General features: G+C 61.0%; 50 protein-coding genes and 3 pseudogenes (2 of these 53 cut by a window edge). 24 read left to right on the top strand and 29 right to left on the bottom strand.

Annotated features, from left to right (window positions below; translation table 11 throughout):
- From B0G76_RS05685 to B0G76_RS05675, 3 genes are all read right to left on the bottom strand, one after another.
- A protein-coding gene (locus B0G76_RS05685) for a gluconate:H+ symporter (protein WP_120290774.1) crosses the window boundary here: on the bottom strand, nt 1-1,141 show its 5' portion. 230 nt of this gene lie to the left of the window's left edge; only the first 1,141 of its 1,371 coding nucleotides appear in the window; the start codon lies at nt 1,139-1,141; its stop codon lies off the left edge, out of view.
- Nucleotides 1,142-1,222: 81 nt separating this feature from the next.
- A complete protein-coding gene (locus tag B0G76_RS05680) occupies nt 1,223-2,338 on the bottom strand; it encodes a porin (protein WP_183082195.1) in 1,116 nt (371 codons plus the stop codon).
- Between the two features lie 159 nt (nt 2,339-2,497).
- Nucleotides 2,498-3,700: an aminotransferase class V-fold PLP-dependent enzyme gene (locus B0G76_RS05675; protein WP_120290770.1), complete on the bottom strand. Its 1,203-nt coding sequence runs from the start codon at nt 3,698-3,700 to the stop codon at nt 2,498-2,500.
- A gap of 119 nt (nt 3,701-3,819) precedes the next feature.
- On the opposite strand from B0G76_RS05675, the gene B0G76_RS05670 reads away from it, so the two are divergent.
- The 4 genes from B0G76_RS05670 (at nt 3,820) to B0G76_RS05655 (ending at nt 7,952) form a co-directional block, all read left to right on the top strand.
- Nucleotides 3,820-4,704, top strand: a complete 885-nt coding sequence (locus B0G76_RS05670) for an IclR family transcriptional regulator (RefSeq protein WP_120290768.1) — start codon at nt 3,820-3,822, stop codon at nt 4,702-4,704.
- A 114-nt stretch (nt 4,705-4,818) separates the two neighbouring features.
- Nucleotides 4,819-5,280: a RidA family protein gene (locus B0G76_RS05665; protein WP_120290766.1), complete on the top strand. Its 462-nt coding sequence runs from the start codon at nt 4,819-4,821 to the stop codon at nt 5,278-5,280.
- A 137-nt stretch (nt 5,281-5,417) separates the two neighbouring features.
- Entirely contained in the window at nt 5,418-5,759 is a 342-nt protein-coding gene (locus B0G76_RS05660; protein WP_120290764.1) for a hypothetical protein, read from the top strand.
- Between the two features lie 81 nt (nt 5,760-5,840).
- Entirely contained in the window at nt 5,841-7,952 is a 2,112-nt protein-coding gene (locus B0G76_RS05655) for a phosphocholine-specific phospholipase C (RefSeq protein ID WP_120290762.1), read from the top strand.
- 107 nt (nt 7,953-8,059) lie between these two features.
- Here B0G76_RS05655 and B0G76_RS05650 read toward each other — a convergent pair whose 3' ends face one another.
- From B0G76_RS05650 to B0G76_RS05615, 8 genes and pseudogenes are all read right to left on the bottom strand, one after another.
- The gene (locus B0G76_RS05650) at nt 8,060-9,349 is read right to left on the bottom strand and encodes an MSMEG_0569 family flavin-dependent oxidoreductase (RefSeq protein ID WP_120290760.1); all 1,290 of its coding nucleotides are present in this window, start codon (nt 9,347-9,349) and stop codon (nt 8,060-8,062) included.
- A gap of 27 nt (nt 9,350-9,376) precedes the next feature.
- Nucleotides 9,377-9,661, bottom strand: a complete 285-nt coding sequence (locus tag B0G76_RS05645) for an MSMEG_0570 family nitrogen starvation response protein (RefSeq protein WP_120290758.1) — start codon at nt 9,659-9,661, stop codon at nt 9,377-9,379.
- A 17-nt stretch (nt 9,662-9,678) separates the two neighbouring features.
- On the bottom strand, nt 9,679-10,854 hold the full coding sequence (locus B0G76_RS05640; RefSeq protein ID WP_120290756.1) for an MSMEG_0565 family glycosyltransferase: 1,176 nt from the start codon (nt 10,852-10,854) through the stop codon (nt 9,679-9,681).
- Nucleotides 10,851-11,837, bottom strand: coding sequence for a sll0787 family AIR synthase-like protein (locus B0G76_RS05635; RefSeq protein WP_120290754.1), 987 nt, complete (start codon nt 11,835-11,837; stop codon nt 10,851-10,853). The genes B0G76_RS05640 and B0G76_RS05635 overlap by 4 nt, the downstream gene beginning before the upstream one ends.
- The gene (locus tag B0G76_RS05630; protein WP_120290752.1) at nt 11,834-12,433 is read right to left on the bottom strand and encodes an MSMEG_0567/Sll0786 family nitrogen starvation N-acetyltransferase; all 600 of its coding nucleotides are present in this window, start codon (nt 12,431-12,433) and stop codon (nt 11,834-11,836) included. Before B0G76_RS05630 ends, B0G76_RS05635 begins: the two co-directional genes overlap by 4 nt.
- 2 nt (nt 12,434-12,435) lie before the next feature.
- A complete protein-coding gene (locus B0G76_RS05625; protein WP_120290750.1) occupies nt 12,436-13,506 on the bottom strand; it encodes an MSMEG_0568 family radical SAM protein in 1,071 nt (356 codons plus the stop codon).
- A pseudogene (locus tag B0G76_RS05620) lies at nt 13,499-14,534 on the bottom strand (Nit6803 family nitrilase). Before B0G76_RS05620 ends, B0G76_RS05625 begins: the two are co-directional and overlap by 8 nt.
- A gap of 19 nt (nt 14,535-14,553) precedes the next feature.
- Complete coding sequence (locus B0G76_RS05615) at nt 14,554-15,036, bottom strand: MSMEG_0572/Sll0783 family nitrogen starvation response protein (protein ID WP_120290748.1); 483 nt, start codon at nt 15,034-15,036, stop codon at nt 14,554-14,556.
- A 347-nt stretch (nt 15,037-15,383) separates the two neighbouring features.
- Between B0G76_RS05615 and B0G76_RS05610 the strand changes: the two genes are divergently transcribed.
- From B0G76_RS05610 to B0G76_RS05600, 3 genes and pseudogenes are all read left to right on the top strand, one after another.
- Entirely contained in the window at nt 15,384-16,775 is a 1,392-nt protein-coding gene (locus tag B0G76_RS05610; protein ID WP_120290746.1) for a PLP-dependent aminotransferase family protein, read from the top strand.
- 304 nt (nt 16,776-17,079) lie between these two features.
- Nucleotides 17,080-17,292, top strand: a pseudogene (locus tag B0G76_RS05605) (chemotaxis protein); the annotation flags it as partial.
- 72 nt (nt 17,293-17,364) lie between these two features.
- Nucleotides 17,365-18,945: a methyl-accepting chemotaxis protein gene (locus B0G76_RS05600; RefSeq protein WP_120290744.1), complete on the top strand. Its 1,581-nt coding sequence runs from the start codon at nt 17,365-17,367 to the stop codon at nt 18,943-18,945.
- Between the two features lie 49 nt (nt 18,946-18,994).
- Here the strand turns inward: B0G76_RS05600 and B0G76_RS05595 are convergent, their stop codons facing one another.
- Nucleotides 18,995-19,375 carry a DUF5594 family protein gene (locus tag B0G76_RS05595; RefSeq protein ID WP_120290742.1) on the bottom strand — a complete coding sequence of 127 codons (381 nt, stop codon included), beginning with the start codon at nt 19,373-19,375 and terminating at the stop codon, nt 18,995-18,997.
- Between the two features lie 879 nt (nt 19,376-20,254).
- The gene (locus B0G76_RS05585; protein ID WP_120290738.1) at nt 20,255-21,154 is read right to left on the bottom strand and encodes a LysR family transcriptional regulator; all 900 of its coding nucleotides are present in this window, start codon (nt 21,152-21,154) and stop codon (nt 20,255-20,257) included.
- Between the two features lie 168 nt (nt 21,155-21,322).
- Here B0G76_RS05585 and B0G76_RS05580 point away from each other — a divergent pair, with 168 nt between their 5' ends.
- From B0G76_RS05580 to B0G76_RS05555, 6 genes and pseudogenes are all read left to right on the top strand, one after another.
- The gene (locus B0G76_RS05580; RefSeq protein WP_120290736.1) at nt 21,323-23,443 is read left to right on the top strand and encodes a 3-hydroxyacyl-CoA dehydrogenase NAD-binding domain-containing protein; all 2,121 of its coding nucleotides are present in this window, start codon (nt 21,323-21,325) and stop codon (nt 23,441-23,443) included.
- Between the two features lie 91 nt (nt 23,444-23,534).
- Nucleotides 23,535-24,743 (top strand): acyl-CoA dehydrogenase family protein, encoded by a 1,209-nt coding sequence (locus B0G76_RS05575; protein WP_120290734.1) that lies wholly within the window; start codon nt 23,535-23,537, stop codon nt 24,741-24,743.
- Nucleotides 24,744-24,754: 11 nt separating this feature from the next.
- Nucleotides 24,755-25,885, top strand: a complete 1,131-nt coding sequence (locus B0G76_RS05570) for an acyl-CoA dehydrogenase family protein (RefSeq protein ID WP_120290732.1) — start codon at nt 24,755-24,757, stop codon at nt 25,883-25,885.
- 187 nt (nt 25,886-26,072) lie between these two features.
- Entirely contained in the window at nt 26,073-26,276 is a 204-nt protein-coding gene (locus B0G76_RS05565) for a DUF2970 domain-containing protein (protein WP_120296226.1), read from the top strand.
- 15 nt (nt 26,277-26,291) lie between these two features.
- Nucleotides 26,292-27,954: pseudogene (locus B0G76_RS44510) on the top strand (nitrite/sulfite reductase).
- Nucleotides 27,941-28,492 (top strand): DUF934 domain-containing protein, encoded by a 552-nt coding sequence (locus B0G76_RS05555; RefSeq protein ID WP_259460512.1) that lies wholly within the window; start codon nt 27,941-27,943, stop codon nt 28,490-28,492. Before B0G76_RS44510 ends, B0G76_RS05555 begins: the two are co-directional and overlap by 14 nt.
- 79 nt (nt 28,493-28,571) lie before the next feature.
- Here the strand turns inward: B0G76_RS05555 and B0G76_RS05550 are convergent, their stop codons facing one another.
- Complete coding sequence (locus tag B0G76_RS05550) at nt 28,572-29,999, bottom strand: PLP-dependent aminotransferase family protein (RefSeq protein WP_120290730.1); 1,428 nt, start codon at nt 29,997-29,999, stop codon at nt 28,572-28,574.
- A 1,063-nt stretch (nt 30,000-31,062) separates the two neighbouring features.
- On the opposite strand from B0G76_RS05550, the gene B0G76_RS05540 reads away from it, so the two are divergent.
- Together B0G76_RS05540 and B0G76_RS05535 are read left to right on the top strand one after the other, a co-directional pair.
- Nucleotides 31,063-31,269 (top strand): type II toxin-antitoxin system VapB family antitoxin, encoded by a 207-nt coding sequence (locus B0G76_RS05540; protein WP_120290728.1) that lies wholly within the window; start codon nt 31,063-31,065, stop codon nt 31,267-31,269.
- The gene (locus B0G76_RS05535; RefSeq protein WP_120290726.1) at nt 31,266-31,646 is read left to right on the top strand and encodes a type II toxin-antitoxin system VapC family toxin; all 381 of its coding nucleotides are present in this window, start codon (nt 31,266-31,268) and stop codon (nt 31,644-31,646) included. Before B0G76_RS05540 ends, B0G76_RS05535 begins: the two co-directional genes overlap by 4 nt.
- Nucleotides 31,647-31,995: 349 nt before the next feature.
- On the opposite strand, the gene B0G76_RS05530 is transcribed toward B0G76_RS05535, so the two are convergent.
- Nucleotides 31,996-32,286 (bottom strand): hypothetical protein, encoded by a 291-nt coding sequence (locus B0G76_RS05530; protein ID WP_120290724.1) that lies wholly within the window; start codon nt 32,284-32,286, stop codon nt 31,996-31,998.
- Nucleotides 32,283-32,765 carry a DUF2778 domain-containing protein gene (locus B0G76_RS05525; protein WP_120290722.1) on the bottom strand — a complete coding sequence of 161 codons (483 nt, stop codon included), beginning with the start codon at nt 32,763-32,765 and terminating at the stop codon, nt 32,283-32,285. The genes B0G76_RS05530 and B0G76_RS05525 overlap by 4 nt, the downstream gene beginning before the upstream one ends.
- 1,029 nt (nt 32,766-33,794) lie before the next feature.
- Between B0G76_RS05525 and B0G76_RS05520 the strand changes: the two genes are divergently transcribed.
- The 3 genes from B0G76_RS05520 (at nt 33,795) to phbB (ending at nt 35,714) form a co-directional block, all read left to right on the top strand.
- Nucleotides 33,795-33,992, top strand: a complete 198-nt coding sequence (locus B0G76_RS05520; protein WP_090812124.1) for a hypothetical protein — start codon at nt 33,795-33,797, stop codon at nt 33,990-33,992.
- Between the two features lie 257 nt (nt 33,993-34,249).
- Nucleotides 34,250-34,816 carry a TIGR01841 family phasin gene (gene phaP, locus B0G76_RS05515; protein ID WP_120296224.1) on the top strand — a complete coding sequence of 189 codons (567 nt, stop codon included), beginning with the start codon at nt 34,250-34,252 and terminating at the stop codon, nt 34,814-34,816.
- Nucleotides 34,817-34,970: 154 nt separating this feature from the next.
- Nucleotides 34,971-35,714 (top strand): acetoacetyl-CoA reductase, encoded by a 744-nt coding sequence (gene phbB, locus B0G76_RS05510; protein ID WP_120290720.1) that lies wholly within the window; start codon nt 34,971-34,973, stop codon nt 35,712-35,714.
- Nucleotides 35,715-35,918: 204 nt separating this feature from the next.
- Here the strand turns inward: phbB and B0G76_RS42760 are convergent, their stop codons facing one another.
- Nucleotides 35,919-36,113, bottom strand: coding sequence for a hypothetical protein (locus B0G76_RS42760; protein ID WP_183081997.1), 195 nt, complete (start codon nt 36,111-36,113; stop codon nt 35,919-35,921).
- 276 nt (nt 36,114-36,389) lie between these two features.
- Between B0G76_RS42760 and B0G76_RS42755 the strand changes: the two genes are divergently transcribed.
- Entirely contained in the window at nt 36,390-36,677 is a 288-nt protein-coding gene (locus B0G76_RS42755; protein ID WP_183081996.1) for a hypothetical protein, read from the top strand.
- Nucleotides 36,678-37,022: 345 nt separating this feature from the next.
- Here B0G76_RS42755 and B0G76_RS05495 read toward each other — a convergent pair whose 3' ends face one another.
- Nucleotides 37,023-37,274, bottom strand: coding sequence for a hypothetical protein (locus B0G76_RS05495; RefSeq protein ID WP_120290714.1), 252 nt, complete (start codon nt 37,272-37,274; stop codon nt 37,023-37,025).
- A gap of 45 nt (nt 37,275-37,319) precedes the next feature.
- Here B0G76_RS05495 and B0G76_RS05490 point away from each other — a divergent pair, with 45 nt between their 5' ends.
- The 4 genes from B0G76_RS05490 (at nt 37,320) to B0G76_RS42750 (ending at nt 40,896) form a co-directional block, all read left to right on the top strand.
- Entirely contained in the window at nt 37,320-38,195 is an 876-nt protein-coding gene (locus B0G76_RS05490) for an alpha/beta fold hydrolase (RefSeq protein ID WP_120290712.1), read from the top strand.
- 356 nt (nt 38,196-38,551) lie between these two features.
- Nucleotides 38,552-38,899 (top strand): hypothetical protein, encoded by a 348-nt coding sequence (locus B0G76_RS05485; protein WP_120290710.1) that lies wholly within the window; start codon nt 38,552-38,554, stop codon nt 38,897-38,899.
- A 508-nt stretch (nt 38,900-39,407) separates the two neighbouring features.
- Nucleotides 39,408-40,415, top strand: a complete 1,008-nt coding sequence (locus tag B0G76_RS05480; protein WP_120290708.1) for a GTP-binding protein — start codon at nt 39,408-39,410, stop codon at nt 40,413-40,415.
- Between the two features lie 328 nt (nt 40,416-40,743).
- On the top strand, nt 40,744-40,896 hold the full coding sequence (locus B0G76_RS42750) for a hypothetical protein (RefSeq protein WP_183081995.1): 153 nt from the start codon (nt 40,744-40,746) through the stop codon (nt 40,894-40,896).
- Between the two features lie 231 nt (nt 40,897-41,127).
- Here the strand turns inward: B0G76_RS42750 and B0G76_RS05475 are convergent, their stop codons facing one another.
- The 3 genes from B0G76_RS05475 to B0G76_RS05465 form a co-directional block, all read right to left on the bottom strand.
- A complete protein-coding gene (locus tag B0G76_RS05475; RefSeq protein ID WP_120290706.1) occupies nt 41,128-42,036 on the bottom strand; it encodes a helix-turn-helix domain-containing protein in 909 nt (302 codons plus the stop codon).
- A gap of 595 nt (nt 42,037-42,631) precedes the next feature.
- Nucleotides 42,632-43,822, bottom strand: a complete 1,191-nt coding sequence (locus tag B0G76_RS05470) for a CdaR family transcriptional regulator (protein WP_259460511.1) — start codon at nt 43,820-43,822, stop codon at nt 42,632-42,634.
- A gap of 474 nt (nt 43,823-44,296) precedes the next feature.
- Nucleotides 44,297-45,571, bottom strand: coding sequence for a CdaR family transcriptional regulator (locus B0G76_RS05465; RefSeq protein ID WP_120290702.1), 1,275 nt, complete (start codon nt 45,569-45,571; stop codon nt 44,297-44,299).
- Between the two features lie 458 nt (nt 45,572-46,029).
- Between B0G76_RS05465 and B0G76_RS05460 the strand changes: the two genes are divergently transcribed.
- Nucleotides 46,030-47,382, top strand: a complete 1,353-nt coding sequence (locus B0G76_RS05460) for a TAXI family TRAP transporter solute-binding subunit (RefSeq protein ID WP_120290700.1) — start codon at nt 46,030-46,032, stop codon at nt 47,380-47,382.
- Nucleotides 47,383-47,468: 86 nt separating this feature from the next.
- Here the strand turns inward: B0G76_RS05460 and B0G76_RS05455 are convergent, their stop codons facing one another.
- The 8 genes from B0G76_RS05455 to B0G76_RS05420 all read right to left on the bottom strand — a co-directional run.
- Nucleotides 47,469-49,025 (bottom strand): phospholipase D family protein, encoded by a 1,557-nt coding sequence (locus B0G76_RS05455; RefSeq protein WP_120290698.1) that lies wholly within the window; start codon nt 49,023-49,025, stop codon nt 47,469-47,471.
- A gap of 102 nt (nt 49,026-49,127) precedes the next feature.
- Nucleotides 49,128-50,618: an MdtP family multidrug efflux transporter outer membrane subunit gene (locus B0G76_RS05450; RefSeq protein WP_120296223.1), complete on the bottom strand. Its 1,491-nt coding sequence runs from the start codon at nt 50,616-50,618 to the stop codon at nt 49,128-49,130.
- 8 nt (nt 50,619-50,626) lie between these two features.
- A complete protein-coding gene (locus tag B0G76_RS05445) occupies nt 50,627-52,747 on the bottom strand; it encodes an FUSC family protein (protein ID WP_120290696.1) in 2,121 nt (706 codons plus the stop codon).
- Nucleotides 52,748-52,756: 9 nt separating this feature from the next.
- The gene (gene mdtN, locus B0G76_RS05440; protein WP_120296222.1) at nt 52,757-53,815 is read right to left on the bottom strand and encodes a multidrug transporter subunit MdtN; all 1,059 of its coding nucleotides are present in this window, start codon (nt 53,813-53,815) and stop codon (nt 52,757-52,759) included.
- 19 nt (nt 53,816-53,834) lie between these two features.
- A complete protein-coding gene (locus tag B0G76_RS05435) occupies nt 53,835-54,092 on the bottom strand; it encodes a YtcA family lipoprotein (protein ID WP_120296221.1) in 258 nt (85 codons plus the stop codon).
- A 229-nt stretch (nt 54,093-54,321) separates the two neighbouring features.
- On the bottom strand, nt 54,322-55,776 hold the full coding sequence (locus B0G76_RS05430; protein ID WP_120296220.1) for a DUF2252 domain-containing protein: 1,455 nt from the start codon (nt 55,774-55,776) through the stop codon (nt 54,322-54,324).
- A 56-nt stretch (nt 55,777-55,832) separates the two neighbouring features.
- Nucleotides 55,833-57,566 carry a SulP family inorganic anion transporter gene (locus B0G76_RS05425; protein WP_120290694.1) on the bottom strand — a complete coding sequence of 578 codons (1,734 nt, stop codon included), beginning with the start codon at nt 57,564-57,566 and terminating at the stop codon, nt 55,833-55,835.
- A protein-coding gene (locus B0G76_RS05420) for an NAD(P)-binding protein (RefSeq protein WP_183081994.1) crosses the window boundary here: on the bottom strand, nt 57,563-57,671 show its 3' end. 692 nt of this gene lie beyond the right edge of the window; 109 of the gene's 801 nt are visible here — the last part of the coding sequence; the start codon falls outside the window, past its right edge; its stop codon occupies nt 57,563-57,565. Before B0G76_RS05420 ends, B0G76_RS05425 begins: the two co-directional genes overlap by 4 nt.

Here is a 57,671-nt window from a genome sequence, read left to right as displayed (position 1 = left end):
TCGGCGCAATGATGCCGGCCGCCGTCGCCATCGCTACCGTTGCCGAACCGGTCGCCACGCGAATCAACGCCGCCACCAGCCACGCGAGAATCAGCAGAGGCACGTGCGCGCCCGTCGCGACATCCACGATCGCCTTCGACGCACCGCTATCGATCAGAATGCGCCCGAAGCCCGCGCCCGCTCCCACCACCAGCGTGATACTCGCCGTCGGTGCAAGACACTCGTTGGTGAACTTGAGGATCTGCTCGCGGTTAAAGCCGCGCGATTTGCCGAACGTGTAGAAGCTCAACAGCACGGCCAGCAACAACGCCATGTCCGGGTGCCCGATCAGACGCAGTGCATTGTTCAGCGACGATTTGGCCGGCACGATCGCATCGGCCCAACTGCCGACCAGCATCAACAGTACCGGCAACAGCACCGTCAGCAACGTGATCCCGAAGCCCGGCAGTTCCTTGTGCGCACGCTGTGCGTCCTGTTCGATGAACTGCTGCGCCATCGGATTGACGCCGTCGAGCACGACAAAGCGAGCGATCAGCTTTGAGAACAACGGACCGGCAACGGCCGCCGTCGGAATACCCACGATCAGCGCGTAGAAAATCGTGTGGCCGATATCCGCGTTGTATGCAGTGACCGCGAGCAACGCCGCCGGGTGCGGCGGAATCAGACCGTGCACGACGGACAAACCCGCCACCATCGGAATGCCGACACGAATCATCGACGTTCCGGTCCGCTGGGCGACGTTGAAGGCGATTGGAATCAGCAGCACGAAACCGACTTCAAAAAACACTGGCAAGCCGACGAGAAACGCAATGCACATCATCGCCCAATGCACGTTCTTCGGCCCGAACAGGCTGATCAACGTACGCGCGATACGTTCGGCGCCGCCCGACTCGGCCATCATCTTGCCGAGCATCGTACCGAGCCCCACCACGATGGCAATGTGGCCAAGCGTGCCGCCCACGCCGGTTTCGAACGACTTGAGAATCGACGTCGCCGGCATGCCGACGGCCAGCGCCAATGCCACCGACACCATCATCAATGTGATAAACGGATTCGTCTTGAAGCGCGCAATCAGCACGACCAGCGCGATGATGGCGATCAATGCATAAACGAGTAACAGACTTCCTTGAACGGTCGCCATAGGTGCTCCTGAAGAGAAAGATCCGCGCCGCAGTTTTTCGTTAGGCGAAATGTTGTATGAGCGGCGGCGCGGGCGGCGTACTTAGAACTTGTGGCGGATACCGGCAACGGTCACGAACTGGCCGTTGTTGCTCGACGGATTCGAAATCCCCTCGACCCATGCGTGCGAACCGGATGCATGTTGATAGATGCCGTTCAGGTAGAGGTCGGTTGTCTTCGACAGGAAGTACTCGCCGCCCAGGCTCAATTGGTTGTAATGCGCATTGGTGGCCGTGGTGCCGCTGGCGTTCTGCGTCGTGTAGATGTAGCCGAGCGCAAGCAGCGTGGCCGGCGTGAGCTGATACTTCACGCTCGCTTCATAGTTCGCAAAGTGCAGGCTGCCGCCGCTGAGCAACTGGAATTGCGAGTTCGTGTACAGCAGCAGGAGGGTTGCCGGGCCGAACACGTACGAACCGCCCGCGCCCCACACCTGGTTGCGCTTCACGCCGCTGATAATCGATGAACTGGTGCTGTAGTAGTTGTCCGACGGCGCGGCGCCCGTGGTGTTGGTCGCCGGCTGATTGACCAGCGAGTAGGCCGCGTCCAGGTGCAGCGGGCCGTTCACGTAATCGGCGCCGACGCTCCACGCGCGGTTGTTGGCAAAATCGCCCGCGGTGTTCGAGAATGCGTACATCGCGTTCGCGGTAAACCCTGCATACGTCGGTGTGGTGTATTTGACGGCGTTATCGGTGCGGTACGTGTTGTTGATATCGTCGTTGTCGTAAATCGCGTTGCCGTACTGGCTCATGGCACCAATGCCATTGATCTGCATGTTCGACAGATAGTCCTGCACGCTGTTGTACTGACGGCCGAGGGTGATCGTGCCCGCCTTGTTGTTGGAGAGCGCAACCCAGGCGCTGCGGCCGAACATGCGGCCGCCCTGGCCGGCTGCGCCACTTTCCAGGCTGAAGCCGTTCTCGAGCTTGAACATGACCTTGTTGCCGCCGCCCAGATCTTCGGTGCCGAGCAGGCCCCAGCGCGAACCCTGCACATTGCCCTGCGTCGCCTGATACGCCTTCTCACCCTTCTGGTTATTGGTGAAGGTAAAACCGGCATCTACAATGCCGTATAGCGTCACACTGCTTTGCGCGTGGGCGGCCTGCGCGGCGAGTCCGGCGGCAGCGAATGCGATGGCCGTACGAAGAATCTGCTTGTGCATCATGGTTTCCTCAAGTGGAGAGAGACAAACGCCGGTTACACGGTGATGTTCCGGCGATATAAGTAGTGCTAAACAGGCAAGTCAAAGTGGCACCGGAATGGAGTCCGGTGCTACGGTCAAACAACGGTTATCGATGAATCGATATGAAGCGGGCGAAAATCAGTCAGGCCAGTTCCGGCGCGCAGCAATGCGGCGCGCGTCACGCCGGTAGAACGGTGTGACGACGGGTTCGGGCGACTGCTGCGCGCGCTCGAGTTCGGCAGTGAGCCGTGCCAGTACAATCTCTTCTTCGCCCGGATGCAGATTGCAGGGATCGAGGAAAAAGAAATGCAGTTCCGCCTCATGATCGCGCACGATCACGGGCGCCTCGCCTTCGGGCGGTCGCGCTAGCGCGTCGGCGAGATCCCACGCCGTGATGCGAGCCTGCCTGGGATCGATATGCAGTTTCAGACGGTCAAGCGGATTGCCAGTCGGGTCGGCGTCGATCTCCGCCCAGACGCCCTCGCAACGATTCAGAGTTTCGCGCCAAAGCGTGAGGTAGCTGCGTTCGCGGGCGCGAACCGCGACATGGTCGCGTTGCTGCCATTGTTCGAGCGCGGCGATCGCGCCCATCACGCCTTCCTTGCCGACTTTCATGCCGCGCCCGATGCCGCTATTCTGGAAATACGCGGCACGTACCAGCGCTTTCTTACCCGCGACAATGCCGGCAGTCAGCCCACCGAGAAATTTGTGCGCCGAGTAGAGCGCTATATCGGCGCCCGCTTCGATATAGCGTTTGAGGTCATATTCGGATGCCGCGTCGACAATCACGGGCACGCCTTTCGCGTGCGCAAGCGCAATGAATTCTTCGAGCGGGATCATGCCGAACTGCACCGTATGATGCGAAACCACATAAAGCGCGGCAGCGGTGCGTTCTGTGATGGCGGTATTCAGCTGGTAGCCATGCGCTTCAGTCGCCGCGCCCACCGGCACAACACGCGCGCCGGACAGACGGATCGCCTGGTCCACCGGTGCGCCATAATTGACGAGGTGACCGGTTTGAATCACGACTTCGTGGCGCTCTATGGTGGAGGTGTCGGGCAGCCGTTCGATCAGGCCGAGGTCGTCGCCCGTCATGGCGGCGGCGATGGTCAGCGTGATCGCGGCCGAGCACGACGCGGTGATATACCCGGCTTCGCTGCCGCACGCGTTTGCAATCGCCGCCGAGGCACGGCGTTGCAAATCGTCGATCTCGACGAATTGCGGCAGCACTTGCGCCACCGCGTCGATCACCGGCGCGCTAACGATGGACGCGCCGAGGCCCGTCATCGTGCCCGTTGCGTTGATGACAGGGCGTAAGCCAAAGCGAGAGCGAATGTCCATGAAGCGCCTCCAACCCGGTATTTCTTAATTATGGAATATATGTTGTAATTACGGATCAGTCTAGCATACAATCACCCAGCGTCAACTGGACAAAAAACATCTCGCGTCAGAGGAGTACGATGGCTCGCACGTCCCGACCTTCCGCGTCCGAAGCGTCTGCAACAGCACCCGCCGCAACACCCGCCGGCGCCGAAATCGAGGCTGGAAGCCCGGAGGAAAGCGCCACGCCGCGCACGCGCACCAGCGCGCTCGATCGCGCCGTGCAGATTCTCGATGCGCTTCAGCAAGCGAATCGCCCCGCCACAGCGTATGAAGTCGCGCGCATGGTCGGCGCGCCGCTCTCCACCGTCTATTCGATCATCAACGATCTGGTCGAGAAGAACCTGCTGGCACGGCGCGTCGACGGCACGATCTGGCTCGGCTCGCGTCTGTATGGTTACGGCTTGACGTATGCGAGCTCGCTCGACTACCTCGCGGTCGCTCATGAGGAAATGCAGCGGCTCTCGGCGGAAGTCGAAGAGACCGTGCAGGTCTGCGGACTCGAAGACGGCATGATGGTCGTGCAGCAAATGGCTGAAGGCCCCGGCCATTTCCGTGTGACGTCGCGAGTAGGCAGCCGTGTGCCGCTCAACTGGACCGCGTCCGGCCGTTTGCTTGTCGGACACTTGCCCGATGCCGAACGGGTCGCGTTCTTCGCGCAGCACGCGCAAAGCTCGCCGACCGGTCGCGCGGAAACCCGCCCGCAAGTCCTCGCCCAAATCGCCCGCGAAGCGTTGGAAGCGCGGCTATCGATTCAGATCGGTGAATCGGATGCGTCCGTGGCGTGTCTCGCGGCGCCCGTGCTCGACAACACCGGCGCGTGCGTCTTCACGATTTCGATCGTAATGCCCGAGGCGAAGGCCGTGCTCGGCACCGAGCGTTTCGCGCAAGCCGTGCAGACGGTGGCCGCCCGCATCGAAGCGCGTCTCGGCTGGCGGCGTCGCGAACAGGAGCCGGCGGCGTAAGGCTGTTTTAAGCCCCAATGCCCCAAGCTCAACGTCCGAAGCACGAAGCCTGAAGTCCTACCCCGGCGCGCAACGCTAACTCTATATAGAACGCTCACCATCACTTCCCCATCGATGAACTGCTACGACCGGCTGCACTCGCGCGGCCTCAAGCTCCCGCAAGTGCCGACGCCGATCGGCAATTTCATGCACTGCACGCGCGAGGGGAATCTGCTGTTTCTGTCCGGCCAGGGTCCGCTCGACGAAACCGGTTCGCTGATGACCGGCAAGGTCGGCGCTACCGTCAGTGCGGACGAAGCGTACCGGCACGCACAAATGGTCGGACTGAATCTGCTAGCCGTGCTGCATAACGAGCTGGGCGATCTGCGGCGCGTGAAGCGCGTGGTCAAGCTGCTGGGCATGGTCAACGCGGCGCCTGATTTCACCGACCATCCGCGCGTAATCAACGGCTGCTCGGATCTTTTCGTCGATGTATTCGGCGATGCCGGTCGCCATTCGCGCTCGGCGGTCGGCGTGGGCTCCCTGCCGGGCAATATCACGGTCGAGATCGAGGCGATCGTCGCAATTCAGGATTGACGGCCGCTCAATTCTCAACAAATACCCAAATTTCCACATCTTCACAAAAGTTACACAGGTCAGCGACTATTCTTGCGCATCGCTGACCTGGGCACGCGGATGCCCTGGCGCATCTTCCCCGTGCCGGAGACATTGCCATGTCTGTTGTGTCGAAGCCGTCCATTGCCTTCTGTCGCAAACGTTTGGCGGGCGCACTGACCGCCGTGTCTCTCTGCATGCTGCTCGGCGCTTGCGGCAACGACGACCGAGCACCGGACACGAGCACCACGAGTTCTATCGACGGCGCCGGCGATAACGGCGGCGCTTCACCGGTCCTGTCAGCGAATCCGTGGTCCGCCTCACCTGCCGCATCTGCTGCATCTGCCTTACCCGCACTCTCGATTCAAACCCCAGCACTGCCCGCATCAAGCGCCGACGCGGCATTGTCCGCCGCCGCGTCGACGCCGCTCGCCACACCTGTCATTCATACCGTTGACTAAGTTTCGCGCCCCATGCGACGCGCGGCTCACGCTCGCGCGCCGCATGGTTCGTTCATCTTATGAAGATCGAAAGCCAATACCATGACTTCAAAAAATCGCCGTGATTTTCTGCGCTCCGCCGCTCACGCAGCCGGTTCCGCCACCGCATTGAGCATGCTGCCGCTGGGCATTCGCAACGCGCTCGCGATTCCCGCCAACAACAAGACCGGCACGATCCGCGACGTCGAGCATATCGTCGTGCTGATGCAGGAAAACCGCTCGTTCGACCACTACTTCGGCACGCTCAAGGGCGTACGCGGTTTCGGCGACACGCGCGCGATCAACCTGCCCAACGGCAAGCCGGTGTGGTACCAGCCGCTCGTCGCGGATGTCGGCTATGTGTTGCCGTTCCGCCCCACCGCGCCGAACCTCGGCCTGCAATTCCTGCAAGACCTCGCGCACGACTGGACCAGCACGCACGCAGCATGGAACGGCGGCCGCTACGATCAATGGGTGCCCGCCAAGGGCACCACGACGATGGCCTACCTCACGCGCGAAGACATTCCGTTCCACTATCAACTGGCCGACGCCTTCACGATCTGCGACGCGTATCACTGCTCGCTGATGGGCCCGACCGACCCGAACCGCTACTACATGTGGAGCGGCTGGGTCGGCAACGACGGCAACGGCGGCGGCCCGGTGATCGACAACTCGGAGCTCGGCTACGGCTGGTCCACCTATCCGGAAGTGCTGCAGAACGCAGGCATCACCTGGAAGATCTATCAGGACATGGGCACGGGCCTCAACGCAAGCGGCTCGTGGGGCTGGACGCAGAATCCGTACATCGGCAACTACGGCGACAACTCGCTGCTCTACTTCAACCAGTACCGCAACGCGCAACCGGGCAATCCGCTGTACGACAACGCCCGCACCGGCACGAACGCGGCCAATGGCGACGGCTACTTCGACATCCTCAAGCGCGACGTGCAAAACAACGCCCTGCCGCAAGTCTCGTGGATCGTCGCGCCGGAAGCGTATTCCGAGCACCCGAACTGGCCGTCCAACTACGGTGCGTGGTACATCGATCAGGTCTTGCAGATTCTCACCTCGAATCCCGAGGTGTGGAGCAAGACCGTACTGCTGATCAACTACGACGAGAACGACGGCTTCTTCGATCACATGGCGCCCCCGTTCGCCCCCGCCTCGAGCGCGAATGGCTTGTCGACCGTCGACACCAGCAATGAAAACTATCCTGGCAATGGCAACACGCCGGCGGGTCCGTATGGACTCGGGCCGCGCGTGCCGATGCTGGTGGTGTCGCCGTGGTCGAAAGGCGGCTACGTGTGCTCGGAACTGTTCGACCATACGTCGGTGATCCGCTTTATCGAAAAGCGCTTCGGCCAGCAGCACAATCTCGGCGAATCGAACATTACGCCGTGGCGCCGTGCGGTGTGCGGCGATCTGATGTCGGCGTTCAACTTCAACACGCCGAACGATGCGTTCCCGTCGCTGCCGAGCACGAGCGGTTATGTGCCGCCCGATCAAAACCGTCATCCTGACTATGTCCCACTGCCGCCGCTCCTGCAAGCCGTACCGAAGCAGGAGCCCGGCGTGCGCCCGGCTCGCGCGCTGCCGTATGAGCTGTTCGTACGCGTGCATGGCGAAGGTTCGGCTAACAAGCTGACGATGCGCTTCGTCAATTCGGGCAAAACAGGCGCTGTGTTTCTCGTCTATGCAGCGAATGGTCTCGCTGCACCGCTGACCTATACCGTCGAAGCCGGCAAGCGGCTGCAGGACCAGTTGCCGCTGAATATCGACGGTACGTACGATTACACGGTCTACGGTCCGAACGGTTTTCTGCGCCGCTTCGTGGGCAGGCCGGTGGCGAGAAGCTGGTGGCACGGCGCCGAGATCGCGCGGCCGGAAGTCGCCGAAGGCTACGACGTCGCGAACGGCAATCTGCAATTGCGGCTGGAAAATGTGGGCAACGCCCATTGCCAGTTCACCATCGTCAATGCGTATGACGCGAGCAACGTAGTCAAGCATTCGGTGCGCGGCGGCGATACCGAACAGTTGTACCTCGATCTGCGCAACGCCTACGGCTGGTACGACCTGGCGATTACCGTCGACACAGATCCGTCGTTCGCGCGACGCTTTGCAGGACACGTGGAAACCGGCAAGAGCAGCATGAGCGATCCGGCACTGGGGAGCTAAGGTTCAATTCGGTTTCGATTCGGTCCGTACGAAATGAGGCGGCCGCTGCAATAAAAGGCAGCGGCCGTTTTTTCATGCATTCGCATCGCAGCGCATAAGCCGTAGTCTCAAGCCGCCACAGCCGCCCTGACCGACTCACGCTCTCGCGTTTTCTCTCGAATCGCCTGTACGACGAACTCCGCATCGCGCGCGACGCCCGAGAAGCGCCCTGATCCCCACGTATGCAGCCACGGCAGGCCGACGAAATACAGACCGTCGATCGGTGTAATGCCGCGGGTATGCGCCGGATAACCGCGACCGTTGAAGACCGGCGCGTCGAGCCAGCTAAAGTCCGGCGTAAACCCGATACACCAGATAATTGCCGAAATGCCGCTCTTGTGGAGATTGAGCGTCGTACGTTCTTCGGCCGGCCGCCAGACGGGTTCGTAGACCTCACCCGCCGGCGCATCGATGCCATGCTTTTCAATGAAACCGTCGATGCTCGCGTTGATCCGGTTATACGTATCGTCCGCGGCGTCGAGATTAGCGGCGAGTGTCGGCGCGAAATGGAATTGCCCGTCGCGTAGACCGTCGAGCCGGCCGTACAGGTCCATGCCTTCGGCGGCGAACTTGCGCAGGTCGATGTCGCGGCCGCCGTCGCGGCCGGTCACGTAGTGATTGGTGTTGTCGCGCACACCTTCGCGCAACGGATGCTTTTCGACCGGCATGTCGTAGTACTGCATGTCGGCGAGCCAATCGACCACGTCGCGCCCCCGATGGAAACGCGCGCAGCGCGGCGCCTCACCGACTGCGAGCACCACCTTGCGCCCGGCCAGATGCAAGTCCTCCGCGATCTGCGCGCCGGATTGCCCCGTGCCGACCACCATGACCGCGCCTTCGGGCAAGGCGTGGGGATTCCGGTACGCCGACGATTGCAACTGCACGATGCTTGCTGGCAAGCGCTCGGCGAGACGCGGCACGATCGGCGTGTGATAGCCACCCGAGGCGACCACGACCTGATCCGCGGTGAATTCGCCTTGCGTGGTCGCGATCGTATAGACGCCATCGTCGCGCTGCTTCACGCATTTGACTTCCGCGTGTTCGATCACCGGTGCTTCGACGTGCGCGATGAAGCCGTCGAGATAGTCGATGATTTCGTGCTTCTTCATGAACCCGTGCGGATCGTCGCCCAGGTAGGGGTAACCGGGCAACGCACACTGCCAGTTCGGCGTCACGAGACAGAACGCGTCCCAGCGTTGCTGGCGCCACGTATGCGTCACCGTGTTCTTTTCCACAACCAGATGGTCGATGCCGGCCTGCTTGAGGTAATAGCTGACCGACAGGCCCGCCTGCCCACCGCCGATGACGAGCACGCTGTAATGCCCATCGGCGCGCCCATGATGGATTGAATTCGACATGATGCGTCCTCTGCAAAAAATAAGCGCCTAGCTGAATTCGATAACCTTGACGGTTGCCTCGGGCCGATCGCGAAAACGCTCGGCTTCGCGTTCGATCTGCGCGAGCTGGTCCATCGCCGCCGAGCAGGCAAAGCCGTACTTCTCGCGCACGCGCTCCGAAGCGATACCTAACGCCTGTCGCGAACGTTCGACGAAATCGTCCAGCGCATAAGCGTCGCCAGGCGTGAAGAAATCGGCGATGACGAGCGACGGCGAATAACAGTTCGCTTCATCGCCATCGGGCCACTGAATCCGAAAATGCATAACAGGCATGGCAAATCCTCAATCGATCAATGAATAGCTAACGCGCGCGTTGCAAGCAATTGGCGGTACACATCGACGTGACGCCGTGCGCTTGCCGCCCAGCTAAAGCGTGCGAGTAACGCAGGCACTGCCCCGTCGAAATCAATACGGCTACCGTTGCCGCTGAGAGCGTGTAGCAAGGCCGTCGCTATCGACCCGACATCGGCCGGATTTGCCCAGTAACAGGTGGTGTCGTCGAGGTATCCGGTGAACGGTGCGATTGCCGAGACAACCACCCGCGTGCCGCTGGCAAGCGCCTCCAGCACCACCAGGCCGAAGCCCTCCCGCAACGACACCATCGACAACACGTCCGCGCTGCGAAAGAGCGCGGGCATTGCAGCGTCTTCGAGCGGCCCGGTCACGACCACGCTTTCGTCCGGACCAATCGACAACCCCAACTCCGCCGCTCGCTTAAGCATGCCGCGCGCGTAGGCGTCGTGGTCGAGCAGGCTGGCACCGCCGGCAATCACAAGTTGCGCGCCCGGCAACGTGCGCAGCACCAACGCGAACGCTTCTAGCAGGGCGAGTGTGTTCTTGCGCGCTTCGATACCGCCCACTGAAAGTACGAGCGGGCCACCAGCAATGCCCAAGCGCAGTCTGATATGCGCGTCGTGTGCATCCTCATCAGGCGTAAAGCGCGCGATGTCGACGCCGTTCGGCACGGTCACCGCGGCAATGCCGAAAGTCGAATGCATCTCGCGTGTCCACGTATCGCTCACGCACAGCACTTGCTCCGCATCCTCGTACGCCCGCCGCTGCCATGCGGCGAGACGTGGATCGTCGAAATGATCAAGGTGATGAACGGTACGCATGAAACCGCGAATGAGCCCTTGCGCTCTCAGCTCGGCGAGTGCGTTGCCGCTGATACTGTCCTGCGCGTGCAGCACATCGAACGACCACGCGTCGTGTTCCATCAACGTCTGCCTGAATGCGTCAATCCTCGCCTCCACCATCGCTACCGTGCCGGACTGGGACAGCGTGATTGGCGCATAGACCACGCGGCACGACGGCAGGCGAAACAACGTGTCACCCGGCACGGCCGGCGCAAAGACAGTCACGTCATGACCGAGCGCAGTCAACGCGGTCGCCAGTTCAAGCGTGTGCACTACGCCGCCACGCGGATTGACCGAATGCGTCAGTAACGCGATGCGCAGCGCGTTCATTGGGGACCGTCCTTCGCGACCATGAACGGCTCCCGGTTGAAATCCCACAACACAGCGACCTCATCGTGTTGACGCAAAACCACCTCGCACGTCGCGTCGACCGAACCGATCACGGCGCAAGCGAGCGAACGCGAATCGAACTGCGCCTGGACGGCGTCCACCTTCTCTTCCCTCACTGATAACAGATAGCCGAAGCTCGGAAATGCGGTGACCCAACGCGACAAGGGAACGTCTGCAGGCTTCGGGATGCATTCGAGATCAATCCGTGCGCCCACCCGCGAGCACTCGAGCAACATCAACGCCGTGCCGAGTGTGCCGGCCATGCTGATGTCCTTCGCCGCGTCACATAGGCCACTTTCCGCTAGCCGCGCAAGCAGTTCGAGATCCGCTCTCAAACGTTCATGCGGCGCCCCCACCGACGCGTTCCAGAATGGATAGGGTTCCTCGAAGTGGCCGCGCAAATCGACGGCCATCATCAAGCAGTCACCGGGCTTCGCATTGAAACTCGACAGCAGCGCTTTCGCGCGTCCCACAATCGACACCGCAAGTTGCGCCGTATCGCTGCGCGTATTGGTATGACCGCCGACTATTGGCACACCGTAAGCGACGGAGGCCGCCGCCATGCCGGCAAGCACGTCGTCGGCCGCATCGATGCCTCGACTCCATAGCGCATCGACCACCGCCAGCGGCCGCCCGCCCATCGCGTAGATATCGCTGATGTTGACCATTACGCTGCTGTAGCCGGCGAACCACGGCATTGCGCTCACGAAATCACTGACGATGCCCTCGATGGCGAACAGCAGGTAAGCATCGCCATCGGCGATGGCCGCGCAGTCGTCACCCAGTGCGACGGCCTGCGCGAGACCCTGCGTGCCGCCAGGCAGATGGCGTGCGAGTGAGCCGACCACATCGACGATATCCGTCTTGTGCCGAAACCCGCGACTCTCGCGCAGGCCGGCGACGAGATCGGCCACGCTCCTCATGCCGCGCTCCGTGCGGAAGCCGCACTGTGCGCTTGCGTATGAGTCACGAAGCCGCTATACGGCGTCACACACGGGGGGTACCAGTCCAGTTGCGCCTGCATCAGATGATGCGGCCGGCCCAACAAGGTTTCCTCTGCAAGCACGTCCCAATGCATCGCGCAAAAGAGCGGCACATTCTGGCTTTGCACATGGGCGAGAAAGGTCTCGCAGCCGAGCGCATGGGCACTGCTCACGGCGAGACGAATCAGCGTCGCACCGATTTTTCCGTGACGGCGAAACGCGGCGTGCACGGCCAGGCGCGAACCGAACCACACGCTGCCCTTGTCGCGATGAATCCGCACCGTGCCGACCACCTGCTCCGGCATGCCGGCAACACAACTCACCGCCACCAGTTGCTGTGCGTGCAGGTCGGTATCGTCCCGATCGTCGCTGACAATAATGCCCTGCTCGATGCAGAACACCGCGCGTCGCAGCTTGTACGCTTCGTCGGCTTCCCAATCCAGCGTCGTCCACTTGATGCGGAATTCGCTCGGCACATAGGGCGCGAAAACCGATTCGCCGTCAAGCGCCTCGCCTGCAATCGCTTCACCGAACATGATCACTCCTCGTACGACGACAACGACGAACACGCGCCGCATTTGCCGCAACCGGCCTTGATATCGCTCGATCGCATGGCCGCGGTGTTGAGCATGCTGCCAAGCGGTTGCAGAACCGACTTCATAAACTCGGGCGTGGGTGCGGGATGATCTTCGAGCGGTGTGCCGCTAATCGGTACGAACGGCACAACGAACGGATAGACACCGAGTTCGATCAACTCGCGCGACATGGCCAGAATCGCCTCCGCGCTATCGCCAAGACCGGCAAGGATGTACGTGCTGACCTGGCCGCGTCCGAACACGGCCACCGCGGCCTTGAACGCTTCCATGTAGCGCGCCAGCGGCACGCTCGCTTTTCCCGGCATGATGCGTTCGCGCAATGCGGGCGTCACCACTTCGAGATGCATGCCGAGCGTATCGATGCCACTCGCTTTCATGCGCGCGAACCAGCGATCGTCGTCGGGTGGCTCGCATTGCGCCTGGATCGGCAGATCGACCGCCGCTTTGATCGCGAACGCGCTTTCGCACAGGATCTGCGCGCCGCGATCGGACGTGGGCGGCGTGCCGGTGGTCAGCACCATATGCTTGACGCCGTCGAGCAATACGGCTGCGCGTGCCACTTCGGCCAATTGCTCCGGCGTCTTGCGTGCAATCGTGCGACCTGCCGCGAGCGATTGCCCAATCGCGCAGAACTTGCAACTCTTGCGGCGGCTCTCATAGCGGATGCAGGTTTGCAGCACCGTCGTGGCCAGCACGTCCGCACTATGCAGCGCGGCAATGTGCGAGTAAGGCACGCCGTCGAGCGTCTGCATGCCGTAAAAGCGTGGCGCTTTGGGAAAGCTGATATTGGCAATCGGAATCGTGCCGCGCAGCAAGGCGCTCGAGCCATTTACGTCCGGCGTCTCTGCGACGAACGGCGAGCGCCAGGCGGTGCTCGTATGCACCGGCACCATGATCGTCACGCCGTTCACCGTCACCGCTTTGTGGTCCGAGGGTCCCGCGCCGCCACGCCGGCTCGCGGCGCCCGCATCCGGCGACACGAGCCGCAAACCGGCCGACTGCAATTCAGTCATCAATTGCCGGCTCGCTGCCGACAGTGTCTCGCTGGAGTTCATCGCGCCATCCCTCGTTTGAATTAAAGCCGGTGTTCGAAACACTGGACCAGACCGGCATCGGCGCGACGGTTTCCGCCGGCCGCCGGTTTGATCGCAAGACTCAGCAATTCCGGCCGCGCGTAGTGGCCGACTGAATCCATCATGCGTTTGCGCTTGGTGATCAAGGCCATGTCGAGATCGGCAATCACCATGCCTTCGCCCTCGCGTAGCGGCTGTGCCAGATGCTGTCCTTCCGGCGACACGATCGCGGTGTTGCAGCCGCCGCGCAACGCCTTCTGCAAATTCGTATCGGGTGTGACCGATGCAATCTGCGCTTCAGTCAGCCAGCCGGTTGCATTAACCACGAAGCAGCCCGACTCCAATGCGTGATGCCGGATCGTCACCTCGATCTGGTCGGCGAAGATCGGGCCCACCAGCGAGCCGGGAAACTGGCTGCAATGAATCTCTTCGTGCTGCGTCATCAAGGCATAGCGCGCGAGCGGGTTGTAATGCTCCCAGCAGGCGAGCGCGCCGACGCGCGCCACCGCCGTTTGCGCGACTTTCAAGCCGGCCGCGTCGCCCTGCCCCCAGATCATCCGTTCATGAAACGTCGGCGTGATCTTGCGGCGCTTGAGCACCAGTTGGCCGTCCACGTCGAAGATCAACTGCGTGTTGTAGAGGCTGCCGTGATCGCGCTCATTGACGCCGAGCACCACCACCATCCGATGCAAACGCGCCCGCTCGGCCATCGCCTGCGTCACCGGGCCCGGTACGATCACGGCTTCCTCGTAAAGCTTCATGTGATCGGCGCCGGACGCAACTGGCGGACGCACGAAAGAAAAGTACGGGTAGTACGGCACGAAGGTCTCAGGGAACACGATCAGTTGCACGCCTTCGTGCGCCGCCTGCTCGATGGCCTCGCATACCTTCCCGAGGGTGCCGCCGCTGCGTTCGAAGTCCGGTGCAATCTGGACCGCGGCGGCACGCACGATGCGTTTGTCGGACATAGTGGTCACCCGCCTCTCGTCAAACCGTCCACGTGTGGATGATCAGTGCGTTGTCCTTGCGATGAAGCAGCTGAATATCCAGCACGTCGAGCGGACTGATCGGGCGGATGCCTTCGATCAGCGAAGCCTCGCCGTGCCCATACAAAGCTTGCAGCGCGAAGCGGCAGGCGTACACCTTGCCGCCCTCTTCCATGAACTTCATCAGTTGCTTGTTGAAGTTCAGGTGGCCAGGGAATGCTTCGTCGCCAAGCGTTGGAAAGCCGCGTTGCAGACCGAGCGTGACACCCGGCCCGTAAAGCAGCACCGACGTCTCGAAGCCCTTGCGTTGCAAACGCGTGGCCTGCAACAGATTGACGAAGCCGATCGACCCCTCGAACGCGACCGTATGGAACGTGACGAGTGCCTTCTCGCCAGTTTCGGCCTTCACATCTTCGAAGACTTTCTCTTCGTAGTCGACAAGGTAATCGCCTTTCTGATGCAGCGGTTTGTTGACGGCTGGCATGACACTCTCCGATCAGGTTTGCTAAGTAAAAGATGGCGCGTTCAATCCGTGCGCGCTTCTCTTAATGCAACGGCCGTGCCATTGATCGGTCACGCAAATGCGATCAATCAGCAATCAATTCCGCCTCGATTCGACATGCGACGCGAAAAATTTTTTGGCGCGAAGGTTGCATATAGCCGGGGCGTCGCGGGTAATCGCCCTGAACCCCGCGATATCGCACCAGCCGAGTGCGATTTTCCCGCTGAGACGAGTCGGCGTGGTGCACTCATTCACCACAGACGATCAATCCGATCATTGATCGCATCCGAATGCGATCAATGATCATCCCCCCCAGCCGAAGGCTACAAATGAGCAGCCCGACACATCACTGGATCAAACGCCTCGCCGACACCCGCAAGCCGGCCTACCTCGCGATTCCCGATCTGATCGAAGAAGATCTCGCCACCGGCCGCCTGCGTCCACGCGACCGCTTGCCGGGGCTGCGCGATCTGGCCGAGGAACTCGCGCTGAACTACACGACGGTGGCGCGCGCGTATGCGGAAGCGCGCAAGCGCGGCCTGCTCGATTCGCGCGCGGGCAGCGGCACCTTCGTGCGTGGCCGGACCGCTACCTTGCCGCTCGCCGGCGGCAGCAGCATCGAGATGTCGATGAATACCCCACCCGAGCCGCCCGATTACGCAGCCCGTTTGCGCGATTCGGCAGCGCGCCTGATGAGCGGCAGCGATCCCTACCAGTTGCTGCGTTATCAGGACTTCGGCGGCTCGGCCGCCGACAAGGACGCGGGCGCTGCATGGCTGAAGCGTCGCGTGCCGCATTGCGACGCGCAGAACGTGCTGGTGTGCCCCGGCATTCATAGCGCGCTGGTGGCGCTCGTCTCGCAGTTGGCGCGGCCCGGCGGCACGATCTGTCTCGACACACTTGCTTACCCGGGCATCAAGGCCATTGCCGCGCAGCTTGGCGTGCGTCTGCAAGCCCTGCCGCGCGACGCCGAAGGTCCGCTCGCCCACGCCTTCGAAGCACTCTGCAAGACCGACAAGCCGAGCGCGTTCTATTGCAATCCGACGCTGCAGAACCCGAGCACGCTTACGCTCATGCACAAACGGCGCGAGGCGCTCGCCGACGTCGCGTTGCGCTACAGCGTCCCGATCATCGAAGACGATGCGTATGCGATGCTGCCGCAGAGTGCGCCCGATGCGCTCGCGAGCTTCGCCCCCGAACTGACCTACTACGTGACGGGTTTATCGAAGAGTCTCGGCGCCGGTTTGCGCGTCGCGCATCTGCACGCGCCAACTGCGAGGCAGACGCAGCGCCTCGCCGGCGCGTTGCGTGCGACAACCGTGATGGCGAGTCCGTTCACGGTCACGCTCGCGACGCAGTGGATCGTAGACGGCACCGCGCTCGATATGCTCAACGCGATCCGCAATGAATCACGCGCACGTCAGGCGATCGCATCGCGCATGCTTGAAGCGTGGCCTTACGAAGCCCATCCGGACGGCTTTCATTTGTGGTTGACGGTACCGGCCGACAGCGGCTGGAGTGCTTCCGAACTCGCGTTGCAACTGCGCAATCAGGGCATTGCCGCCGTTGCGGGGGCGGCCTTTTCCACCGACGGCAATCCCCCGAACGCAATGCGTGTGTGTCTCGGTGGCTCAAAAACGCGCGACGAATGCCAAGAGGCACTGCGCATTGTGGGCGAGACACTCGACCATCCGCATCATCTGCATTCTCCAGTGATGTGAAACCGTCTGCCCGCATCGACACATAGCCTCGCATAGCGTCATACCCGCCGCTATTGTCATACGAATACAGCGCCCTGCAATTCACTGCCGGGGCGTTGTTTCGGCATCCATTGAAAACCCCGCTGCGCTCGAAAAAACGTGTAGCATCGCGGCGCGCCGCCACAAGCGGCGTTGCCGGCCGTGGTCAGAAACTGAAAGCATTACCCGCTCAAGTCCCCACTGCCTACGCCGTATACCGCGTATGAGGCTCCCGCCTCACCGACTACGGCTTACTGCTTACTGCTTACTCCGAAAGACTCCCGACATGTTCTCCTCCATTCGCGCGCGCATCGTCGCCCTGTGCGTCGCCATCGTTGTGGTTGCGCTCGCTGCTAACGCGGCTCTCAACTATGTCGTCGCCAACTCGTATAACGCCGATGCCATCGAAAGCAGTCTGAACGCGGTCGAAAGCGGTCATGCGGACGGCATCGCCGCGAATAGGCAGATGATCAACCCGCTGCAGGACGCTGCGCTGCAAGGCCAGGCCGTGAGTCTTGCCAGTGCCGTCACGCAATTCAAGCTGGACTAAGGCGCACCAAAGGAAATCGCAGTGACGTTCTATAGAAATCTGAAGATCGCCGTTAAGTTGGCGCTGCTCGGCGCGGTGCTGCTCGCCGCCACGACGGTGGTGGGTCTGGAAGGCTGGCACGCCTTGTCGAATACGCATGCATTGCAAATCCAGTCCGCGCAAACGCTTGGCGAGTATGCGCAAGCCGCCGACACCGCACGCGTCGCCCAGGTCGAATTCAAGAAGCAGGTGCAGGAATGGAAAGACCTGCTGCTACGCGGCGCGGATCCGGCTGCGTTCGCCAAGTACCGTGACGCATTCAGCAAGGAAAGCGGCACGACGCACGCCGCGTTGCTGCGATTGAAAGATCAACTGAGCGCATTGGGTGCCAACGTCGACGGCGTCGATAAGGCGCTCGCCACGCACGCCTCGCTGCAGGACAGCTACCTCGACGCGCTCAAACGCTATGACGCGACCGATCCGAATACGGCGCACGTGGTGGACGGTCTGGTCAAAGGCATCGACCGCGCGCCGACCGCCGCGATCGACGACATCGTCGCCTCGGTGATGCGGCAGGCGCAAGACTCGAACGCGCGCACGGCCGAGGCCGCGGAACACGCGTACACGCTTGCCAGCGTGCTGCTTCTGTCAGTCGTGATCGGCTCGCTCGGCGTGGGCACGTTCGCGATCTGGTTCCTGAGCCGCAGCATTACCTTGCCGGTCAAGCAGGCGGTGGGTGTCGCGCAAGCGGTTGCGGCAGGCGATCTGCGCGCCGACGTCGCCGTGGCGAGCCGCGACGAAACCGGCCAGTTGCTGGTCGCGCTCAATGAAATGAATCAGCGCTTGAGGCATATCGTCAGCGAGATTCGCGAAGGCGCGCACACCATCTCTTCAGCGACGCAGGAGATCGCGGCGGGCAACCTCGATCTGTCGGCACGCACCGAACAACAGGCTGCGTCGCTCGAAGAAACCGCCGCGTCGATGCAGCATTTCACCGACTCGGTTCAGCGCAACGCCAGCAACGCACGCGAGGCCACCACGCTCGCGCAAACCGCCGCGCAAGCGGCGCGCGATGGCGGCGTCGTGATGACCGATGCGGTACGCACGATGGGTCAGATCGACGCGGCGTCCAAGCGCATTGTCGACATCATCGCGGTGGTTGAAGCGATCGCCGCGCAAACCAATATTCTGGCGCTCAACGCCGCCGTTGAAGCGGCGCGCGCCGGCACGCAAGGGCGCGGTTTCGCGGTGGTCGCGAGTGAAGTGCGCAGTCTCGCCCAACGTTCCGCCGATGCCGCGCGTGAGATCAAGGCGCTGATTCGCGAGTCGGTTGCCACGATCGACGCCGGCACGCAGTTGATCAATCACGCCAGCAATACGATGGACGGTGTGGTGCAAAGCGCAGGCAGCGTGACGCGCATCGTCGAGGCGATTGCGACGGCCAGCGTCGATCAGGCTGCGGGTATTGCTGAAGTCAACGATGCGGTTACGCAGATGGATCAGGTGACGCAGAGTAATGCGGCTTTGGTCGAGCAGGCTGCCGCCGCGGCTGATGCGGTGCAGAGCAAGGCATCGGGGTTGGTGCAGAGTGTGAGCTTTTTTCGGATCGGTGTGGCGGGGTGATTGTTTGCCAGATCGGCGTTGTTTTTTCGACGCCGGCTGGGTTCGTCGCTCAGGATTCGAAATCGAGTCCGCCGATTAGGGCCGTCGGTTCGCCTTGTGTATGCGATACGAAATCCAGCTCGCGCACGTGGCGCCAGGCTTCGAGCTTGCGTGGCAGTGCGGCGAGATAGCCGGCGAAGCGTGTCGGCCCTTCTGCTCCCATTAGACGCTCGATTTCGTCGCTGTCCCAGGTTAGGAATAGATTTAATGGGTGTGGGTAGTGGCCCAGGCCCTCGATCGGTGATGCGTGGATTCGCACGCGGGTGGGGTGGCCTTGGCCGCCATAGGGCAGTACTTCCGTGTGGATCGTTGTGGCGAAACAGGCTGCAATTGCCTCGGCTATGCGGGGCGCGAAGTGTTCGTCGAAACGGGTGGCATTCTCGGGGCGCATCTATGTCTCCGACGGTGTTTCTTGCTGATGTGTGAGGGATCGTAGCATGCGGTTTTGGTTTGGGGTTTTGTTGGCCTTTCCTTGAATTGTTAGTGGTCTGTTAGCGTTGCCCCTGTGCGGGGCGGCACCTACTTTTCTTTGCCTGCCGCAAAGAAAAGTAGGCAAAAGAACGCGGCTCACACCGCTAATTTTTAAGCGGGTCCCTCGCACAGTTGCGGTAGTGGTGCATTTGGAATCTGTGTTCTCGCACACTCAACGTGAGTGACAAAGGGCTCATTCGCTCCCACTCCGCACTCCGTGCGTCGCGGATGGGTTTGCCACGGAAATCAAGGGGTGTACTCACCGCGCGCGTTTGTTTCGTTGGGCGCGATTTGCGCGCCAGCGAATTACGACACTGACCAGTGCGGCGAGGCCCGCAGTGGCCGCGTAGCCCGCAACGCGGATGGCGTCCTCGCCCGGAAGGCGCGAGACCAATACCGTGGTGATTGCGATTGCAAGCAGAGCGAAAAATGCGATTGTCCATTTCATCTGCGTCTCCCCTGAAATGTGTTGTGCCGCGAAGCGTACGGCTATCTCGCCGTTGGCTCTTTCAAAAATGGAGTGGGTAGGAATTTGCACACTTTTTAAGCACTTCGAGGTGCGTGGGCGACAATGCCCCACCCCTAACCCCGCCCCAAGGCGGGGAAGTCCTCGCCGCCGGACGGGCTCGGGGGCAGGCGCAGCAAGACTTCGCCAGCCCCAAGCCCTCTAGCTTGTTTGGGAAAGCGAGCGCGTCAATGGTTCGCTTCGCCGGACGTCCCGTCCGCCATTGACCCACTCATTTTCCCGTCCGACAACCCGCGTTACCCACTCGAAATTCGAAAGAGGCTCGCCGTTTTGTTAGCCTCTTTCACTTCCGCGCGCCCGGTCCAGAATGAATTCGATAAAACTCGCCGCCGCGCGCGTGTGATGACGATTCGGCATATAGAGCATGTACATATTCGTACCGAAAATGCTGAGACGCCATTCATCGAGCGCCGTCACCACGTCCCCACGTCGCAGGTCGTCCTGCATCACATAATCCGGCACCAGGCCGACACCCAGGCCGGCCAGCACCGCCTGGCGCAGAAACAGAAAGTTCTCCGAAATAATCGTCGGCTCCAGCAGCACTTCGTGGCGTTCGTCGCGCAAATACGCCGCCACGCGCAACTGCCTGCCGGCCACCGCCGACGTAATCAACGGCGCCGTGCGCAGATCGTCGAGCCGCACCGGCATGCCGTGGCTTTCGGCAAATTCCGGTGAAGCACAGGCAACGTATCGCACCGGCCCCATGTCGCGTGCAACGAGATTCTGCGGCGGTTCGGACATCACCCGAACCGCGATGTCGACCTCGTCACGCATCAGGTCCTCAACGCGATTCTCGAACATCACGTCCAGCACAATCCCCGGATAAAGACGCTTGAACGCAATCAGCCAATCCGACATCACTAATTGCCCGTAGCCGCTCGGCACACTCAGTCTCACCCGCCCCTGCAAGCTCTGCCCAAGCGTGGCAACCGACTCGCGCGCGGCCAGCAGCGCGTTCTGGATGGTGCGGCCATGCTCGTATAACTGCAGACCGATTTCAGTCGGCTCGACCCGGCGCGTAGTGCGCCTCACCAGCTGCAAGCCAATGGAGCGCTCCAGTTGGTTCAGGTGGTAACTCACGTTCGCACGGCTCATTTTCAGCCGGCGCGCAGCCTCGCTCAGGTTGCCCGCATCGAGGATATCAACCAGCAAAGTCAGTGAATTGACGTCCATGAGAGGGTCTTTGTCAAAATAATTTTGACAGTCTGTCAACGGTCTATGTAATTGTCAATAATCCTTGACCAACCCACAATCTAAACATTCGCCAGACCCGGTATGCCCCGATTTGGCCCCAACGTGGCCCATTGCGGCCTGGAAACAAAACAGTCAGGAGACGACACGATGACCCTCACCCCTTCCGCCGACGTTGTCACACGTGAATTGCGCGGCAAAGTCCTGCTGGTCACGATCGACCACGCGCCGGTCAACGCGTTGTCCGCCGACGTGCGGCGCGGCCTGCTCGCCGCCATCGAAGCCGCGGATGCCGACAAAGCCGTCGAGGCGGTGCTGATCGTCGGCGCCGGGCGCAATTTCATCGCGGGCGCGGACATTCGCGAGTTCGGCAAACCGCCGGTGCCGCCCTCGCTGCCGGACGTGTGCAACCGCATCGAAGCATGCGCGAAGCCGGTGGTGGCCGCGATTCACGGCGCCGCGCTCGGCGGCGGCCTGGAAGTGGCGCTCGCCGCGCACTACCGGCTCGCCGTGGATGGCGCGAAGCTCGGTTTGCCCGAAGTGCAACTCGGCCTGCTGCCGGGTGCTGGAGGCACGCAGCGCACGCCGCGCCTGATCGGCGCGCAGGCAGCCCTCGACCTGATTCTGAGCGGCCGCCACGCCGGCGCGAAAGAGGCCCTCGCGCTCGGCCTCGTCGACCGGCTCGGCAGCAGCGACGACATCCTCGCCGAAGGACTCGCCTATGTGCACGAATTGCTGGCCGCTCACGCTCCGGTGCGGCGCACGCGCGATGCCGCCGCATTGAGCGACTGCGCCGCGGGCCTCGCCGCCGTCGCCACTGCGCGCACGGAAACGGCGAAGAAATCGCGCGGTCTGTTCTCCCCGCTCAAAATCGTCGATGCCGTGGAAGCCGCCGTCGAACAACCCTTCGAAGACGGCCTGCGGCTCGAACGCAAACTGTTCCTGGAATGCATCGACAGCCCGCAGCGCGCCGGGTTGATTCATGCGTTCTTTGCCGAACGCGAAGTCCTCAAGGCACCGGAAACACGCGATGCAAAACCACGCGCGTTGAACAAAGTCGGCGTGGTGGGCGGCGGCACAATGGGCGCGGGTATCGCCGTCGCGGTGCTCGACGCAGGCTTGCCGGTGACGATGATCGAACGCGACGACGCGTCGCTCGCGCGCGGCCGCACCCACATCGAAAAGGTCTACGACGGCCTGATCGCCAAAGGCCGCATGAGCGCGGAGAAGAAAGCCGATGTAATGACGCGCTGGCAAGGCAGCACCTCGTACGACGCACTCGCCGACGCCGATCTGGTGATCGAAGCCGTATTCGAAGACCTGTCGGTGAAAAAAACCGTGTTCGCCGAACTCGATCGTGTCTGCAAAGCCGGCGCGGTGCTCGCCACCAACACCTCGTATCTCGACATCGACGCGATCGCGGCCAGCATTTCGCGCCCCGCGGATGTAATCGGCCTGCACTTCTTCTCCCCCGCCAACATCATGAAGTTGCTGGAAGTGGTCGTGCCGAAGCAGGTCAGCGCGGACGTGGTCGCCACCGCGTTCGAGCTCGCGAAGAAGCTGCGCAAGACGCCGGTGCGTGCCGGCGTGTGCGACGGTTTCATCGGCAATCGCGTGCTGGCGGTGTATCGCAGCGCAGCGGACGCGATGATGGAAGACGGGGCCTCGCCCTATCAGATCGATGCGGCCGTGCGTGCGTTCGGCTTCCCCATGGGTCCGTTCCAGGTGGTCGATCTGGCGGGCGGCGACATTGGCTGGGCCTCACGCAAGCGGCGCGCCGCCACACGTAATCCGCAAGCACGCTACGTGCAGATCGCCGACCGCATTTGCGAACGCGGCTGGTTCGGCCAGAAGACCGGCCGCGGTTTTTATCTGTACCCCGAAGGATCGCGCACCGGGACGCCGGACCCCGATGTCGAGGCCATTATCGAAGCCGAACGCGGACGCGCCGGTGTTAAGCCACGCTCGTTCACCGACGAAGAAATCATCCGCCGCTACATGGCCGCGATGATCAACGAAGGCGCTAACGTCGTGCACGAAGGCATCGCGCTGCGGCCGCTCGATGTCGACGTGACCTTCCTCTATGGCTACGGCTTTCCGCGTTATCGCGGCGGTCCGATGAAATATGCCGATACGGTGGGCCTCGCCACGATTCTGGCGGACATCCGCGAGTTCGCCAAAGAAGACCCGCTGTTCTGGCAAGCGTCGCCGTTGCTGGTCGAACTGGTCGAACGCGGCACCGATTTCGCGAGCCTCAACCAGCCGGCTTGAAACGGCTCGTTGTTTTGGAGCATGCTCGACCGGTGGCGACTTGATCGCCCCCGGCACGCAGGACCATTGAATACCGAGGAAAGAACCCGCCATGGATCTGAACTTCACCCCCGAAGAAGAGGCTTTTCGCACCGACGTGCAGCGCTTTTTGCGTGACAAGCTCCCGCAGCGTCTCGCCGGCAAAGTACACGGCGGCCGCCGCCTCACGCGCGACGACATGGCCGAGTGGCACGCGATTCTCAACGCGCAAGGCTGGCTCGCCAATCATTGGCCGAAGGAATACGGCGGCCCGGGCTGGAACGCGGTGCAGAAATTTATCTTCGAGAATGAATGCGCCTTGGCGGGGGCACCGCGTGTCGTGCCGTTCGGCGTCAACATGCTCGGCCCGGTGTTGATCAAATACGGCAGCGAAGCGCAAAAACACCACTGGTTGCCACGTATTCTCGATGGCTCTGACTGGTGGTGCCAAGGTTACTCGGAACCAGGCGCGGGCTCTGACCTCGCGTCGGTCAAGACCACCGCGGTACGCGGCAGCGACGCACAAGGCGAACACTACATCGTCAATGGTCAGAAGACCTGGACCACGTTTGGCCACTACGCAAACATGATCTTCTGCCTCGTGCGCACCGCCACCGACGTGCGCAAGCAGGAAGGCATCAGCTTCCTGCTGATCGACATGAACACGCCAGGCGTCGAAATGCGCCCGATCATCACGCTCGATGGCGAGCACGAAGTCAACGAAGTGTTCTTCACCGATGTGCGCGTACCCGCCGAGAACATCGTGGGCGAAGAGAACAAGGGTTGGACCTACGCCAAGTACCTGCTCACGTACGAGCGCACCAATATCGCGGGCGTCGGCTTCTCGGTGGCCGCATTCAACCGGCTGCGCAAGATCGCCGCGAAACAGCAGCGCAACGGCAGGCCGCTGGCGGACGATCCGTCGTTCGCGGCACGCATGGCGCGCGTCGAGATCGATCTGGAGAACATGAAGACCACCAACCTGCGCGTGATCGCGGCGGTGGCCGGCGGCGGCGTCCCCGGTGCAGAGAGTTCGATGCTGAAGATTCGCGGCACGGAGATCCGCCAGGAAATCTCCTCGCTTACACGTCGCGCGATGGGACCGTACGCGCAGCCGTTCTTCGAGGAAGCCTTGTACGACGGTTTCGAAGGCACACCAGTCGGCCCCGACGAAGCCGCAAGCGCTGCCTCGCTTTACTTCAACAACCGCAAGCTGTCGATCTTCGGCGGCTCCAACGAAATCCAGAAGAACATCATTTCCAAAATGATCTTGGGACTGTAAGGGGCAACGCCATGAATTTCCAGCACACTGAAGACCGCCGCATGCTGGCGGATACGCTCAATCGTTTTGTCGCCGAGCAATATGGATTCGACACGCGCGACCGGATTGCGCGCTCGCGCGAAGGCTTCAGCGCTGATCTGTGGAACCGCTTCGCGGAACTCGGTATTATCGGCGCGTTGTTCGATGAAGCGAATGGAGGCTTTGGCGGCGACGGTTTCGATATCGCCGTCGTGTTCGAGAGCCTGGGTCGCGGCCTCGTGGTCGAGCCGTTTCTCGATACGCTAATCGTCGGCCAGGCGCTCACGCGTGGCGGCAATGAAACGCAAAAAGCGGCGCTTGGCGATTTGATGGACGGCTCCCGGATCGTTGCGCTCGCGCATGGTGAGCCGGACGGCCACTACGAACACTCACGCGTGATCACACGTGCAGAACGCACCGGCAACGCGTGGACGCTGAATGGCGCGAAAGCAGTCGTTCAGCAAGGCGAAAACGCGTCCCTCTTTCTCGTCTCCGCGCGCACGGACGGCGCCGACGACGCCGAAGCGGGCATCACGCTCTTTCTCGTCCCTCGCGACGCCGCGGGTGTCAGCGTGCGCGGCTATCCCAAGATCGACGGCGGCCGCGCGGCCGAGGTCACGTTCGACAACGTCACCCTCGCCGATGACGCCTTGCTCGGCACGGCCGGCGAAGGTTTTGCGACGCTCGAATACGCGATCAGTTGCGGTGTGCTTGCCTTGTGCTCCGAAGCGGTCGGTGCGATGGATGTCGCGAAGGACCACACGCTTGAATACCTGCGCACGCGCAAGCAGTTTGGTGTGCCGATTGGCAGCTTCCAGGCGTTGCAGCACCGGATGGCGGATCTGCTGCTCGAGATCGAGCAGGCGCGATCGGCGGTGATCAATGCCGCTGCGGCGCTTGGGGCGGAACGCACCGTCCGGGAACGGGCGGTGTCGGCGGCTAAATACAGTATCGGCAGGATTGGGGGACGGGTCGCAGAGGAATGCATCCAACTGCATGGCGGTATCGGCATGACGTGGGAGTTGCCGCTGGCTCACTACGCGAAGCGCCTTGTCGTGATCGATCATCAGTTGGGCGATGAGGATCATCATCTCGAACGGTATATCGCGCTCGGCAGAGATTGAGACCTGGTTGATATTTCCGGCCATGACGCTGGGCCGACCCACCCCAAAGCGCAACACAAGCTACGAGGACGCCAACCTGCGGCAGATTGTCACCCATTGCTTACCCAGTAATGCCCGAATCTGCTGCTGTTTTTGATTCCCGAACGGCTCCATGATCAACGCAACCCAGATCAACCGGAGCCGAACCATGGAATTCCTTCGCCTCACCCGCATCGTTCTTTCGAGCTTCTTCGGTGTGCGCAAGCGCGCATCGCATGAAGCCGACTTTGCCAATATCAACATTGTCCTGCTGCCGTTCGTGGCCGTATTCCTGGCGGCCTGCATTGGCGCGATCATCTTCGGCGTGGTGCACCTCGTCGCGCATTCGACCAGCACGATGCAGGGCCTCTGAACGCGGGAGCGCCCTATGTACGAATACGACAGCATTGATCGGACGCTCGTTCTTGAGCGGGTCGAGCAGTTCCGCGATCAGGTGGCGCGCCGGATGTCCGGGGAGCTGAGCGAGGAAGAATTCTTGCCACTGCGTCTGCAGAATGGCCTCTACATGCAGAAGCACGCGTACATGCTGCGCGTCGCCATTCCCTATGGCACGCTGCCGGCCAATCAGCTCCGCAAGCTCGCCCATATCGCACGCACGTATGACAGGGGGTACGGCCACTTCACGACCCGGCAGAACATCCAGTTCAACTGGATCAAGCTCGAGGAGACGCCGACGATCCTCGAAGAGCTGGCGACCGTTGACATGCATGCGATCCAGACGTCCGGCAATTGCGTGCGCAACATTACCACCGAGCAGTTCGCCGGTGTCGCGGCCGACGAGATTCTCGACCCCCGGCCGCTCGCCGAAATCCTGCGACAGTGGTCAACGCTGAATCCCGAATTCGGCTACCTGCCGCGCAAGTTCAAGATCGCGATTTCGTCATCCGCGAAGGACCGGGCCGCCGTGCGCATGCACGATATCGGCATCTACGTATACCGTGACGCCGACGGTCAATTGATGCTGCGCGTTTTCGCGGGCGGTGGACTCGGGCGCACGCCAATTCTCAATTCGATGCTGCGCGAAGACCTGCCGTGGCAGCACATGCTTACCTACGTCGAGTCGGTCCTGCGCGTGTACAACCGCTACGGCCGGCCGCAACAACAAGTACAAGGCCCGCATCAAGATTCTCGTACGCGAGCTCGGTATTGAACGCTTCGCAAGCGAGGTCGACGAAGAATGGGCGCATGTCAAGGACGGCCCCGCCACACTGACGGTCGCGGAATACGAGCGCGTCACCACCCATTTCCGCGCGCCGGCATACGATCCGGCCGCAGGAGGAGCCGCCCCGCTCTTCGACCATCTGCTGTCCACCGAGCCCGATTTTGCACGATGGACACGCCGCAACGTTCAGCCACACAAGGTCCCCGGCTATGCGTCCGTTGTCATCTCAACAAAGCCGGGACTTGCCATGCCGCCAGGTGACGTCACGGCTGACCAGATGGACGTTATCGCGAACTGCTCGGAATGGTTCGGCCGCGAGGAGATCCGCGTCGCGCATGAACAGAACCTCATCCTGCCTGATGTCGAAATGTCGGACCTGTACCCGCTATGGCTCGCGCTCGATACGGTCGGGCTTGCAACACTGAACATCGGCCTGATCACCGATATCGTTTCGTGTCCCGGCGGCGACTACTGCCCGCTCGCGAATGCGAAGTCCATACCGATTGCGCAGGCGATCCGGCAGCGTTTTGACGACTTCGATTTCGTCCATGACCTCGGCAAGATCTCGCTGAATATTTCAGGCTGTCTTAACGCCTGCGGTCACCACCACATGGGCAACATCGGCGTCCTCGGCGTCGACAAGCAGGGCGAGGAATGGTATCAGGTGACGCTCGGCGGGGCACAGGGCAAGGATGCCGCAATCGGCACCGTGATCGGCCCGCCCTTCAAAGCCGAGCAGATGCCAGACGTCGTGGAGCGCATCGTCGACGTCTTCCAGCGCGCGCGCCACGCCGACGAATCGTTCAGCGAAGTCATCGCGCGCCTCGACATCACACCGTTCAAGGAGCGCGTTTGTGCAGACCACTGAGGTTACCGAACTCACGCGTCCGCGCGTCATTCAGCTGTCCGAGAAAACGCCAGTCGTCGTCGACGATCTGTGGACCATTGTGCGAGACGAGGCCGACGCACGGCAACGCATCCAGACGCGCGGCGAGGCATTGAAGCACGTGGTGCTGCCGGTGAATGTCTACCTGGAAGCCCAGCGGTTCGACGCCAGCACGCTCGCCGCGACCGGCGCATGGATTCCGCCGCAAGCCGACTTCGAACTGTGGGCGCCCAGCCTGCAGGGTGCCCACATGATTGCGGTCGACTTCCCTTCGTTCCGGGACGGTCGCGGTTTCAGTATTGCCGTGATGCTCCGGACGCGCTATGGCTACCGCGGCGAACTCCGCGCGATCGGCGACGTGTTGCGCGACCAGCTTGAATACATGCGGCGCTGCGGATTCAATTCGTTTGCGGTGCGTCCAGACAAGAGCATCACGGATGCCCTTAAAGGCTTCAGCGAGATCACCGTGCGCTACCAGGGCGACGCCAACGATCCAACGCCGCTGTTCCGGCGCCGATAACCGGACCGGTTGGCCTCGAGCGCGTCAGCCGTCTGCCAGCGTCGTTTTTACGGTTGGCGACAGGTCGTCGGCTGGAGGATCAGATGCCGCCGCGCACGGCCGGGTCGTCGAGAATCTCGCCGAGAGCACGTATGGCTTTATCAATCTGGACACTCCATGGATGCCCAAAGTTGATCCGGACGCAATTCTGGAACGCGTGCGTGGCGGAGAAGATCGGGCCGGGCGCGATGCTGATGCCGTGACTGATCGCGAGCCGGTGAAGGGCCATCGCGTCGACGGCATCAGGCAATTGCAGCCAGAGAAAGTACCCACCGGCTGGCGTCACCCAACGGACCTCACGCGGCAGGTGACGTCTGAGCGCCGCTTCCATGGATGCCAGTTGGGTCTGCATCGCCGCCCGCAGTTTGCGCAAGTGGCGATCATAGCCGCCGTGCTCGAGATAGTCCGCGATACCTGCCTGCGCGGGACTGCTGGCCGACAGTGTGGTCATCAGCTTGAGCCGCTGCACGCGATCAGCGTACCGGCCAGCCGTCGCCCAGCCGATGCGGTACCCTGGCGCCAGCGTCTTCGAAAACGAACTGCAGTGCATAACCAGGCCTTTCCTGTCGAATGCCTTCGCTGGCAGGGGCCGGTCACGGCTGAAGTGCAGCTCCTGATAGACGTCGTCCTCGATCAGCGGCACATCGCGTTCAGCGAGCATGTCGACGAGCGCCTTCTTTTTCTCGTTGGAAAGCAATACGCCGGTCGGATTCTGGAAGTTCGTCATGAACCAGCAGGCGCGGATCGGATGCTTGTCGAACGCTGCGGCCAGCGCGTCGAGGTCGAGGCCTGTGACCGGGTGAACCGGAATCTCGACCGCCCGCAGATCAAGTCGCTCGATTGCCTGCAGAGCCGCGTAGAACCCCGGAGATTCGACAGCCACAACATCGCCCGGCCGGGTGACCGCTGTCAGGCACAGATTGAGCGCTTCGAGCGCGCCATTGGTGACGATGACCTCGTCGGCCGACACCGACATCCCGGTAGCAACGTACCGCATGCCGATCTGGCGGCGCAGCTGATCGTTGCCGGGCGGAAGATCCTCGACCGTGCTCCATGGGCTGAGCGCGCGCGTACCTTGGGTCAGCGACTTGAACAGACGCGCCGATGGGAACAGTAAAGGCGAAGGGAAGGCAGAACCGAGTGGCACGATTCCCGGGTGCTTGGCTGCGTCGAGCACCGAGAACACCAGGTCGCTAATATCGACGCGTGTCAATTCGGCGGGCGCCGATGCGCTCTGCAAAGCGCCCGGTTTGACCGATGCGCCCGGTGTGACGAAGTAGCCCGAACGCTCCTCGGCGCGGACAAGCCCCCATTCCTCGAGCAAGTAGTAAGCGCGAAAAACGGTCGACTGGCTAACACCCCATTGCGCGATAATCTGGCGCAGCGATGGCAGTCGCGAGCCGATGGGAATCTGGCCGGACCGTATGCCATCGGCCAGCAAGTTAGCGAGAGCCTCGTAGCGTTTCATGGTGGGTTTCTTGGATGTTTATCCCATGTTAGATCGCCGTCGCCGGCCGCCATGCGATGTACAGTCGCACACTGCGCGCCCGGCGAACCTGTTTGCAGGCTGTCCGTGGCAGTGCAAATCGGCGTGGTCGGTTTTGGCTCGAAACACGCGATGTCCGAGCGCAGTGTAAGCGAGAATGAGCCGAACGATGATGACCACGCCTGCCAGCGTGAATGCCTGACTGTAATGGGGAGCTGCAGCCTGCCAGATAGTCGCGCCCGGCGGTTGTCTCGACCCCGAACAGCCTGTCGTACGCTGGGAGCGAATGCCCGTTAAAAAGCCACCGGCCGGACACTTGCGGACGACGGTCACTTATCGCCGCGTCGACAGGCTTTGCGAACATTTGCGCTTGCGCGGAGTTGATTGACTACACCAATCAGCTGACCATTAGCCGTTTGGGAATTCCTGAGCAATCAAATTCGCACGCAAAGTCGCGAACTGATTCGTCATATCACTAAGCAGGTAGAGATCTCGACGACGGTTCGTGGGCTGCGAAGCCTGAGAATCGTAGTCGACGGGCAGCGTGATCTCCCGCGCGGCGTACGCGGACATGCCAAGTGACCTGGAGGTCTGTATAGCGCTCTTGGCCTGATCCCGATGGGTGTCGCGTTACGGCTCGTCCATGCATACATCGATACCGCGGGCCGCTAACGCGTACTCGGTCGTACTTCGCACGTTGACCGGATCAAGTTGTGTTTCTCTTTATAGACCAGCTCCGCCCAATGGACGTGTGGGTTGGGCATGGCAAGGGGGCGCCCAGGCAGCAGGCCGTGGGAACGCGTGATCCGATAAACACGCTTTGCATTAACGCTTAAACAGGCGAAACTGATTGCCGACTTGCCTACGTATGGCCACCGGCATGTCAGGGCGCGGCTGCGGCGAAGCCGAGACGCGCAGGATCAGCCTCGCGAGGCGAGCAACGCTTGCGCCCCGCCCGCAACCGGCCAACTCGCAGGAAGTCGGATATTGCCCCGGCTGATGCTATAATTGATGCCCATATGCATCAACCGAGGAGCAGACTGTCATGCGGACCACCGTTACGATCGACGACACACTCTATCAGGAGGCGCTGGATCTCGCCGACCCTGGCACGGACAAGACTGACCTGTTCCGGACCGCGATGCAGACGTTCGTCCGCGTCCAGGCAGCCAAGCGCCTCGCCGCGCTCGGCGGTACCGTCCCCGAAATGGCAGATGTCCCACGGCGTCGACCCGAGGCCGACGGACAGTGAACGTACTGATCGATACCTCGGTGTGGATCGACCATTTCCGCCGACGCAACGAGTCCCTGGTTCATCTGATCACCACCGATCAGGCGCTTACCCATCCGCTCGTGCTCGTTGAACTCGCGTGTGGAACCCCGCCAGCGCCACGGGCACGCTCCCTCCACGATATCGGCCTGCTGCGGCACGCACAGCAGGCGACATGGAGCGAGGTCATGCAGTTCATCGAAACCGAGCAGCTATATGGCCAGGGTTGTGGCGGCGTCGACCTGACGCTGCTGGCCTCGACCTTGATGACCCCTGGCGCCCAGATCTGGACGATGGACAACCGGCTCGCCACGCTCGCGCGACGGCTCGGCGTTGGCTACCCGCGCGACGCGCATTGAATACCCCTCGATCATCGGGATTGGTCAGGATGAAGGTCGCGGCGAGCGCCGGCAGACGGCGCTTTTTGAATACGGCACGTCGAATGCGGCACGTCTGTTGACCAGAAAGCGGGCCGCCCCGTATCGCACCACGATGCTCAGGGTTGGGCGAAAGGATTTGTCATACGGTGTGCACAATTTCAAGAGACGCGAGGCCGGAATCCGGGTCAAGGGCAGGCGCAGCGAAGCCTTGACGCGCTCCGCTTGCGGAAAATGGACAAGGGTTGCGGGCGATGCTTCATCGCCCGCAACCTTGGAAATCCGCTTTTTGCCCCGTGCGCGTCAACCTGCTGACGCAGCGAAATACGTGTCAGGACCTCCTGCGACGCCGCACAAGGCAGCGACGAAAGGCTAAGTTAATTCCCGCCAGGACGAGGCCAACAAGCGCCGAGCATGCGACGAATAACATGATGGCCGCAATTGTCTCTATGTCGTCCGTGTTGTCGAACTGGACGCTGCCTGTGATCCTGATGCCCGCCCTGATCGCGGAGTCGAGCCATTGCGGCATCTCATAGGGAAGCGTGGCAACGAATTGCGCGAGCCACCAGCCGCCCACGATCGCAACGGCGATATTCGCCAAAACAAAGACCGCCCTCTTCATTTCACATCCACGGTGCCGTACGCCTTGGACCCGCTGCCCGGCACAGGCGTGTCAGGTCCTCGCGAGCGCAAGTAAGTCGCCAAGCTCTCGAACTGCTGGGGGTTGACGACTGTGATGCAGCCTTCGCTCAAATGCAGCGGCCCCATTGGATGAAGCCGAAACGACCCGCGCTTGACGCCGTTGACGACCGTTGTGTCGCCCGTCTTCGGGTTCCAAAGCGTGAACCATTTGCGGCGGTCAGTCGCCCCAACCCCATGCGCGTCCCAGAAATCGTGGAGCGCGCCGAGGCGGCCACCCGATTGCCGGTCGATGATGTAATAGTTTCCGGGCGGAATCGGGCCGATGTCTTCTTTATCGGCGGCGACGGGATTGTCTCGGCCGCTCTTTTGTCCAGAAAACGCAGTCATCAAGCCGACGCCAGGACAAGAGAGAACCGACGTTTGCTGGCGGTTAAGAGCGAACGTACATCTAATTGGCATAATTTCCTTGTCTTCCGAAGAACCAATAGCTGTTTCGCGAGGAACAAAGGCGGAATATTAGCACCGGTTAATCGACGACAAAACCGCCCGCCAACGGGTTGCCGACGTCACCAAACGATTTTCCAGAAGAAAATACCGAATAACCGAAAAATCCCAAAAGAGCTAATCAATGGGGTTCCATTTGTCGTTCGATCGAAACGGAAAGAATACTCAATATGCATATTGACGCTTCCGATTCCCAGTCTCTATTTTTCCGAGCGATTGTGATTTCAGCCGCTTAAAGAAGGAAACTTTCGCCGCTTCGGCTTGTTGTCAGGCACTAAAACTTTTTGGGTATCCGTATTTGCTGGTTGATGCCGCCGTTCTTGGTTGCATTGCACCAATTGGGCGCTGTAGCTTTGCGTCCTCCGGCGGACGCATTTCGACCCACAAGCGCCATTAAGCTTGAGCCAATGGATGGCGGCTTTCGGCACAACATGGGACGCTGGCAGTCGACGCCGGGTTTGTCGATCGAGCCTATCCGCGCATGCCTCCGGTCTCAATCACGACGTTAGCCTGGATGCTCCAGACAGGCGACTGGTGACGCCTGAGGCGCTGCAGCAACTGCCCCACGAAATGCGGAAGCGCCTCGACACGGACGTACGTTATGCGGGAAACACGTTGCACTTCAGATTCGGGGCACCTACTATTGTCAGGCAAGCTGAGTTGTCGTTTACCCTCTTGAACGACCTCACGACAAGCCGTCGAACCATACGTCTGAAAATCTTCAAACGCCTTTACCGGCGGGGGCGCACGCCCACACACGTGCAGGTGGCGGCCCACAGTCCGAATGCAATTGTAAGAAAAATGTTAAATCCCACATATTGATCGTGTCGATGGGGACACAGTAAGATGATCTCCCGGGCGCGGTCGGCATCCGGTTAGCGTGAATCATGCGTGAAAGTCGCATTTCGCGAGACACGATTCTAGTCGTCGCGCGAGAACGGTTGAGCTTTCCGGCAAATTGACACCTATCAACAGGAGACAAAGATGCTGAGCCCCCATGAGTTCGCAACCCTGATGCTGATCAAGGACGCGCCCGATCAACTCGGGCTGGATCGTGCGGAGCTGGATATTTTGCTCGAACACCAACTCGTCGCACTGGAAACACTTCCATCCGGCCAGCAACGCCCCCAGATAACCAGCGACGGCGTTTCCATACTCAAAGCTGTCACGCGGTTCGGCTAATGACTTTCGTTAGCGGATCATTGTCCGCCCTATAAAATCCAGCGCCCAACTCCACGGGGCAAGCAATGCAGTTCCTTATCATCGGAATAAGCGGGTCCTCAATAGTTCGATAAGTACTACTATTAAATGTCCTGGCGCGTGCAATGCGCAGTCCGCGTTGCGCTCGTGTTTTCCGCCAGTCCGTCCACATGACCGCCGCGCACCTCATTGCTATCCGATTGATCGGAAAGGTGCCAGGTCGCCTCAGGAGTTTCGCGATGAACCTATCGACCCCGGAGCAGATTGCAGCATCCCAGAAGGCCAACCTTGATACCGCTTACGGGCTCGCCACCAAGGTAGTCGAGGGGATTGAAAAGCTGGCCGAACTGAATCTGAAAACGATCCAGTCGACGCTGGCCGAAACCCAGCAGAACGCGCTGAAAGCGTTCTCCGTCAAGGATCCGCAGGAGTGGCTCGCGCTGCAAGCCGCTCTCGTTGCGCCGACGGCGGAAAAAATGCAGTCATACAGCCGTCAGCTGTTCGAGATCATGTCAGCCACCCAGGGCAAATTCGCGCAGGTCGCGCAGACGCAATACGAAGCGTACAACCGCCGGGTGCAAACGCTCGTCGAGGAAGTTGCCAGGAGCGCACCGGCGGGTTCCGAAGCCGCCATCGCCGGATGGAAGTCGGCGATGGGCGCCACCCATGCGCTGGTCGAATCCCTGCAGAAAACCAGTCAGCAGGCGGTGCAGGTCGCCGAAAGCAGCTTTGACGCCGTCGCGACCGCTGCGTCAAAGACTGCCCAGCGCACTGCCGAGCAAGCGTCGGCGGGCACCAGGCGATAGTGCCCGAAGCGGGCCCGGCGCCCGCGTCAGTCAGTCCAATCAGTTGCGTCATACAAAGGAATCCTGTTGATGTTGACGCATCTGGACGGCCATCAGGCGAGCATCGCCGTTCCGCGTGAGCGAGGATCGCCTCCTTTTACTGGAGACAGGTGAGATGACGAAACAGGTTGCCTTGGTCACAGGCGGAATGGGCGGACTCGGTGAAGCGATCAGCATCAGACTGCACGACGCCGGCTATGCAGTCCTGGTCACCTGCTCGCCGCAGAATACCGGTGCGGACAGCTGGCTGGCCCGCATGGAAGCCGACGGGCGGCAGTTCCGCGCGTATGCCGTCGATGTCGCCGACTACGATTCGTGTCAGCTATGCGCCGAGCGGATCAAGGCGGAAGTCGGCCCAGTCGACATCCTGATCAATAACGCCGGCATCACACGGGATGCGGGCTTCAGGAAACTCGACAAAGTCAATTGGGATGCGGTGATCCGCACCAATCTCGACTCGGTGTTCAACATGACGAAGCCGTGGTGCGACAGCATGGTTGAACGGGGCTGGGGTCGCATCATCAACGTGTCGTCGATCATTGGCAGCAAGGGCGGTTTCGGTCAGACGAACTATGCGGCCGCCAAAGCGGGCATGCACGGCTTCACGAAGTCACTGGCGCTCGAAGTGGCGAAGAAAGGCGTCACGGTCAACACGATCTCGCCCGGCTATATCGCCACGAAGATGGTCACAGCAGTGCCACAGGACATTCTGGACAGCAGGATCATTCCGCAGATTCCGGTCGGCCGCCTCGGGCAGCCGGACGAAGTGGCCGCGCTGGTTCTGTACCTGTGCTCCCGTGAGGCGGCTTTCGTGACCGGCGCCAACATCGCGATCAATGGCGGCCAGCACCTGCAGTGAAACAACCAGGCTTGCAGCCGGGCGGCGGAGGTGAGCTGGCATGCAGCCGGTTCACTGCACAACAGGGATGGCGATGGAAGCCTGCGGCCCGGATGGACGGGCTCCGGTGGATCGCCTGGGTCGGTAACGGCAACCGCGCAGGAGAGCCAAATGAGCGACTCGTGGGTAGGCATTGTGATGGGTTCGATTGTGCTGATGATCGCATCAGTGCTCGTGGCCGGCCACTATCGGCGCGAGCACCGTCGACGACAGCTCCTCCGGAACCTGGACCACCACGACTGGTCCCACTGGACCCGGACCCGACATTGACAATGTGGCGGGCGATGAAGCGAGAAGATGAGCCTTCTGGGCGAGGTAGCTATGTCTCGGCACGACCATGCGCAGCAGGAATTGGATCATATCGAGGCCGTGATTTCCCAGTTGGAACACCTAGGTGTCAGCCACCGGACAGAACATTCAAGTGCCGTGATGCACGTGGAATATTGGCGAACGCGCATTCGCACGGTACTGGCGCTTCCTGATGTGCCTCGTCGCGTTGTGGAACAGGGTTCGGCACTACTGGCAAGACTGGATCGGCTTCACCCTGCGCCGCGTGATACCACCATGCATGACCGAAAGTAGGCGGTACCCCAACCCACCGCCGACGTTGCCTTCGTCCAACGTTCAATCATCGCGATGAAGTACGTTTCACGGGGCAAGCGTGTCGTCTACGACCCGCTGTCCGGCGCTGAACCCTGCCATGAGCGCCTCGGCTTCCGTCGCGAAGTGCCGATGATTGGCTGCTATCAGGCGTATTGGCGCAACCGTCGGTCGAGTAGCGCCAATCATTTTGATCTGCACGACGGTGATAAAACCACGCGGTGGCAGCAATGTAACGTTGCCAGACGCTTCCCACACTGGTTCAAGCTCCACCGCGATCTCGAAGCCCCTGTACGTATAGATTCTTTTCATCTGTCTATTTGAATTGCGACCCCGCTGTCTCGCACTCTACGAGATCAATTCTTCGACGTGGGTCCCTTCTCCCGTTCCGTAACGGAGGGTTCGCGGAAAGTGTTGAGCAATTTTTTCAGGGGCCGCCATATTGACCTTTCTTTCAAAGTCGGGGCTGGTGGGCCGCACGGATGACAATATGCCCTCAATACCGCTACGGCAAATGATCGGCGTCACTGGCGAGCGTTGTCGAGGCATCGCCGCGTCGAAGGGCCGCTCGCCCCTCATGGGTTGACGTTCACGAACAGATCGTGACGGGCCGTTCCTGGCCGATCAGAGCCCCACGACCGACAGCGGCATTATCTCGGGGCGACCATCTCACGCAACAGGCATAGAACGACCCACTTCCGCCTCTCCGGTAGGTTTCGCGAACGACGGCTCTCGGACCGCTATGAGACGATGGCCGATGTCGTTTTGAACTACCAGCCGTTGGTGGGTCGAATGAAGATGCGCCACCATCGCACACATGACGGCCCGATCAAAAGAGAAGGCGTATTCGTTAGCAAGCACGTCAATCAGCACGGAAACCGCGCCCGCATATGGCCGGATACCGGCCTCTAAACTGGTCATCAATATCTACCGCGTGATTCGTAAGAAGGTCAAATTGGAAAGGCAATGACGAAGACGATACGCTGCCAGTGGGACAGTGGAGAGATCGCGCTGGACGTGGATGAGGCCGGCAGCGGCGCTTCGGTCGTCCTCCTGCCGGCCCTGAGTACGATTTCCACTCGCGCGGAGATGCGCCCGCTGCTCGACTTGCTCGCGCCTCAGTTTCACGTGACGACGGTTGACTGGCCGGGGTTTGGCGATCAGGCGCGGCCAAAGGAAGAATGCTCGCCGGAGCTTCTCTCGGCGTTTCTTAACCGGTTTCTGAGCGACATCGTGGCACCACCGCACGCCGTTGTGGCGGCCGGACATGCAGCCACCTATGCGCTTTACCAGGCCGTCTTGCGGCCAGGTACGGTTGATCGCCTGGTCCTCGTCGCACCGACTTGGCGCGGCCCGTTGCCGACGATGATGGGTGGTCCGCGAGCCTGGTTCTCCCGTGTGCGCTCTGCCATTGATCTCCCCCTCGCTGGCCCGCTTCTCTACCGGCTCAACGTCAGCCGCCATGTCATCACCATGATGGCGAGAGAACACGTTTACAGCGATCCTGACTGGCTTGACGGCGATCGTCTCGCGGCCAAACTCGCCGTCACCCGTGCACCCGGAGCCCGGCACAGTTCGGTACGCTTTGTGACCGGTGCGCTAGACCGGGTCGCCAACCGTGCGGCGTTCCTTGATCTTGCGCGCCGAGCCAACATTCCGATCCTCGTGATCTACGGCGATCAGACGCCGCCTAAATCACGTGCCGAAATGGAGGCGTTAGGACAATTGCCAAATGTTCAGGTTGAATGGGTCATGAAGGGCAAGCTCGCGATTCACGAAGAGTTTCCAGAAATCGTCTCCATTGCCATCAGGCGGTTTTTGACGAAGGAATCGCCGCTCTAGACGATCAACGACAGACGGGCATAGCCAGACGCTCTGGAATGCTTCCCCTATCAACTGTCTGACCGTGCATCAACTATTCGCGCGTGTGGTCGGGCGGTGCGTGAAATCCATTTGCTCAACGCTCTCTTCGATCGCATATGCGGTAACCCGTCAGTTCGCTCCTGGGCATCGACAGTTACTTGAAAGCCGCCACCAATTCGCTTCCATCGATCGGTGGATTGAGAGATCATGGAGCGAGTCCGTGTGAACAGGTTCGATGCTGTGCTGAAGCTGCTAGACAGCGTGTTTAGCCAGGCGGAAGAGCCGAGCCCGCGCCCGGAAAAGAAGGCCCCCCATCCACCGCGAGGAGAGTCACCATGAGCACCTGTCACGAACCACACCATGCGCATCACGACCATCAGCATAGTCCGGATTGCGGCCACACAGCGATCAGGCATAACGATCACGTCGACTATCTGCATGACGGTCATCTGCATCACCCGCACGGCGATCATGTAGACGAGCATAGGCTCGAAGTGAGCGCGAACAATCCCGATCAATGTACGCCGGGCTGCGGCGGCCACGCGCCGGGCCACGTCCATGGCCCCGGGTGCGGCCACGAACCTGTGCCACATGGGGACCACGTTGACTATCTCGTCGACGGGCACCTGCATCATCCGCACGGAGATCATTGCGACGATCACGGCCCGGTCGAACTCGCCTGAGCGAGCGATGAAAGGCGATTGATGCCTTTGAAAGCGGACTGATCTCAGTCGAACGGAGTCTGCCTGGCGGATTGCTGCTCACCACGGCGGGATACGCGTCGTCCCTGCACCGAAGCACGTCGCCGTTCAGGCACAGACGCAGGCTTCACCTTTGGTCACAGGAATCCGTGTTCCATTTGCCGCGGAGCTACGATTGCCGGTGGCTGTTTATTACCACGCGATGACTTGCGTGTCGCCGGCGATTTTCATGCGCGACGCAGACAGGCGACGCGCATCTACCTCACCCTGTGAATTTGGACGCGTGGATATTCCCGGGTGGCACACGCCGGGGAAACGGGTTACAAAGACGTTCTTTCAAACATATGTGCAATGTTATAACATTGCACATATGTTTGAATGCCGTCGGCGGGTTCGTTGGCATGCCGGGGCACGTCGCACTGGCCCAAGTTGTCCCGCCCGTTGCCCGACTCGATTTGCAGCACCAACAGTCAAAGAGGCTTGATCTGCGATGACCGCCACAAACTCCACCCATCTGATTCCTACGACGATCCTGACGGGCTTCCTGGGCAGTGGCAAGACCACCCTGCTCAACCGCATCCTGTCCGAATATCATGGCGGCCGCGTCGCCGTGATTGAAAATGAATTCGGGGAGACCGGTATCGATAATGAACTGCTCGTCCAGGACGGCGACGAGCAGATCGTCGAAATGAACAACGGCTGTATCTGCTGCACGGTGCGGGGGGATCTGGTGCGCATCCTGTCGACACTCGCCGAGAGGCGCGCGAAAGGGGAGTTGAACTTCGAACGTGTGATTATCGAGACGACCGGCCTGGCTGACCCTGCGCCGGTTGCGCAGACGTTCTTCGTCGACGACACGGTGCAGGCTTCATACGTGCTCGATGCAATCGTTACGGTGGTTGACGCGAAGCATGCCGAGGCGCAATTGAGCGAGCATCATGAAGCGCAGGAGCAGGTCGGATTCGCGGACCGCATCCTGATGTCGAAGGTTGATCTCGTATCGCGAGAAGAGGCCAGTCAGCTCGCTGCGCGACTGCGGCAAATGAACCCGCGGGCACCGATCAGGCCGGTACATTTCGGTGAGACCGACCTCAGGGAACTGCTGGATATTCGAAGTTTCGACCTCAACGCAATCATCGACATTGAACCGGACTTCCTCGCGGACCTGGCACACGAACACGATGACGACGTTACGTCGTTTGTCTACTGCACCAAGGTTCCGCTCGATCGGGACAAGGTCGAGGAGTTCTTTAGCGAAATGGTCGCCACTTACGGCCCGGCCATGCTGCGCTACAAGGGGGTGCTTGATATCCATGGCGTTGACCGTCGCACCGTCTTCCAGGGCGTGCATATGATCTTCGGTGCGAACATCGACAAGCCGTGGGGTGGGGTTGACGAGCGTGAAACGAAGATCGTCTTCATCGGCAAGCAGTTGCCAGCCGATCTTTTCAGGTCGGGGCTCGACAATTGCATGATTCGCGAAGACCTGCGGCAGTGATCTGCGCGGTCATCTCCTGATCGACGCCGCCGTCTAGTGTCGGTTTCTCACCGCCGTTCACAAGTGGGGAGCAGAATACGTCGTGTCGACGGACCACACCTGGCTGGGGTGCAGTCAGCGCATAAGTCGCCGATACTCAAGACGGGTTAAAGCGGGGATCGTCCGCCTGTGTGAACCTCGACGATATTTGTGAACTGCCGTTTGCGACTCGGGCATAGCCGCCGAACGCCTGATTCAAGATCACCTGGAGAGTGTTTCAGAAAGAATTTTCTGAGCGCTGAAGCGTTCGCCAGCAGATCAGCCGTCATGCAAGATTGAGGAGCCCGTCATGGATGTCGGCACGACGGTCAAATTACGTGCGACGACGGCGGAATCCATGCAGCCATGCATTGGTGTGCCCGAGCAGCAGTTGAACAGCATCGCAGCGAGCGGCATTACTGCGTCGTCGAACACTTCGATGCCGCCAAGGGGACACGCTTGACACGTCAATCAGAAAATCGCCACCGAACGGGTGTCGTTAGCGAAGAATGGCTGATAACGGATCGATAGCAACGGTCGGCCAGCGGGGATAAACGTTGCTTTTCGCCTGAAGGTACAAGGTCATAGCAGCAAGTACGCTCGACGTGCCGTTGTCCGGTACGAAGACAGAAATCCAGTCTGCAAAGGCCTTCGCGCAAATGGGTCGAATTTCATTCGGATCGACACGCGAAGCCTACGCTTCGCCCCGCAGTTGTGATGGTAGCTGCCTGTAGTGCCGGTAAAACACACGTGAAAAATGCGACGCGTCGGCGAAACCTGCTCGCCGACCGATTTCCGCGATCGTGATTCGACGGAACAGCGGTGACTTGAGCATCCGCATGGCAATGGCGGCTCGCGACGCCATCAAAAGCCCACCGTACTTTTCGTTGGAGGCTGTCAGCGCACGGTGGAGAGTCCTCACCGAGATATTCAATGCTTTTGCGACATCTAGCGCAGTCAGGCCGGGTTCGCAGCAGCGCTCTGCGATGCAGTCTCTGATCTGGGCACGTAAGTCGTGCTCCGGTCTTGTCACCGGCCTCGGGGTTCCCTCGCTCGCCACGAGCGCCAGCAAGGCGCCAAACTGATCGGCGAGGACGGACACCGGGACTGGCGAATCGGCAATCAATTGGGGTGACAGTTGTGCCACAAACGCGATAAGTGGCCGTCCCCAGCCAGAAGTCCCGGAGATCCGTCGGCCGATCAGTCGCCCCGACGACGGCACCCAACGTTCAAGCAATTGGGGCGAAAGGATTACGTGGACGACCTCATAACGACTGGCCAACTCAAGCGTGTAGTTAAGTCGCGAATCGACGATTAGTGCTTCACCAGGCCGTAGCTCGATCTGTTCGCGGCGGCTCGTGTCCCAGCGCGAACAAAGATTAATCATCAGATGTAGTGTGTGTTCGCCACTGCGATCGTCAGCACGTGGAGCCCGGCTCGCGATGTGAGGCGTGCCGCTCTGCCAGATAATAGTCAAGGGGCCGGCTTGGGCGAGTTCCATATTCGATTCGAACTCGCCCGGGCGTCGGCCCGAGAGCAGCAGAAGCGTGATTGCGCCTGGATTCCAAATCACTGTGCTCGGGAAGCGGCCTTTTATTTCCATTCAATCCAGTGATGGCTATACCAAGAGCAAGCCGTTTTTGCGCGCATCGCCAAGCCATATTGACCCGTGATGCGAGGTTGCGCGTCCAACTCAATTCACATACGGCTACGTATAGTGCGCCGTGCTACTGCAGCATGACGAGGAATGCAGAATCGCAATGCGTATCGGCAGACATCTCAATACAACAGGACACATCGCCTATGTCTTTGCGGAGCAACGGTGCTGCATTCAAGTATTAGAGCCTTCAAATGCAGTGACTTATTCTTCTATCGGCACTTTAGCAGCGCGCTTGTCCAATGTATTTGTGTAAGTCACCAAAACGTTTTGTGGGTTTACACAACGGGCGCTTTCGATTCGATGCGCAATGATCGAGGTCGAAAGCAGACGACAGGTCGTCAATGTCCCAGTCACGATAATTCGAGGCACCTATCGGCGGACTCGCTGGCAACGGTGTCGGAAAGCTGCGCGACATCGAGCAGCGCGGCCACGCGCGGCATCCCGTCCTTCGCCGTCTTGGCGAGCGGTCAAGGATGTCATCACCAACAAGCGCGGCAGCAATAACGGTGGCCAGGTCCGTAAGGCTGCGGCTAGCGTTTCATTTCATCACTCGGCGCAGCTTGAGAGCGATATCGAGCCTCGCAATCCAGCTGACGTCGTCGAGGCTTGCACCGAGCAGCGCTTCAATGCGTTCGAGTCTGTAGTTCAGTGTGTTTGGATGAATACCAAGTGCGGCCGCTGATTGTCCGCGTCGCTGGCCTTGCTCGAAGTAGGTTTGCAGCGTCGCCACGAGCTCAGGCTCGTTGGATAGCTGTTCGAGCAGAGAAACAAGGTAGCGCAACGCATTTGAGGCATGACGCGCGCTTTCTTCGAGGACGATACTCGAGTACATCGCGACCTGCCGCTGGCTGCGGTGTTTCGGCGAAAAGTCCAGTGCTCTGACCGCTTCATCGACTGAGGTTGCCCAGCCCGACGCGCCTTCGTTCATCAGGCCGACGCCAATGGCACGAAGCTCCGGTATCGCGCTCACCAGGGCGTTGGCCCGCTCAGTCATCTGGCGATCGGTACGATTGATCGAGTCACCCCGCGTGCAGGGAGCCCACAGAACCATCCGTCCATGATGCCAGGCGCGCACCAGGTCGTCCGGCACAGCGCAGAGATGGCGGGCTGACGCAAGTGTAATACGGTCGAGTTCCCGTTCCCGATCAAACAGCGAACTCGTCGGCAGATCGACGTCGACCGCAAGCGCTACGCGTGGCGCTGTGGAATCGAGACCCAGCGCTTCCGCTGTTTCTCGAAACCCCTTGTGATCCTCGGGTGAATGGAAGACGATGCTGTAAAGCTGATGACGCAGCGCCTCCCTCCAGCGCGCTTGCCGGTACTGCTCCTCGAGGTAATTTTGCGCGATATTCTCCGCCATGACGTCGAAGTAGTCGAAGAGGTACGGCAAAATGCTGACCAGCAATTCGTTGACGAGGGGTCCGTCGTTCTCGCCAAGCTCGATGTACATGCGCCAGATCGCACGCGACCCAAGGCGAAAGGCCCGTAGCACCGACTGCAGCGGTACGCGTTGGTGAAAGCGGCGGCGGCCGAATTCCTGAAAGCGCTCCATGTCCTCCGACGATGGCGGCTCGCCGGTCAGGAGCGACTGAAACCACAATCCGGTCGTTAAATCGATCGACGCTTCAATATCCTGTCTGACTGATGGCGTCAGGGTCTTGTAGCCCTCCACGTTCGTCAGCATCTCATAGGTCCGTTCGGTCACGGCCGACGGGTTCGCGACGAGCACCGCCGTTCGTTCGCGCAAGCGCTCACTGATCCTCGGAATGCTGACTGTCATGGATGGATCCGTCCCTGGATATGGGTTTGCGGGGCATTCGTCAGTGATACCCGTTGGCGACGAGACTACACGACAGTCGCGCTGCGCGCAGCCACTTCCGCTTCTACGGGGGACAAGAACGGGCGGATGCATCGTGCCTGCGCGTTGCTCTGGGCATCTTGAGCGAATGCCTTGCGTAGGTCGACATTAACTCCGATTTCAACCCGCAATCCGCCAGGGAGAGTGCGACCGGCCTGCTCCTGAAATGCCGCACTCGCGGCGGACTGGTTCCTTCATCTGCCGCAGGGTCGTAATATGCGAGAACCTTCTTCCCGTAGTCTCGCCCCGCTCGTCATGAACTGGCGAAGACTACGCGGCGGCTGTCCTGTTGACGCTATCAACCTGGTCCCGATCTTCTGTCGGCGTTTCCCCACGCCCTGTCCGTCACTGCAATCTGGGCTGGGCGTTGGCAGGTTCAACACTACACTCAGCCATCAGGGAACCGCGCAACTTGAGCGCGATATCCAGCTTCGAAATCCAGTCCACGTCATCGAGACTTGCACCCAGCATCGATTCAATCCGTTCGATCCGGTAGTTCAACGTGTTGGGATGAATGCCAAGGATCAGCGCCGATTGCCGCCGACGCTGATTTTGCTCAAGATAGATTTCCCGCGTCGTTACGAGCTCGGGCTCATTGGATAACTGCAGGAGGAGGGAGCGCAGGTAGCGCGATGCGGCGTCGGTCTGACAGGCGCTTTCAGCCATTACGATCGACGAGTACAGTGAAACCCTGCTCCCGTCTTTGCCTTTCGGCGTGAAATCGATGGCTTTCAGCGCTTCTGCGGCGGAAGCAGCCCAACCGGCTGCGCCGTCGTTCATCAAGCCCACGCCGATCCTCCGTACATTCGGCAACGCGAGCGCAAGACTGGCGGAACGGTCAGCCACTATCCGGTCACTGTGATTGATGGAATCAGCCCGCACGCACGGCAACCAGATGATAAGACGATCCCGATGCCAGACATAAACCAGATCGTTCCGCGCGACTTTCAGATGACGGGACGCGGCCAGTGTAATACGGCCGAATTCGTCGTCCCTTGCGGATGACGCGATACCCGTTGTGTCGACATCGAGAGCCAACGCGATGCGCGGCGCGGCGGGATCAAGTCCGAGCGCTCCGGCGGCCTTGCCAAATGATTTCGCGTCATGCGGTGAACAGAAAAGGATGTTGCAGAGCAAATGACGAAGCGAGTCACGCCATCGGGTCTGCCGATGTTGTTCCTCACGATATGCTTGCGTAATGCTTCGCGCCATGATGTCGAAGTACTCGAACAGACAGGGTGACACGTTGAACAGAAGCTCCTCGACGAGACTGCTGTCAGGCTCTCCAAGTTCGATATAAGCGCGCCACAGTTCGCGGGAACTCAGGCGAAGCGTGCGCAACACGAGTTCGAGCGGAATGAACTGGTGAACGCTTCTATGAACCAGTTGTTGACAGCCGGTCAGGTCTGAGGTCGTGGGAAACTCACCGAAAAGAAGCGACTTGAACCACAGGTTTACTGAAAACGTAATCGATTCGGCAATGTCAAGCCTGAGCACCGGAGAAAGCGACTGGTATCCATCGGGGCCCGTCACCGCCGCATAAACACGGTCAATCAGGTGAGACGGATTTTGCGCCAAGGCCGTTGTCTTTTCGCGCAAGTGACTGCTGAGTGTTGGCATTTTTATCAAAACAACCCACCTTGATCGTCGGATCTGGTTAGCGATCCGGTTCGCTAGGGACGGCCAAGCCTCCTCTTCCGGCGGCGTTGAGAACAACCGATCTCAGTCTGCTTGAAAATCCATGATGGCTGGACTCCGATGACATCTAGCGCGTAATCGCATGCCTCGTTGTTGCGGTTGCGCCGCGCCCGCCATCGCTTGTTCAAACTCAGGTCAATCGGCTTGCGGTGTAATTTAAGACTCTTAGGGTCTGTGCCTGCCATCACCGTCGCTATCTGGGTACCCACACTGTAACAGCGCAACCCTCTTTAGATATTTGTAGAAACCGCCCAGACTTCTTGTGAATTTCTACAAGGCGCCGCCGTCTTCGGTGAGTTCCGTAGGCGCGTATTCACACATTTACTATCGCAACGACAACAGATTTAATACGGTCTACGACATCCAGATGGATGTCTCTCATGATGCGGCATCGCTTTCAGAGTATGCATTTACGGCGCGACCATCCTGCTGGGGTACAGAGCGACCTGACGTGGACGTTTGCGCCGGTCGCGGTCCTCGTCGTGCTTGTGGTGGTGCTCGTCGTATGGCTGGCGAATCCGGCTCCGCCGAAGACCATCACGATAAGCGCCGGCCCGCCCAATAGTTCGTTCCTGCTGACGGCCGGCGAGTACCGGAAGATCCTTGCTCGCAGCGGCATCACGCTCAAGGTGCTGGAGTCCGATGGTTCATTGCAGAATCTGCGGCGGCTGCTGGATCCCAACGAGCATGTCGATCTTGCGTTAGTGCAAGGCGGGGTTTCGCAAGGATTGCCGACGTCGTCGCTGATGTCGCTAGGCAGTGTTTTCTATGTGCCGATCGTCGTGTTCTACCGCGGCACGGGCGTCACCAGATTGTCTCAGCTTGCGGGAAGACGAATCGCAATCGGCCGCGAAGGCAGCGGCACGCGCGTGCTGTCACTGACGTTACTGGAAGCCAACGGCATCGCACCCGGCGGCGACACCACACTGGTGCCGACCGAAGGCGTGCAGGCCGCGAAGCAGCTAGTCGCGGGTGATGTCGACGCCGTATTCCTGAGCGGCGATTCGACCACCCGTGCGGTGATGCTCCGGCTGCTCAGGGTGCCCGGCATCTCGTTGTTGGACTTCAAGGAAGCAAGCGCCTATACGCGTCTGTTCCCCTACCTTGACGAAATCGATCTTCCGCCCGGCGTGCTCGATCTTGCCCGAACGATTCCGCCGGAGACCATCCACCTGATCAGCCCGACCGTCGAACTGGTCGCCCGCTCGAATCTTCACCCGGCGCTGTCGGATCTCCTCATCGAGGCTGCGCAGGAGGTCCACGGCTTGCCGGGGCTCCTGCAGCGAGCCGGACAGTTTCCCAGTCCGGTCGCCCGTGACTACCGGATCAGCGCGGACGCCACGCGCTATTACAAATCCGGAAAGAGCTTCCTTTACCGCACCCTACCGTTCTGGCTCGCCAGTGTGGTCGACCGCACGCTATTCTTGTTGGTGCCCGTTGCCGTATTGCTGTTGCCCGCGTTGCGGCTGGTGCCGGCGCTTTACCAGTGGCGTGTGAGATCGCGCATTTACCGCCACTACGGCTCATTGATCGCGATAGAACGGCGGGCGTTGAATCACTCGACAGCGGAGGAACGCAAGGCGTTCATGGCGGAACTGGACCATATCGAAGAATCCCTCAACAGGCAGCGCACGCCGCTAGCCTATGCGGATGCCTTTTACGTGCTGCGCGAGCATGTCGGATTCGTGCGTGGCCGGCTGAGCGAAGCCGTGCGGCGGGAAAGCGGCCAGTAGCAAGCCCGTCGGTTATCGGGACCCATTCGTTAACTGCGCTCTGCACAGCCGACACTCACCCGGCAACCAACGGGACTGCGTTGTCCTCACAGCTCCGACTCAATTGGCAGAAGGCTCAGGAACCAGATATCGATGCGCCGCAGGACAGACACGCCAGGCTCCTTGTCAAGTTCTGTCACCGTTCCATCCGCACCGGTATCGATCCATACGATCCGCGTGTTGCCGCTTGCATCAGTGCGTTGTTCCACTCGCCAGGCAATCCGGTCCAGTTTCGGCTCGACGTCGTCGATCACCTGCCTGGCAGCTGCCTCACTTTCGCAAAGAACACCAATTTCCGTGTTGAGGTTGCTCGAACGCGGGTCAAGATTCATCGAGCCAATGAAAATGCTTTGACGGTCGAACACGTACGTCTTCGCATGCAGCGATGCCTTGGAAGAACCGAATATGAGTTTCTTTTTATCTGCTGCGCTATCTGTAGCAACTGGTTTCAGTTCATAGAGGCGCACCCCCGCGGCGAGCAGATCCTTTCGGTAGCGTTGGTATCCTGCATGCACGGCAGCAACGTCAGTCGCCGCAAGCGAGTTTGTCAACACCGTGACGCGTACGCCGCGCCCGGTCTGCTTGCGTATCCATGCGACGCCGCTATCTCCAGGTACGAAGTACGGCGAGATGATCAGCATCTCCTTCTTGGGTTGAAGATCCAGTGCCGTGAATTGGGTCATGAGATGACCCTGCGGGTCGTCCGGTGCGCGCGTGATCTTGGACGGATCATCGTAGAGCAGTATGGCTTTGCCCCAGGAATAGTCGTCATGGCGCCCCGCCATGACCTGAGCCAGCCGTTGCCTCGCTAGCACAATGTAGGGCGTGTCGTGCTGCGATTCGATGTATATGTCCAATTTCGCGCGGTAGTCGGCCAGGGCGGCCGGCCCCGCGCGCTGTCCCATTAGCCGGTCGATGGGATAGGCCGAATCGGCATTCCAGAACTCGTCGAAGGCATTGGAAACTTTGCGGACAATCGGACCGTGCACAAGAACATCGAGGTCTCCGAAAGTAACGACGCTCGATGCCCCAAAGTATTCATCACCGACATTCCGCCCGCCCAGGATCGCGGCCTCGTTATCCGCAATCATCGCCTTGTTGTGCATGCGTCGATTGACCCGGGAAAACTCGAGGGCGGACGCCAGTTTTTTGAAACTGCGACTCGCGACGGGATTGAATAGTCGTATCTCGATGTTTGGATGTGAGGTGAGCGTGAGCAGAACCTGGTCGTCTGCATTCGTGCCCAGGTCGTCCAGCAGCACCCGCACTTTTACGCCGCGATCTGCTGCTTTGAGCAGTGCCGCCGCAAGCTCGCGTCCCGTTAGATCGTCGTGCCAGATGTAGTATTGCAGGTCAAGCGTGCGGTCCGCAGTTTCGGCGAGCATGACACGAGCCACAATTGCATCTTCGGGGTCCGGCAACAGATGAAACGCACTGCTGTCTGGATGCTGTTGCTCCTGTGGCGCAAAGATCGCGCCAAGACGCGTTGTGTCGGTGTTCTGAGGCGCATAGGTTGGCGTCCGATCGGTCTGTGGCGGCAGACTGGCGCAGGCAGTGAGCAGAACAACAAGAAAGACTGCGCTCAGAATGCGAAGCTTGATCATTTCCACTCCTCATTGGGCTGGAATGCACTGCAGAATATCGGGGCTGCTTAATGCTAGAAACGCAAAGTCTGCTGCAAGTTCTGATACCCGCTCACGCCTCGTTCAACGCGGCTTGACTTCGACGGGCGGCTCGGCGCGATAACCGCCGCCGAGCGCCTTCGTCAACGCAATCTCCTGACCGAGCATCTGACCATTGAGCGTGAGTAGCGCGATCTGTTCCGCGATCACGGGCTGACGTGCCTCGAGCGCCGCCAGCCGGCTGGTCAGGCCTCGCTGATAGTGCGCTTCCACGCTATCTCGCGCGAACGTAACGGATTCGATCCGTTGCTTCTGCAACCCGGCCTCCGTATCGAGGGCTTGCAGGCGGCTGCCCGTCTGCGCAACATCGCGTACCGCGTTGAGGACGGCCTGGTTGTACTGCTCGATCAACAGGTTGCTCCCCTCACGGGCCCCGCTCAGGTTCGCGTTGAGCCGGCCGCCGTCGAAGATCGGCAAATACAGGCCCGGAATCAGATTGATCTGCTGGCTCGCGTGTGTGAAGAGATCGGCGAGATGCAGCGCATCGACGCCGAAGAATGCCTTGATGTCGAAGCTCGGATAAAACGCCGCTTTCGCAGCGTCGATCCGGTCGAACGAGGCCTCCACATACCAGCGCATCGCCTGAAGATCGGGCCGCCGGGCGAGGAGTTCATAAGAGAGCGTCGCGGGCAAGGCTGCTTGCGAGCGCGGCAATGCAACGGGCTCGACCGGAGGCAAGCCGTTGGGTCCCGCGCCGACCAGCGCGCGCAACGATTCGCGAAACTGCCGGAGCTGGCTTCGCGCCGAAACGATCTGCCGTTCGATCGCCAGTTGCTGCGCACGGGCTTCTTCGAGCGGGGTGCTGGGCTCCAGTCCGCGCACCGCACGCGCGTCGTGTGCTTCCACCGAGAACACCGCCAACTCGCGCGATTCGTTCAGCAGATCAATAAGCTGGTAAGTCGTTTGAATGCCGTAGTACAGCTGCGCGACGTCGGTCGAGATTTCGAGTTCGACGGCGGACGTCTCGGCAAGCCGCGCATTGTGCACGCCGAGCGACGCCGCGACCTGCGCGCGCCGCTTGCCCCAGATATCGATGTTCAGACCTGCGCCCAGTCCGACGATGCCCTCGGTGTACCAGGGACCCGTCAGCCCCAGGGCCGGTTCGTTCATCGCGTACGGGCCGATAAAGCCGTTCGCGGAAACATGTTCTCGATCCAGCAGGGCCAGCGCCACGACCTGAAGGCTCGATCCCGTTCGGACAAGCTCGACGTCCGACTTGGCCTGGGCGACACGGGTACGCGCAATCACCATCGTCGGTGCATTGGCGAGCGCCTGATCGATGAGCGCGTCGAGCTGCGCATCGCGATAGCGGTCCCACCAGCGCGCCGCGGGCCAACCTTCTCGCGCAAGATGGATGTCGTCGGCAAGATTGATCTGCTCGGGAGAAATCCCGGCATACGGCGTGCCGTTTTTGTGGATCAGCGCACAACCCGGCAGGCCGACGCACAACGACCACGCGATGCACAGGGCACAGCGGCGCCACGACCCAACGCGGGGACCGGATCGCGCGTTCATGTTCGTGTTCATGTCTGGACGGCATGCGAAGAGGGCGCCGTGACGGGTGCCTCGATGCGCCAGTCCGGCAGCCCCGCTACCTGCCGCGACAGGTCTTCCGCTGCGGCGATGATCGGCGCGTCGGCGGGTTCGAGAGGCTGCGCTGCGATACCGATACCGATGCCGATACGTTGGGGCGCATGGGCAACGGGAGGATTGGAGGCCAGGTCGTCCGCGTACCGGTTGATTTCCGCGCAGACCTGCTCCTGAGCGGCGCGCGCTGCCTGGTCCGTTTGCGGACTTGCCGAACCGGCTTGTGCTGCCAATGTGTTATTCAGCGCATTGCCGGCGAGCATGATCTCGCGGCCTTGCGCGAGGACGGTCTGTGCGCGCAGTGTCAGTTGGACCTGTTCCCCTTCCTGCCAGCCGGGCTCGATTGCGACGCGCAACAGCGTCGCCTCGCAATCGTCCAGCGCGGCCCATGCCTGCAACTGGCGCTGCGCAGTGGGCAATTCGTCCCGAATCTCGACGCCCGCCTGCGGCGCGCGCAGCTGCGCGGCGATTGCGTGCAGCATCTTCGCGAGTTTCTGCCGCAGCACGTCGCCTTCGCCCTCGCGCCAGAACGACATCTGCACGAAAGTCGCCACGCCGACACCCAGCAGGATGCCGACCAGCCGGTCGCGGATTTCAGTCAGATTCGTGGTCGGGCCGAACTGTTCGAGCAACGCGAGCGAGAAGGTGAACATCAGCTGGACACCGGCGTAGCCAATCCGCTCGGACCCGGCGGATATCCACGCGGCGAGCGCGACGACGGGCAAGGTCATCAGCAGCAGGCCGACAATGTCGTCGAGGTGCGGAATGACGAACACGACCATGAATAGCGCCAGCGCGCTGCCGATGGCCGCCCCGGCGACGCGCAGCACGGCCCGCTGCATCGATGCGCCTAGGCTCGGCAGCGCGACGATCACGCACGTCAGCATGATCGTGTGAATGCCTTGCCAGTCGACCGCGTTGTAGAACACGTAGCAGACCAGCACGGCAAGCAGCGTCTTCAGCGAAAAGCGCAGGTACGCGCGATTGGTCCATGCGTCGGGCACGACCATCGGCTCGCTCGCGGGCGGCTTGCCGGGTGCGGCACCGCTCGCAACCAGATCGGCGAATGCGTGCAGCGCGCGCTGCAATTCGGCTGCGGCGGGAAACGTATCGGCGGCAGCGCGTTCTTCAGGTGTTGCCGTGCGCACGTAGCGGTACGGCTCGCCGGTCATGACCGATTCGTCGAGCGCCGTGCAGTTCGCGCGCAACTCGCGCAACATCGCAATCTGCGCTGCCGAGGCACCCGGCCAGTTGACGGGTAATTCGCTCGCGCTGCGATAAAGGCGCGACACCGTCGCAATGCGTGCAAGCTGCAATGCCTGATGCTTGCGATAGTCCGCCTCACGCATCGTCGTGAAACGCAGCAGCTTCTGCAGCGTCAGCGCGCCTTGCTGGACCGCCGTCAGCGTAATCGGCGCTGTATCCGTGCCGCCGTCGATCAGTTGGGTTAGCGGCGCTTCGAGCGCCATCAGTTGCCGATGGATTTCCGCCTTGAGTTGTAGCTGCGGCTCCGCGGGCAACAACAGTGTATTGACCACGAGCGTCAACGCGATCGGATAATTGATGGCGACCCAGACCCACAGCACCGCCCGGATCAGCAGCTCGGCCTGATCGGTCAGGTCGACGAAGCTCTGCACGTAGATGACGACGATGGCGACGATGAAGAACACGACGCCGATTTTCAGCACCCGTATCAGGTACACGCTGCCGAAGAACAGCAGACTCGCGACCACGATGCGCAGTAACGGGTAGTCGAACGTGAACTTCAGCAGCAGGGTCGACAGACCGATCGCGAGCGTCGATCCAATGATGAACATCAGGCCGACCAGCCGCGTGACCACCACATTCGACTGCGTGACGTAAAACACCACCAGAAGCGACAGCGCGAGCGACGGCACCTCGAGCGCCATCGACACGACGATCACGATTGCGCTCGTCAGCATGCAACGCAACATCACGTTGAGACGCCCGGGAAAAGGCGCAAGCTCGCGATTCAGGAATGCGCCGGTATCGCGCAGCATGACGGGCATAGGCGGCAGGTAGTCGGCGGCGGCCATGGGCGCTCCTCAACGGCTGTCGCCGTCGTTGCCGCGCCTGGGTTCCAGCACGGCCACCGCCGACGTACCGACGCGAAACAGCTCCGGGTTCGGCTGGTCGACACGAATCTTCACCGGGAAGCGCTGCGAGACGTGCACCCAGTTAAGCGTGCGTTGAATGCGCGGCAACCCGCCGGGCAATGCCAGGCCGCCTTCCTCGGGCGCGACGCCGTAGCTGATCGAGTCGACCTTGCCCTCGAAGCGCTGGCCCGTATCGCTCATCAGGTAAACCGTGGCGGGTGTGCCCGTGCGGATGCCCTTGAGCTCCGTCTCGCGAAAATTCGCCACCACGTACCAGTGGCGCGTGTCGATCAGCGTGAAGACGGGCTTGAGTGCTGACGCGAACTGCCCCGTCGAAGTCTTCAGCGATACGATGCGGCCGTCGAACGGTGCTCGCACGGTCGCATATTCGAGGTTCAGCTCGGCAATCGCGATCTCGGCCATGATGACGGCACGCTGCGCGACCAGCGCGTCGACGCCGCTGACGGCGGCTGCCGCCTGCTGCGCCTGCAGCTGCGCGGCGCTGAGTTCGGCCTGCGTAGCGCGTTGCGCGGTGCGCGCGCGGTCGACGTCCTCCGCCGATACGTAACCATGCGACAGCAGCGGCTCCATGCGGTGCAGGGTATCCGACGCCTGGCCGGCCGCGGCCCGCATGCGCTCGACGGCAGCGCGCACCGACTGCGCGTTGTATTGCTGCGCATTGACCGTGCGCTGGGTCAGTTCGATCTGACGGTCGAGCGCGGCGAGGGACGCGCGGCCTCGCGTCAGCGCATCCTGATACGGACGCGGATCGATGCGGAACAGCAGATCGCCCTGTTTCACCGCCTGGTTGTCGTGCACCGCCAGCTCGACGATGCGCCCATTGACCTCGGGCACGACGTCAACCGTATCGGCGTAGGCGTAGGCGTCGTCGGTGCGCGGCGCGCGGTCCAGCTGGCGGATGACGAAAACCAGCAGCAGCAACGTCACCACCACCAGCAGGATGGCCGGCCATTTTTTCTTCGATGTCCCGCCAGCAGTTGTCGCCATCAGATCCACCTGAGGAGATTCAATGTTGAAAGAGGATCAACCAGACAGAGAGTGAGAATAAGGTGATCAGCGTGGGATAGATCACGATAGGAGGTACAAGCCGGTCATCGGATTGCGCACGCTCCAGAATCACGTAGGCAATGATCGTGAGCGCAGCGCCGGCAACGCTGCAAAACAGCCAGTCAGGAAAATACGCGCCAAGCACGCTGATGGACGGTGCGATCGCACACCCGCCCGTCAGGATCGCGACGGCCAGCGCGGCGGCGATCCAGCGCATCGCACGTGTCTTTCTGAAGACAGGCATGTGATCTCCAAAATCGTTTGCATCGTTGGGGTTCGAATCACCCTGTGTGCGTTCCGAGCTAATTTGCCCCGCTGTCGCCAGAAACGCAAAGCGAGGAGACATCGCGCGATGTGCCCGTACCAGTCAGCTTTCGCAGAGAAATGGCTTGTGTCGGCGCGCAGCATCTACGTCACGTGGATCGGCGCGAATGCTCAGCCAGCGCTTATTCATGAATGACCTGAACTTGTCCCGACTTGACTGCTGCTTTTAAAACCGTCCAGTCTGCTTCATTCTGTTCTGCGTAAGCGAGCGCGAATTGCTCGATGGCCTCGTCGAATGCACTCGACTTCCCAACATATCCGCTGAGCAACGCGGGGTCCCCCGCTTTCGCCATCGAATGGGCGAGCGCGTGAGCGCAGGAAACCGCATATTCGCCGAGATCTTCAGCGTCGAACGTAGTGAAGTCGAACGCACCCTTCATGTCGCGCAATTGCCGCACGTAGAAGTCGTTGCCCGTGTGGCGCATCTTCGACCATCCGAGAAATATGTCGCTGGCCGATTGCAGCAGACGCTGTCCGTTCACCACGCGCTGGCCGTGATTCGGAAACCGGCTCGGCGGCAAATAACCCTCCAGTACGGAAGGCCGCGCCTCCTTGAGTTGAAGGAACAATGGGCACTCCCCATCGGCCATGAAGAGTGCCTCGTAGCAGCGCGTCCCCACTGACCCAATGCCCACAACGCGAATGGCGACATCGACCAGTTCATAGCGATCGAATAGCGCGCGCCTGTCATCGGGGAGCGTCAACCGGTAGTCGGCGAAGAAACGCCTGACCAACGCATCGTACTGTTTGTGATCGTGCGGGCTCTCCAACGGGATGTGATACACGAGCGGCGGCACGTCCTTGATGCGCAGCCGGCCGTTGACGATCTCGGTTGCATGAGCCGTCACGGAACGCGACGACTGCTGCTTCGCCTTGTCGATGACGGCCACTTCTTTTTGTCTCTCCTCCAACGAATCGGCAATGGCCAGCATGCTCGCTGCCGTGAACTGGTAGTACCAGACGTCGAGCGTGTCCATCCGGCTGAACCCGGCGATCTGTTGCCGGAACGTCTCGCATAGCCGACGCACCACGCTGCGCTGGTCACGCGTCGCCAGTCCGCGTTCGCGCGCTGCAATCACGAACGATGTAGCCAGCCTGCGCACATCCCAGTCAAAGGGTCCGGGCAGTGTTTCGTCGAAGTCGTTGGGTCCGAAAAGAACGCGCCGCTCCGGGCTCGCGAACAGTCCGAAATTGGCCAGATGCGCATCGCCGCCCAGTTGCACGATCAGATCGGAATGCGGCAGCTTCGACAGGTCGTATGCCATCAGCGGCGCCGCGCCGCGATAGAACGCGAATGGACTCGCGACCATACGCCCGTAACGAATGGGTATCAGCTCTGTCACCCGGCCCGCGTTAGACGCGTCGAGCAGCGCGATGGGATCACGATCCTCGATCTTGCAGTCCGCCAGCTTCGCGCGCGGCACCTTGCTGCGCGCCGCCTTGCCCTGCGCGATGCGCGACGCCAACGTGGCACGTCCCGCAAACAGCGTGGACGGGTCTTCTTGCGCCGCCAATATCTTTGGATCAGTGGGTTCCGCAGCAGGTTCGTTGCGCTTCGGGGCAGCGGATTCAGGCATGTTCCCCCCCTTGTTCAGTTCATCGTGAAAGCGGCTTTGCTTCATTTCGCTGTGCTTCATTCCGGCATGGCGTCCGGCGAAGGCGCGGGTAAGGATGGCGAAAGATCGCGTAGTGCGTCGATCGCGGCATCCACCGTCGCAAAGATCTCGCGATGCGCGCCTTTTGCGCGCAGTGCCTTATACCGTTCGATCTCATGCCGCACCCCCGTCGGAAGTGCGACCGCTGCGACTCCCACGCCACGCCGGTCGAGTTCCGTACCTAACTGGACCAACGTTTTGCCCGCGGTGTAGTCGATATTGTTGATCTCCGACGCGTCGATCACCATCCAGCGCAATGGCGAACTGGCCTCGTTGACCAGCTTTAGCACTTCTTCCGTGAAGCGGCCGGCGTTCGCATAGAACAGGTCCGCTTCGAACCGGTAGACGACGATGCCCGGCGCCGCGAGCACATTCGGCGCGACCGGATGGTCGAGCCAACGGCCGGCGGGGCTGCGCGTCAACACACGCGTGCGCAGCCGGTAGCTATGCCGCGCATGCGCGATCATCGATAGGATAACGGCAGCGAGAATGCCGTGCATCACATCGACAAACACGACCACGCACGCCGTGAGCAACCCGACGACGAATTCGTCCTTCTGCATGCGATAGAGTTCGACCATGCCCTTCAGGTCGATCAGCTTCACGCCGATCATGAAGACGATGGCCGACAGCACGGCGGCAGGCAGAAGACTGAGCGGCCCTGTGAGGAATAGCAGCACCATGAGCACGATGACGGCCGTCGTCAGATGGGTGACCTGGGTGCGACCACCCGCATCGTCGACCATCTCGGTCTTGGTCGGACTGCCGTTCACGACGAAGGTGCCTGTGAACGCAGCCGCCGCGTTCGCGGCTGCGAGGCCGATGATGTCGGCGTTGTCGTCGCCCTTCTCGTTATACCGGTTGGCATACGCGCGCGCAGTCGCCGCGCTCTGCGCAATGATGACGATGAAGCAGGATGCAGCCGTCGTCAGTACCTGGTTGACCTCGTTCATATGCAGCGGCGGCAGGAACAGCGACGGAAGTCCGCCGGGCACTTCGCCCGTTACCGCAATGCCATGCCCGGCGAATTTGAACACCGCGCTCGCCACGATGGAACCGATCACGGCGATCAGCGCACCCGGTGCGCGCGGCGCCAGACGCTTGCAACCGAGGATCACCGCGAGAACAGCAAAGGACAGCACTGTGGTCGGGTAATTCGCCTCGGCGACGCGCTGAAACACGGACATCACCTGCATGATCGGGCCATGCCCTTGCTTCGCGAGCCCGATCAGCCCGGCGAGTTCGCCCGCCGCGACCTGTACCCCCACGCCTGTCAGGAAGCCGATCAGCGCGCTGCGGGAAAGAAAGTCGGCCAGAAAGCCCAGACGAAAGACACGCGCAATCACAAGCATCCCGGCAACCGTCAGGGCCACAGTGCTTGTGAGGCCAACGTATTCCTTGCTGCCCAATGCGGCGATGGCCGTCAACGTACCCGCAAGGATGGCGGCTGTCGCGGAGTCCGCCGCGACCACCAGTTGACGCGACGCACCAAAGATCGCAAATGCGATCAGCGGCAGCAAGATCGTGTAGAGGCCAGTGACGGTGGGCGTGCCGGAAATCTTCGTGTACCCCATCACCTCTGGGATGCCCAGGGCCGCCAGCGTGATCCCGGCAATGATGTCGTGCGGCAGTTGCGCGGAATTGATAGGCAGAAGTCCCTGCAGGAACGGCATGCGATGCAGATGAGAATCCGTGGAAACCGCTGGTTTCATGGTGTTTCCTCCACCCGGGTTGTGAGCTTGCCGACCAGCGCATTCGCCACGATCTCATCGACGATAACCACGCCGGATGCCCCCGCGCTCTCGAACAGCCCCTTT

The organism is Paraburkholderia sp. BL23I1N1, from assembly GCF_003610295.1.
Taxonomy (GTDB): Bacteria; Pseudomonadota; Gammaproteobacteria; order Burkholderiales; family Burkholderiaceae; genus Paraburkholderia.
Note: the sequence above shows the minus strand (reverse complement) of the source record. Positions and strands in the feature narration are given on the sequence as shown.

Coding starts and splice junctions, on each gene's coding strand:
- B0G76_RS05550 (WP_120290730.1), bottom strand. CDS start 29,999: ATGAAACGCTACGAGGCTCTCGCTAACTTGCTGGCCGATGGCATACGG.
- B0G76_RS05445 (WP_120290696.1), bottom strand. CDS start 52,747: ATGGCCGCCGCCGACTACCTGCCGCCTATGCCCGTCATGCTGCGCGAT.
- B0G76_RS42750 (WP_183081995.1), top strand. CDS start 40,744: ATGGATGTCGGCACGACGGTCAAATTACGTGCGACGACGGCGGAATCC.
- B0G76_RS05530 (WP_120290724.1), bottom strand. CDS start 32,286: ATGAAGAGGGCGGTCTTTGTTTTGGCGAATATCGCCGTTGCGATCGTG.
- B0G76_RS05575 (WP_120290734.1), top strand. CDS start 23,535: ATGGATCTGAACTTCACCCCCGAAGAAGAGGCTTTTCGCACCGACGTG.
- B0G76_RS05625 (WP_120290750.1), bottom strand. CDS start 13,506: ATGACTGAATTGCAGTCGGCCGGTTTGCGGCTCGTGTCGCCGGATGCG.
- B0G76_RS05460 (WP_120290700.1), top strand. CDS start 46,030: ATGATGCGGCATCGCTTTCAGAGTATGCATTTACGGCGCGACCATCCT.
- B0G76_RS05435 (WP_120296221.1), bottom strand. CDS start 54,092: ATGCGCTGGATCGCCGCCGCGCTGGCCGTCGCGATCCTGACGGGCGGG.
- B0G76_RS05450 (WP_120296223.1), bottom strand. CDS start 50,618: ATGAACGCGCGATCCGGTCCCCGCGTTGGGTCGTGGCGCCGCTGTGCC.
- mdtN (WP_120296222.1), bottom strand. CDS start 53,815: ATGGCGACAACTGCTGGCGGGACATCGAAGAAAAAATGGCCGGCCATC.
- phaP (WP_120296224.1), top strand. CDS start 34,250: ATGAACCTATCGACCCCGGAGCAGATTGCAGCATCCCAGAAGGCCAAC.
- B0G76_RS05495 (WP_120290714.1), bottom strand. CDS start 37,274: ATGACCAGTTTAGAGGCCGGTATCCGGCCATATGCGGGCGCGGTTTCC.
- phbB (WP_120290720.1), top strand. CDS start 34,971: ATGACGAAACAGGTTGCCTTGGTCACAGGCGGAATGGGCGGACTCGGT.
- B0G76_RS05660 (WP_120290764.1), top strand. CDS start 5,418: ATGTCTGTTGTGTCGAAGCCGTCCATTGCCTTCTGTCGCAAACGTTTG.
- B0G76_RS05585 (WP_120290738.1), bottom strand. CDS start 21,154: ATGGACGTCAATTCACTGACTTTGCTGGTTGATATCCTCGATGCGGGC.
- B0G76_RS05655 (WP_120290762.1), top strand. CDS start 5,841: ATGACTTCAAAAAATCGCCGTGATTTTCTGCGCTCCGCCGCTCACGCA.
- B0G76_RS05475 (WP_120290706.1), bottom strand. CDS start 42,036: ATGGAAATAAAAGGCCGCTTCCCGAGCACAGTGATTTGGAATCCAGGC.
- B0G76_RS05615 (WP_120290748.1), bottom strand. CDS start 15,036: ATGCCAGCCGTCAACAAACCGCTGCATCAGAAAGGCGATTACCTTGTC.
- B0G76_RS05430 (WP_120296220.1), bottom strand. CDS start 55,776: ATGCCTGAATCCGCTGCCCCGAAGCGCAACGAACCTGCTGCGGAACCC.
- B0G76_RS05485 (WP_120290710.1), top strand. CDS start 38,552: ATGAGCACCTGTCACGAACCACACCATGCGCATCACGACCATCAGCAT.
- B0G76_RS05425 (WP_120290694.1), bottom strand. CDS start 57,566: ATGAAACCAGCGGTTTCCACGGATTCTCATCTGCATCGCATGCCGTTC.
- B0G76_RS05650 (WP_120290760.1), bottom strand. CDS start 9,349: ATGTCGAATTCAATCCATCATGGGCGCGCCGATGGGCATTACAGCGTG.
- B0G76_RS05635 (WP_120290754.1), bottom strand. CDS start 11,837: ATGAGGAGCGTGGCCGATCTCGTCGCCGGCCTGCGCGAGAGTCGCGGG.
- B0G76_RS05480 (WP_120290708.1), top strand. CDS start 39,408: ATGACCGCCACAAACTCCACCCATCTGATTCCTACGACGATCCTGACG.
- B0G76_RS05610 (WP_120290746.1), top strand. CDS start 15,384: ATGAGCAGCCCGACACATCACTGGATCAAACGCCTCGCCGACACCCGC.
- B0G76_RS05540 (WP_120290728.1), top strand. CDS start 31,063: ATGCGGACCACCGTTACGATCGACGACACACTCTATCAGGAGGCGCTG.
- B0G76_RS05570 (WP_120290732.1), top strand. CDS start 24,755: ATGAATTTCCAGCACACTGAAGACCGCCGCATGCTGGCGGATACGCTC.
- B0G76_RS05565 (WP_120296226.1), top strand. CDS start 26,073: ATGGAATTCCTTCGCCTCACCCGCATCGTTCTTTCGAGCTTCTTCGGT.
- B0G76_RS05490 (WP_120290712.1), top strand. CDS start 37,320: ATGACGAAGACGATACGCTGCCAGTGGGACAGTGGAGAGATCGCGCTG.
- B0G76_RS05580 (WP_120290736.1), top strand. CDS start 21,323: ATGACCCTCACCCCTTCCGCCGACGTTGTCACACGTGAATTGCGCGGC.
- B0G76_RS05645 (WP_120290758.1), bottom strand. CDS start 9,661: ATGCCTGTTATGCATTTTCGGATTCAGTGGCCCGATGGCGATGAAGCG.
- B0G76_RS05595 (WP_120290742.1), bottom strand. CDS start 19,375: ATGCGCCCCGAGAATGCCACCCGTTTCGACGAACACTTCGCGCCCCGC.
- B0G76_RS05465 (WP_120290702.1), bottom strand. CDS start 45,571: ATGCCAACACTCAGCAGTCACTTGCGCGAAAAGACAACGGCCTTGGCG.
- B0G76_RS05680 (WP_183082195.1), bottom strand. CDS start 2,338: ATGCACAAGCAGATTCTTCGTACGGCCATCGCATTCGCTGCCGCCGGA.
- B0G76_RS05665 (WP_120290766.1), top strand. CDS start 4,819: ATGAACTGCTACGACCGGCTGCACTCGCGCGGCCTCAAGCTCCCGCAA.
- B0G76_RS05670 (WP_120290768.1), top strand. CDS start 3,820: ATGGCTCGCACGTCCCGACCTTCCGCGTCCGAAGCGTCTGCAACAGCA.
- B0G76_RS05520 (WP_090812124.1), top strand. CDS start 33,795: ATGCTGAGCCCCCATGAGTTCGCAACCCTGATGCTGATCAAGGACGCG.
- B0G76_RS42760 (WP_183081997.1), bottom strand. CDS start 36,113: ATGATCCAATTCCTGCTGCGCATGGTCGTGCCGAGACATAGCTACCTC.
- B0G76_RS05455 (WP_120290698.1), bottom strand. CDS start 49,025: ATGATCAAGCTTCGCATTCTGAGCGCAGTCTTTCTTGTTGTTCTGCTC.
- B0G76_RS05640 (WP_120290756.1), bottom strand. CDS start 10,854: ATGAACGCGCTGCGCATCGCGTTACTGACGCATTCGGTCAATCCGCGT.
- B0G76_RS05675 (WP_120290770.1), bottom strand. CDS start 3,700: ATGGACATTCGCTCTCGCTTTGGCTTACGCCCTGTCATCAACGCAACG.
- B0G76_RS05525 (WP_120290722.1), bottom strand. CDS start 32,765: ATGCCAATTAGATGTACGTTCGCTCTTAACCGCCAGCAAACGTCGGTT.
- B0G76_RS42755 (WP_183081996.1), top strand. CDS start 36,390: ATGAAGTACGTTTCACGGGGCAAGCGTGTCGTCTACGACCCGCTGTCC.
- B0G76_RS05630 (WP_120290752.1), bottom strand. CDS start 12,433: ATGTTCGGTGAAGCGATTGCAGGCGAGGCGCTTGACGGCGAATCGGTT.